General features: G+C 61.6%; 39 protein-coding genes. 18 read left to right on the top strand and 21 right to left on the bottom strand.

Going from position 1 to position 45,281, the window contains the following annotated elements:
- Positions 1-627: 627 nt before the first annotated feature.
- The 3 genes from ACNA0I_RS24920 to tkt are packed head-to-tail and all read right to left on the bottom strand — an operon-like array spanning position 628 to position 4,890.
- Positions 628-1,821, bottom strand: coding sequence for a phosphoglycerate kinase (locus ACNA0I_RS24920; protein ID WP_415808710.1), 1,194 nt, complete (start codon positions 1,819-1,821; stop codon positions 628-630).
- A 6-nt stretch (positions 1,822-1,827) separates the two neighbouring features.
- A complete protein-coding gene (gene gap / locus ACNA0I_RS24915) occupies positions 1,828-2,838 on the bottom strand; it encodes a type I glyceraldehyde-3-phosphate dehydrogenase (RefSeq protein ID WP_415808709.1) in 1,011 nt (336 codons plus the stop codon).
- Between the two features lie 15 nt (positions 2,839-2,853).
- Positions 2,854-4,890 (bottom strand): transketolase, encoded by a 2,037-nt coding sequence (gene tkt / locus ACNA0I_RS24910; protein ID WP_415808708.1) that lies wholly within the window; start codon positions 4,888-4,890, stop codon positions 2,854-2,856.
- Between the two features lie 228 nt (positions 4,891-5,118).
- Between tkt and ACNA0I_RS24905 the strand changes: the two genes are divergently transcribed.
- Positions 5,119-5,859, top strand: a complete 741-nt coding sequence (locus ACNA0I_RS24905; RefSeq protein WP_415808707.1) for a 16S rRNA (uracil(1498)-N(3))-methyltransferase — start codon at positions 5,119-5,121, stop codon at positions 5,857-5,859.
- A gap of 41 nt (positions 5,860-5,900) precedes the next feature.
- Here ACNA0I_RS24905 and ACNA0I_RS24900 read toward each other — a convergent pair whose 3' ends face one another.
- From ACNA0I_RS24900 to ACNA0I_RS24885, 4 genes are all read right to left on the bottom strand, one after another.
- A complete protein-coding gene (locus ACNA0I_RS24900) occupies positions 5,901-6,365 on the bottom strand; it encodes a barstar family protein (RefSeq protein ID WP_415808706.1) in 465 nt (154 codons plus the stop codon).
- On the bottom strand, positions 6,362-7,525 hold the full coding sequence (locus ACNA0I_RS24895) for a patatin-like phospholipase family protein (RefSeq protein ID WP_415808715.1): 1,164 nt from the start codon (positions 7,523-7,525) through the stop codon (positions 6,362-6,364). The genes ACNA0I_RS24900 and ACNA0I_RS24895 overlap by 4 nt, the downstream gene beginning before the upstream one ends.
- Positions 7,526-7,571: 46 nt before the next feature.
- Positions 7,572-9,860 carry an NADP-dependent malic enzyme gene (locus ACNA0I_RS24890; RefSeq protein ID WP_415808705.1) on the bottom strand — a complete coding sequence of 763 codons (2,289 nt, stop codon included), beginning with the start codon at positions 9,858-9,860 and terminating at the stop codon, positions 7,572-7,574.
- A 147-nt stretch (positions 9,861-10,007) separates the two neighbouring features.
- A complete protein-coding gene (locus ACNA0I_RS24885) occupies positions 10,008-11,084 on the bottom strand; it encodes a hypothetical protein (RefSeq protein WP_415808704.1) in 1,077 nt (358 codons plus the stop codon).
- Positions 11,085-11,115: 31 nt separating this feature from the next.
- Here ACNA0I_RS24885 and ACNA0I_RS24880 point away from each other — a divergent pair, with 31 nt between their 5' ends.
- The 7 genes from ACNA0I_RS24880 (at position 11,116) to ACNA0I_RS24850 (ending at position 19,222) form a co-directional block, all read left to right on the top strand.
- Positions 11,116-12,270, top strand: a complete 1,155-nt coding sequence (locus ACNA0I_RS24880; protein WP_415808703.1) for a pyridoxal phosphate-dependent aminotransferase — start codon at positions 11,116-11,118, stop codon at positions 12,268-12,270.
- A 242-nt stretch (positions 12,271-12,512) separates the two neighbouring features.
- On the top strand, positions 12,513-13,991 hold the full coding sequence (tcuA, locus tag ACNA0I_RS24875) for an FAD-dependent tricarballylate dehydrogenase TcuA (RefSeq protein WP_415808702.1): 1,479 nt from the start codon (positions 12,513-12,515) through the stop codon (positions 13,989-13,991).
- Positions 13,992-14,021: 30 nt separating this feature from the next.
- Positions 14,022-15,398 carry an FAD-dependent oxidoreductase gene (locus tag ACNA0I_RS24870; protein WP_415808701.1) on the top strand — a complete coding sequence of 459 codons (1,377 nt, stop codon included), beginning with the start codon at positions 14,022-14,024 and terminating at the stop codon, positions 15,396-15,398.
- Positions 15,399-15,403: 5 nt separating this feature from the next.
- A complete protein-coding gene (locus ACNA0I_RS24865) occupies positions 15,404-16,213 on the top strand; it encodes a hypothetical protein (RefSeq protein WP_415808700.1) in 810 nt (269 codons plus the stop codon).
- Entirely contained in the window at positions 16,206-17,189 is a 984-nt protein-coding gene (locus ACNA0I_RS24860; RefSeq protein WP_415808699.1) for an electron transfer flavoprotein subunit alpha/FixB family protein, read from the top strand. Before ACNA0I_RS24865 ends, ACNA0I_RS24860 begins: the two co-directional genes overlap by 8 nt.
- A gap of 40 nt (positions 17,190-17,229) precedes the next feature.
- Positions 17,230-18,225: a Bug family tripartite tricarboxylate transporter substrate binding protein gene (locus ACNA0I_RS24855; RefSeq protein WP_415808698.1), complete on the top strand. Its 996-nt coding sequence runs from the start codon at positions 17,230-17,232 to the stop codon at positions 18,223-18,225.
- Between the two features lie 16 nt (positions 18,226-18,241).
- Positions 18,242-19,222, top strand: coding sequence for a Bug family tripartite tricarboxylate transporter substrate binding protein (locus ACNA0I_RS24850; protein WP_415808697.1), 981 nt, complete (start codon positions 18,242-18,244; stop codon positions 19,220-19,222).
- Here ACNA0I_RS24850 and ACNA0I_RS24845 read toward each other — a convergent pair.
- Genes ACNA0I_RS24845 through ACNA0I_RS24830 form a run of 4 tightly spaced genes read right to left on the bottom strand, consistent with a single transcriptional unit; the run spans position 19,209 to position 23,431 of the window.
- Positions 19,209-19,811 carry a cysteine hydrolase family protein gene (locus tag ACNA0I_RS24845; RefSeq protein WP_415808696.1) on the bottom strand — a complete coding sequence of 201 codons (603 nt, stop codon included), beginning with the start codon at positions 19,809-19,811 and terminating at the stop codon, positions 19,209-19,211. The genes ACNA0I_RS24850 and ACNA0I_RS24845 overlap by 14 nt on opposite strands.
- Positions 19,812-19,844: 33 nt before the next feature.
- Positions 19,845-20,609, bottom strand: coding sequence for an SDR family oxidoreductase (locus ACNA0I_RS24840; protein WP_415808695.1), 765 nt, complete (start codon positions 20,607-20,609; stop codon positions 19,845-19,847).
- Between the two features lie 9 nt (positions 20,610-20,618).
- Complete coding sequence (locus ACNA0I_RS24835; protein ID WP_415808694.1) at positions 20,619-21,977, bottom strand: MmgE/PrpD family protein; 1,359 nt, start codon at positions 21,975-21,977, stop codon at positions 20,619-20,621.
- A gap of 8 nt (positions 21,978-21,985) precedes the next feature.
- Positions 21,986-23,431, bottom strand: coding sequence for an FAD-dependent oxidoreductase (locus ACNA0I_RS24830; RefSeq protein WP_415808692.1), 1,446 nt, complete (start codon positions 23,429-23,431; stop codon positions 21,986-21,988).
- A 136-nt stretch (positions 23,432-23,567) separates the two neighbouring features.
- Between ACNA0I_RS24830 and ACNA0I_RS24825 the strand changes: the two genes are divergently transcribed.
- Entirely contained in the window at positions 23,568-24,521 is a 954-nt protein-coding gene (locus ACNA0I_RS24825; protein ID WP_415808691.1) for a LysR family transcriptional regulator, read from the top strand.
- Here the strand turns inward: ACNA0I_RS24825 and ACNA0I_RS24820 are convergent.
- Positions 24,469-25,278 (bottom strand): aspartate/glutamate racemase family protein, encoded by an 810-nt coding sequence (locus ACNA0I_RS24820; RefSeq protein WP_415808690.1) that lies wholly within the window; start codon positions 25,276-25,278, stop codon positions 24,469-24,471. The two genes, ACNA0I_RS24825 and ACNA0I_RS24820, sit on opposite strands and share 53 nt — an antisense overlap.
- Positions 25,279-25,300: 22 nt before the next feature.
- A complete protein-coding gene (locus ACNA0I_RS24815) occupies positions 25,301-26,284 on the bottom strand; it encodes a tripartite tricarboxylate transporter substrate binding protein (RefSeq protein WP_415808689.1) in 984 nt (327 codons plus the stop codon).
- Positions 26,285-26,513: 229 nt separating this feature from the next.
- Between ACNA0I_RS24815 and ACNA0I_RS24810 the strand changes: the two genes are divergently transcribed.
- Entirely contained in the window at positions 26,514-27,494 is a 981-nt protein-coding gene (locus ACNA0I_RS24810; protein WP_415808688.1) for a Bug family tripartite tricarboxylate transporter substrate binding protein, read from the top strand.
- Between the two features lie 14 nt (positions 27,495-27,508).
- On the opposite strand, the gene ACNA0I_RS24805 is transcribed toward ACNA0I_RS24810, so the two are convergent.
- Complete coding sequence (locus ACNA0I_RS24805; RefSeq protein ID WP_415808687.1) at positions 27,509-28,342, bottom strand: lytic transglycosylase domain-containing protein; 834 nt, start codon at positions 28,340-28,342, stop codon at positions 27,509-27,511.
- A gap of 85 nt (positions 28,343-28,427) precedes the next feature.
- Here ACNA0I_RS24805 and ACNA0I_RS24800 point away from each other — a divergent pair, with 85 nt between their 5' ends.
- On the top strand, positions 28,428-29,972 hold the full coding sequence (locus ACNA0I_RS24800; protein ID WP_415808686.1) for a UbiD family decarboxylase: 1,545 nt from the start codon (positions 28,428-28,430) through the stop codon (positions 29,970-29,972).
- Positions 29,973-30,065: 93 nt separating this feature from the next.
- On the opposite strand, the gene ACNA0I_RS24795 is transcribed toward ACNA0I_RS24800, so the two are convergent.
- From ACNA0I_RS24795 to ACNA0I_RS24775, 5 genes are all read right to left on the bottom strand, one after another.
- A complete protein-coding gene (locus tag ACNA0I_RS24795; RefSeq protein WP_415808685.1) occupies positions 30,066-30,476 on the bottom strand; it encodes a hypothetical protein in 411 nt (136 codons plus the stop codon).
- A gap of 3 nt (positions 30,477-30,479) precedes the next feature.
- Positions 30,480-30,959 carry a phage holin family protein gene (locus tag ACNA0I_RS24790; protein ID WP_415808684.1) on the bottom strand — a complete coding sequence of 160 codons (480 nt, stop codon included), beginning with the start codon at positions 30,957-30,959 and terminating at the stop codon, positions 30,480-30,482.
- Positions 30,960-31,000: 41 nt separating this feature from the next.
- A complete protein-coding gene (locus tag ACNA0I_RS24785) occupies positions 31,001-31,318 on the bottom strand; it encodes an ElaB/YgaM/YqjD family protein (RefSeq protein WP_415808683.1) in 318 nt (105 codons plus the stop codon).
- Between the two features lie 119 nt (positions 31,319-31,437).
- On the bottom strand, positions 31,438-32,103 hold the full coding sequence (locus ACNA0I_RS24780) for a hypothetical protein (protein ID WP_415808714.1): 666 nt from the start codon (positions 32,101-32,103) through the stop codon (positions 31,438-31,440).
- 263 nt (positions 32,104-32,366) lie between these two features.
- Positions 32,367-33,284, bottom strand: coding sequence for a LysR family transcriptional regulator (locus tag ACNA0I_RS24775; RefSeq protein ID WP_415808713.1), 918 nt, complete (start codon positions 33,282-33,284; stop codon positions 32,367-32,369).
- 214 nt (positions 33,285-33,498) lie between these two features.
- On the opposite strand from ACNA0I_RS24775, the gene ACNA0I_RS24770 reads away from it, so the two are divergent.
- Complete coding sequence (locus ACNA0I_RS24770) at positions 33,499-34,704, top strand: MFS transporter (protein WP_415808682.1); 1,206 nt, start codon at positions 33,499-33,501, stop codon at positions 34,702-34,704.
- 336 nt (positions 34,705-35,040) lie between these two features.
- Positions 35,041-36,456, top strand: coding sequence for a siroheme synthase CysG (cysG, locus tag ACNA0I_RS24765; RefSeq protein WP_415808681.1), 1,416 nt, complete (start codon positions 35,041-35,043; stop codon positions 36,454-36,456).
- A 156-nt stretch (positions 36,457-36,612) separates the two neighbouring features.
- Here the strand turns inward: cysG and upp are convergent, their stop codons facing one another.
- Positions 36,613-37,251 (bottom strand): uracil phosphoribosyltransferase, encoded by a 639-nt coding sequence (gene upp, locus ACNA0I_RS24760; RefSeq protein WP_415808680.1) that lies wholly within the window; start codon positions 37,249-37,251, stop codon positions 36,613-36,615.
- A gap of 186 nt (positions 37,252-37,437) precedes the next feature.
- Positions 37,438-38,883, bottom strand: coding sequence for a D-alanyl-D-alanine carboxypeptidase/D-alanyl-D-alanine endopeptidase (dacB, locus tag ACNA0I_RS24755; RefSeq protein ID WP_460478158.1), 1,446 nt, complete (start codon positions 38,881-38,883; stop codon positions 37,438-37,440).
- A 275-nt stretch (positions 38,884-39,158) separates the two neighbouring features.
- Here dacB and queA point away from each other — a divergent pair, with 275 nt between their 5' ends.
- The 5 genes from queA to secF all read left to right on the top strand — a co-directional run bounded on the left by queA (position 39,159) and on the right by secF (position 44,984).
- Positions 39,159-40,211, top strand: a complete 1,053-nt coding sequence (queA, locus tag ACNA0I_RS24750) for a tRNA preQ1(34) S-adenosylmethionine ribosyltransferase-isomerase QueA (protein ID WP_415808711.1) — start codon at positions 39,159-39,161, stop codon at positions 40,209-40,211.
- A gap of 2 nt (positions 40,212-40,213) precedes the next feature.
- On the top strand, positions 40,214-41,350 hold the full coding sequence (gene tgt, locus ACNA0I_RS24745; RefSeq protein WP_415808679.1) for a tRNA guanosine(34) transglycosylase Tgt: 1,137 nt from the start codon (positions 40,214-40,216) through the stop codon (positions 41,348-41,350).
- A 292-nt stretch (positions 41,351-41,642) separates the two neighbouring features.
- Entirely contained in the window at positions 41,643-41,984 is a 342-nt protein-coding gene (gene yajC, locus ACNA0I_RS24740) for a preprotein translocase subunit YajC (RefSeq protein ID WP_415808678.1), read from the top strand.
- A 136-nt stretch (positions 41,985-42,120) separates the two neighbouring features.
- Positions 42,121-44,001 (top strand): protein translocase subunit SecD, encoded by a 1,881-nt coding sequence (gene secD, locus ACNA0I_RS24735; RefSeq protein WP_415808677.1) that lies wholly within the window; start codon positions 42,121-42,123, stop codon positions 43,999-44,001.
- Positions 44,002-44,051: 50 nt separating this feature from the next.
- Positions 44,052-44,984 carry a protein translocase subunit SecF gene (gene secF, locus ACNA0I_RS24730; protein WP_415808676.1) on the top strand — a complete coding sequence of 311 codons (933 nt, stop codon included), beginning with the start codon at positions 44,052-44,054 and terminating at the stop codon, positions 44,982-44,984.
- The last annotated feature ends 297 nt before the right edge of the window (positions 44,985-45,281 follow it).

Here is a 45,281-nt window from a genome sequence, read left to right as displayed (position 1 = left end):
GGCATGGCCGGGCGAAATGCCACGGCATCGCATTTGTTATCGCGCGATCGCNGCTTCTATAAGCCATTCTTGTCATGTCGAGACGCAGCGNGATNCCANNCATGGNTGTNGATGGTNCTTGAAGCGACNCCCTGACCGAGGCGCTCGCATGCAATAGATGCACCATCAAAGCAGTGCGCCACGCATCATCGTCGCAAGCCTCGATCGCACTCAAGCAGATCTTCCAACCAGGCACCACGCCACCCCTACCGCATGCCCGGACCGATCGCTTNNGGGGGACGCGCAGGGCGTCCNCCGAAAGCAGCACCGCAAGATCTTCCTCTCTACCACCGCGGCTGCAGAAAAACGCCAAGCAAGAAAGTCGTGCCAGCGATGCAGAGAATTCTAGTTGCTGCCAGTCGAGCCGAGGCAATCGGCCCGGCCGGGCGCCTCAAAGTCGAGTGGAGCGGACGTCGAAGGGAGCGCGNNAANGCGCCGGACCGACTTTGTGAAGCCCGGCCGGGCCGATTGCCTCGGCTCGACGACCAATAGAACCCTGAACACCGATCAGCACAAAAAAAAATGCCAAGCACATCACATGCCTGGCATTTCTCCAGCTAACAACAACAGCGACAAGCCATCGAACAATCAGCCAGCACGTTCCTCGAGAATAGCCACAGCCGGCAAGGACTTGCCTTCCAGGAATTCCAGGAATGCACCGCCCCCAGTGGAGATATAGCCGACCTTGTCAGCGATCCCGTATTTGGCGATGGCTGCCAGCGTGTCGCCACCGCCTGCGATCGAAAACGCAGGTGATTCGGCAATCGCTTTGGCGAGGACTTCGGTGCCGTTGGCGAACGCATCGAACTCGAACACGCCCACGGGGCCGTTCCAGACGATGGTGCCTGCCTGCTGCAGAATCCCAGCCAAATGCTGTGCGGTCTGCGGGCCAATGTCCAGAATCAGATCATCGTCAGCAACCGCGTCAGCCGCCTTGACGGTGGCTTCGGCATCAGCGGAAAACGACTTGGCGCACACCACATCCGTCGGGATGGGGACTTCTGCGCCGCGCTTTTTCATGATGTCGATCACGGCACGGGCCTGCTCGACCTGGTCGGGCTCGGCCAGTGATTTACCAATGGACAAGCCAGCCGCCAGCATGAAGGTATTGGCGATACCGCCGCCCACCACCAACTGATCAACCTTGTCGGCCAGCGACTGCAGGATGGAGAGCTTGGTCGAGACCTTGGAGCCGCCGACGATGGCTACCAACGGGCGCTTCGGTTCGTGCAGAGCACGGCCCAATGCGTCCAGCTCGGCCTCGAGCAACGGACCCGCGCAAGCGATCGGCGCAAAACGCGCGATGCCGTGCGTGGTGGCCTCGGCACGGTGTGCCGTCCCGAAAGCATCGTTGACGTAGACGTCGCACAATGCCGCCATCTTGCGCGACAAGGTTTCGTCGTTTTTCTTTTCGCCGGGATTGACGCGGCAGTTTTCCAGCAACACGACCTGGCCCGGATTGACGGTCACGCCGTCGACCCAGTCTTTGACCAACTGCACGGGCATGCCCAGCAGTTGCGACAAACGCTGGCCCACACGGTCCAGCGAGTCGGCTTCGGTCAGTACGCCCTCGGTGGGGCGTCCCAGGTGCGAGGTCACCATGACAGCGGCGCCGCTATCGAGCGCCAGACGGATGCCCGGCACCGAAGCGCGGATACGCGTGTCTTCGCTGATCTGACCCGCGTCGTCAAACGGCACGTTCAGATCGGCGCGGATGAACACCCGCTTGCCATGCAGCGCGCCAGCCTTGGCCAGCGCGGACAGGGTATTGACCTTGGCCATGGCGGATTACTTGGCGGACATCAGCGCGACGGTGGTGTCGAGCATGCGGTTCGAGAAGCCCCACTCGTTGTCATACCACGACGAGACCTTGACCAGCTTGCCCGAGACCTTGGTCAACGTGGAATCGTAGGTGCTGGAAGCCGGGTTGTGGTTGAAGTCAACCGAAACCAGGGGCTCGGTGTTGTAGTTCAGGATGCCTTTCAGTTCGCCTTCGGAGGCGGCCTTGAGGATGCTGTTGACTTCGTCGACGGTGGTTTCGCGCGAGGCCACGAACGACAGATCGACCAGCGACACGTTGATGGTCGGCACGCGGATCGCAAAGCCGTCGAGCTTGCCGTTCAACTCGGGCAACACCAGACCCACGGCAGCAGCGGCGCCGGTTTTGGTCGGGATCATGCTCATGGTGGCCGAACGGGCGCGGCGCAGGTCTTCGTGATAGACGTCGGTCAGAACCTGGTCATTGGTGTAGGAATGGACCGTGGTCATCAGGCCGCTTTCCACACCCAGTTTGTCGTGCAGCGGCTTGACCAGCGGGGCCAGGCAGTTGGTGGTGCACGAAGCGTTCGAGATGACGGTGTCGGTGGCTTTCAGCACGCCGTGGTTCACGCCGTACACAACAGTGGCGTCCACGTCTTTGCCGCCGGGAGCCGAGATGATGACTTTCTTGGCGCCGCCTTTCAGGTGGGCGCTGGCTTTTTCTTTCGAGGTGAAAAAGCCCGTGCATTCCATCACGACGTCGACTTTCAGCTCGCCCCAGGGCAATTCGGCTGGGTTGCGATTAGCCAGGACGCGGATCTTGTCGCCATTGACGATCATGTAATCGCCTTCGACCTCGACCGTGCCGGGGAACTTGCCGTGGGCGGTGTCGTAGCGCGTCAGGTGCGCGTTGGTCTTGGGGTCACCCAGGTCGTTGATGGCAACGATCTCGATGTCGTGTTTTTTACCGCCCTCGTAGTGGGCACGCAGGACGTTGCGGCCGATGCGGCCGTATCCGTTAATGGCGACGCGAATGGTCATGACTAAGAGCTCCTTTTACAAAACTTGCTTGACAGTCTCGGCTACCTTGTCGGCAGTCAGACCGAAGAACTTGAACAAGGCTCCCGCAGGTGCGGATTCGCCGTAACGGTCGATACCGACCACGGCGCCCTCCAGACCCACGTATTTGTGCCACAGCGCCGTGGTGCCCGCCTCGACGGCGACGCGCGGCAATCCCGGCGGCAATACGCTGCGTTTCCACTCGGCATCCTGACGATCGAACACGTCAGTGCTGGGCATGGACACCACGCGTACCGCGATCCCCTCTGCGGCCAACTGCTCTTGTGCAGCCAGCGCGATAGCGACCTCGGAGCCCGTGGCGATGATAACGGCACGCGCGCCTTCTGCGTCTCGCAGAACGTAACCACCGCGGACAATCGCTTTCAGCGTGTCAGCGTCGCGCGGGACGAAAGGCAGGTTCTGGCGCGACAGCAACAGCGCAGTCGGACCGCCATCGTGCACATCCATGCCGATGCTGGCCGGACGCGACACGGCGGTGGCCCAGGCCACGGCTGTCTCCGTGGTATCGCAAGGACGCCATACCGACAGATTCGGAATCAAACGCAGGCTGGAGGCGTGCTCGATCGATTGGTGCGTAGGGCCGTCTTCGCCCAGGCCGATGGAGTCGTGCGTGAATACGTGCACCACACGTTGTTTCATCAACGCGGCCATGCGGATAGCATTGCGCGAGTAATCGGAGAACGTCAGGAACGTCCCGCCGAATGGCAGGTAACCGCCATGCAGCGCGATGCCGTTCATGACGGCGGACATGCCGAACTCACGCACGCCGTAGTTGATGTGGCGGCCAAACTGAATGCCCTGCTCACCGGCGCGCACCGGTGCAACGCCCTTCCAGTCGGTGTAGTTCGAGCCCGTCAGGTCGGCCGAGCCGCCCAGCAGTTCGGGCAATGCAGCAGCCAGTGCCGCAATGGCGAATTGAGAGGCTTTGCGGGTAGCGACCGTCTCGGCTTTTTCGTCGGTGGCCTGGATGAAGGCCTGAAGTTTTTCGGCGATGTCTGCGGGGAGCTCGCCCTTCATGCGGCGGGTGAACTCAGCCGCCTCGGCGGGGTACTGGGCCGCGTAGGCATCAAAGCTGGCTTGCCACGCAGTTTGCGCCTCGGCGCCGGCCTGGCGGGCATCCCAGCCCTCGCGCACGGCTTGCGGCAACTCGAACGGCGCCGCGGTCCAGCCCAACGCCGCACGCGTCGCTGCGATTTCTTCGGCGCCCAACGGTGCGCCGTGCACATTGTGCGTACCCGCCATCGTGGGTGCGCCCTTGCCGATGATGGTGCGGCAGATGATCAGCGTGGGCTTGTCAGACTGCGCGCGCGCCTGGGCAATCGCGGCATCGACGGCAGCCACATCGTGGCCATCGACGCCACGGATGACGTTCCAGCCATAGCCCTCGAAACGCTTGCCGGTATCGTCGCCAAACCAATGTTCGACATGGCCGTCGATGGAAATGCCGTTATCGTCGTACAGGACCACGAGCTTGGAGAGCTTCAGCGTGCCGGCCAAGGAACAGGCTTCGTGGGAAATGCCTTCCATCAGGCAACCGTCGCCCACGAATGCATAGGTGTAGTGATCTACGATCGGCAGGCCAGGCTTGTTGAATTCAGCGGCCAACAGCGCCTCGGCCAGCGCCATCCCCACGGCATTGGCCACGCCTTGGCCCAGAGGACCGGTGGTGGTCTCGACGCCCGGGGTGATGCCAACCTCGGGGTGGCCCGGCGTGCGGGAATGCAATTGACGGAATTGTTTCAACTCCTCGATCGGCAGATCGTAGCCGGTCAGATGCAGCAGCGCGTAGATCAGCATCGAGCCATGGCCGTTGGACAGCACGAAGCGGTCGCGGTTGGCCCAGGCCGGATCGGCCGGATTGTGGCGCAGGTGGCCCAGCCATAGTGCCTGGGCAATTTCCGCCATCCCCATCGGGGCGCCGGGATGCCCCGAGTTTGCTTGTTGGACAGCATCCATGGCTAGAACGCGAATGGCGTCGGCCAGGGCCAGGGGTTGGGCAGTGGATGGGCTCATGCGGAAAAGGCTCGTAGACTCCGGCCAGCCAAAAATGGGGCCAGGTGACAGGAATTGTGAAGCTTACGATTTTAGCATCCGGGGATACCCGGACGCGACGCCGGGCCGAAGCCGGACGATATCGAGACGGGATGCCGTGCCGGCACGCCTGAATTTGGCCGATCAGAGTGGTAGGCTACGCATATTCTTGCCCGCCCGCGCTCTAGAGCGTCCTGTTATTTCATCGCCATGCCGTTGCCGCGTTTTTTCTGCGATACCCCGCTTTCTCCGGGCACCCGCCTGTCTCTGCCCGATGCGTTGGCGCATCATGCCGTACGCGTGCTGCGTCTGCGCGACGGTGCACCCATTGTGCTCTTTAACGGCCTGGGCGGTGAATACCCCGCGACGCTGGGCATTGACGGCAAATCGGCCTGGGCGCAATTGGGCGATCACGACCCTCGCGAAGCTGAGCTCGCAGGCAGTGTCACGCTGGTGCAGGGCTTGCCTTCGGGCGACAAAATGGACTGGGTGATAGAAAAGGCCGTCGAACTCGGTGCGAGCCGCGTCACGCCCATCGCCGCGCAACGCAGTGTGTTGCAACTGAGCGGCGCTCGCCTGGAGAAACGGGTATCCCATTGGGCTCGCATCGCGCAATCCGCCGCGGAACAATGCGGGCGCAATCGGCTCATGGATGTCGATGCGCCGATGGGATTACGGGAATGGCTGGAACAACCTGCCACGGGCCTGCGTCTGCTCTGCCATCCGGATGCGGTTCCAACGCTGGCCGATGCGCTCGCCACGTCAGCTGGACGCGAACCGCTGCAATCGCTCAATCTGCTCGTTGGGCCGGAGGGCGGGTGGTCAGAGGCTGAGCTGGCGCTGGCCGCTCAATATGGCGTTCAATCTGTGCGGTTCGGACCACGTGTGTTGCGCACCGAAACGGCGGGGCTTGCCTTGATCTCGGCGGTGACGGCGATACTCGGCTGGTAATGCAGCGCAAAGTGTTACTCCGGCAGAGCAACACCCCGCGCTCAGCCTTCTCCGTAGCGTGCTGCAGCCACTCCCGGTTCAGGATCCGGATGCTTGCCCGCATGCTCGACGATGTAACTGAACGAACGCCCGTTCTCCTGCGCAAATGTCACTACATCCGCGCACACGGATTCGATCTGCGCTGCATCATCGGCCAACGCGGGATCCCCTGAATGCAGTTTCACCAACCACAACACGAAGCCGGTTTTTTGATCTAAGACCGTGTCACATAAACAGTCATAGAGCGCATCGAAATTCCCGCCAAAATATTCAGGAAAATCGACCGCTTTGGCAATCGCCCGCAATACCGCCGACCGGCTGCGCGCCCGGTCGCACTCGGCCACCATGAACGCTAACCCGAGTTCACGCGCAGCCTCATCCACGGCATCTTTCTGCAGATCGCCATGATCGATCGCGCCACCGCTGCTCAATTGGCGCTGCAACGTAGACTGGCCATTGTGCGTCATGCCTGGCCCTCCTTGAAAAAACCCGCGACATCTTCGCTACGCCGCATCGTATCGGCATACCCCAGTTCAATCAATCGTTGTGTGTAAGCGCCTTCGAACAATAAATAAGACAACAACGCGCCACCACCCGAACGATCAGGGTCGGACGATACACCGAGTACGCGAAAAAGGGTACGGGCTTCGAGAGGCATTTCAGATAAATAATCGAGCGCCAACAGGTCCAACGACTGACTCGGTGTCAAGGTCAGGACGTTCACCCGCCGGACACCCCCACCTACTGCCGGATCATGGCCGATGTAGGTGACCAGTTCGTTAATCCGTTCCAGACGCTCCAAATCCATTGATAAGCCATCTAAAAAGATGCTGGAGAGTACATGTCCGCCCACCTGCGCCAGGCTGGGATAAGGCGGCGAGGCCTCGCGTTTTTCGGGATGCGTCTCATCACGAAAACTGGTGCCTATTACCAACACCCGGGCAGCCCCCAAATGGATCGCCGGACTGATGGGGGCCAACTGTCGCATGGAACCATCACCGCACCACTCGCGCTGGCCCTGCACGTCAACAGGTTGCGCAGGAAAGACAAATGGAATGGACGAGGACGCCATCAGATGCTCGACACCGATGCGTACGGACAGCGCCCGCCGCAATGAACGGTGCCAGGGATCAATCGCGTGGTTCGCCTGATAAAAAGTCAGATGCTCGCCGCTGGTAAACCCCGAGGCGGTAATCGCCAAGGCGTTTAAGGCGTTGTGCTGCAAGTTGGCATGCAAATGCTCGAAATCCAGCACGCGCGTCAACAACTCGGCCAACGGTTTATTGTCCAGCAACGACCGGGGCCGCTCGCGGCCCAGACCGGAAAACATCCATCCCAGGGCCAGCAAGCCCAGCCAACGCACACCGGTCTTGATCAAGCCCGGCGCGTCGGCCCGGTACACCATGCTGGTGTGCAAAGATTCCCAGAGGCGCTGAATGCGTCGCACCGCGAGGTGCGGACGATCGGCACGGCACGCCAAAGCGGTGGCATTGATGGAGCCCGCCGAGGTGCCGCAAATGATGGGAAACGGATTGTGAAAACCCGGACGGGATTCTGGATCAAGAATATCCAACACGGCGCGCAGCGCACCTACTTGGTAGGCCGCGCGCGCGCCGCCGCCTGTCAACACCAGCCCCGTCGGAGAACGAGGCTGGCCGACGGCCTGGGCGATGCTATTTGGGGATGTTGGCATCAACGACGACCAGGGCGGTCATGTTGACGATACGGCGCACCGTGGAACTGGACGTCAAAATATGCACGGGCGCATCGGCCCCCAGCAAGAACGGTCCCACGGCGACGTTGCCGCCCGCCGCTGTCTTGAGCAGGTTGTAGGCGATATTGCCAGAATCCACGTTGGGGCAAACCAACAGGTTGGCGGCGCCTTTGAGGGTCGACGAGGGCAGGATGCGGGTACGCAGCGCCTCGTCCAATGCGCAATCGCCATGCATCTCGCCGTCGATTTCCAGGTCCGGGGCGGCCTCGCGCACCAGGGCAAGCGCTTCGCGCATTTTCGCGCCCGAGGACGAACTGCCCGTGCCGAAATTCGAACGCGACAGCAGCGCGATCTTGGGCGCCAGATTCAGGCGCTTCATTTGCTCGGCTGCGGCAATGGTGATCTCGGCGATCTGTTCGGCCGTGGGATTGTCATTGACGTGGGTGTCCACCAACGCCACCACGCGCTCGTCGAGCAACAGGACGTTCATGGCGGCGTAAACGTTGGCGCCGGGGCGCTTGCCGATCACTTCGTCGATGAAACGCAGATGCTCGGCGTAGGAACTGACCACACCGCAGATCATGCCGTCCGCCTCGCCACGATGCAGCATCATGGCGCCGATCAGCGTCAGGCGGCGGCGCATTTCGACACGCGCCATTTCCTTGGTGATGCCGCGGCGGCACATCATTTCCCAGTACGTGGTCCAGTACTGGTGGAATCGCTCGTCGTATTCGGGGTTGGTGACCTCGACGTCCTCGCCCAGGCGCAGGCGCAGGCCATACTTTTCGATGCGGGCAGCCAGCACTGCCGGGCGTCCCACCAGGATCGGTTTGGCCAGCCCCTCGTCGACCACGACCTGCACCGCGCGCAACACACGTTCGTCCTCGCCTTCGGTAAAGACGACTCGCGCCTTGCCGCCCTCGCGCACCAGGACCTTGGCCGCCGAGTACAGGGGTTTCATGAAGGCGCCCGAGTGGTACACGAACTGCTGCAGTTGCTCGACGTAAGCCTCCAGGTCGGCCAACGGACGCGTCGCGACGCCGCCTTCCATGGCGGCCTTGGCCACGGCCGGCGCGATGCGGGTGATCAAACGCGGGTCGAACGGCTTGGGAATCAGGTATTCACGGCCAAAGCTGATGTCGTACGTGCCATAGGCAGCGGCCACGACCTCGTTTTGCTCTTCCTGGGCGAGTTTGGCGATGGCGTGCACGGCCGCCATTTCCATTTCACGCGTAATCGTAGTGGCGCCCACGTCCAGCGCGCCGCGGAAAATATAGGGGAAACACAGAACGTTGTTGACCTGGTTCGGATAGTCGGACCGGCCGGTCGCCATCACGACGTCGTCGCGCACGGCATGGGCGTCTTCGGGCAGGATCTCGGGATTGGGGTTGGCCAAGGCCAGGATCACTGGGCGAGCCGCCATCGAGGCGACCATCTCGGGCTTGAGCACCCCGCCCGCCGACAGGCCCAGGAACACGTCTGCGCCCTGGATGACCTCGGCCAGCTTGCGCTGTTCGGTTTTTTGAGCAAAGCGGGCTTTGTCGGGGTCCATCAGCGCGACGCGCCCTTCGTAGACTACGCCCTCGAGGTCGGTCACCCAGATGTTTTCAATGGGCACGCCGAGATCCACCATCAGGTCCAGGCAAGCCAGCGCGGCCGCGCCAGCGCCCGAGGTCACAACCTTGACCTGATCGATCGCTTTACCCACCACTTTCAGGCCGTTGATAAAGGCTGCCGACACGCAGATGGCCGTGCCGTGCTGATCGTCGTGAAACACCGGGATTTTCATGCGCTCGCGCAGCTTGCGCTCGACCGTGAAGCACTCGGGGGCCTTGATGTCTTCGAGGTTGATGCCGCCAAACGTCGGCTCCAGCCCCGCAATGATTTCGACCAGCTTGTCGGGATCGGTTTCGTTGATTTCGATATCGAACACGTCCAGGCCGGCAAACTTTTTGAACAGGACGGCCTTGCCTTCCATGACGGGCTTGGACGCCAGCGCACCGATGTTGCCCAGGCCCAGCACAGCGGTCCCGTTGGTGATCACGCCGACCAGATTGCCGCGCGCCGTATAGCGCACCGCATTGACGGGGTCGCTGACGATTTCTTCACAGGCTGCCGCCACGCCGGGGGAGTAAGCCAGCGCCAAATCACGCTGGTTCGACAACTGTTTGGTCGGCGTGACAGCGATTTTGCCGGGGCGGCCGGACTCATGATAATCAAGTGCGGCTTTGCGAAAATTGGCATCCATATTGCGGGCTTACTCGGTTGATCGACGAAAGTGGGGAATTCTAGCTTAGAGAGGCGATTATCTTACTGCCAGATGACACGGGCCTCCGGTAAAAAACGGCAGCGCAAGCACGGCACACCGGACGCAGGATGGGCACGGCGCTCCGGCTCAGTCCCCGTACAGATCCAACGGATCAAATGCGTTTTTCATACGGATCTGCAGCCGTCGGGCGGCATTGGCCACTTTCTCGTCTGACAATGCCTGGCCCTGCATGGCGCCGACACCGGACGGCGTGCCGGCAGGACACGGCGAGGCAACGGGCAACGCCCCCGGATCAGCCATCGCCGGCTCCACTGGCCAGGCGCCGCCAGGATGACTCGGAATCAGTGTGACAGATTCCACCCATGCCAGCGTACCACCGTGTCCCAGTAACAATTGGGCGAGATTGACCTGTGCCGGCGCAGTGGGCTGCAGTGCATCCAATCGATAACGACATGGCCACTGAGGAGCCTCGCGGCATATCACGGCGTCCGGGGACGACGACAATTGAAAGAGCGCAGGCACCAGGCGCTGCACCATCGCTGACCGCAGGGGCCTCACATCGGATGCGCCAAATGCCCCCAGCGACTCGACCGTGCCGTCGGAGAACAGCAGCTCGGCCTGTACCACGCCGCTCATCGCAGTGGCGCCGGGCATCCAGCCGCGAGATCTCGCCAACCAGGCAGCCAAGGTCCATTCAGGCGGCGCGCCGCGGAATTGCAGCAGCCCGGATGCCGCCAGCTCGCCGACGCGGCATCCGGGCTGAGCCACCCATTGCCCGCTCTCGGGGTCATGGGTGACCATGTCCAGGCTGGACGGATCGACCTCCAGCACATCGCCCTGAGCCAGGGCATTTGTATATTTCTGACCAGGTCCGTCAACGGCAGCAGCATCCCACGGGTCTCGCGCACCCGCCTGAGGCACCGCGGATCGCGTGTCATCGGCCAAGCCAGCGAGTTGCAGCACCACGCCGTATTCCGCGCACAACGCCCGCGCTTGCCGCACGTCCTCGCGATGCACGGCGGTCAGGCGGGCGCGATTCGGCACCTCGGTTCCGGGGTTGTGCCCCAGCGGTTGACCGGCCCTCTCTGCCCCGAGGTTGCTCACCCGCCCCTGTACGAGCCGCCCCAGACGCTGCAAAAAGGCGTCCCAGGGCGTGCGTGGCGTTTGCCGGCCAAACAGAAATGCGCGCCGCGATGGCTGCATCTACAATTCCTTTTTCGTTACGAGAACTGCCATGTCGCGCCTTGCCTCACGCGCCCAAGAATTCCTGACCTTTCACGCTGTCGAAGTCTTTAAAGAGGCTCAGGCACTGCAAGCCGCCGGCCGTGACATCGTCAGCCTCGGAATAGGCGAGCCGGACTTTACCGCGCCCGCGCAGGTCGTGGAAGCCCTGGACCGCGCCGCGCGAGCCGGCCTGAGCGGATACAGCGCCCCCGCCGGCCTGGCCGGATTGCGCGAGGCCATTGCCCAATTCTACGCAACTCAGTTCGGCGCCAAGATCGACCCCGCGCGCGTCATCGTCACCGCAGGCGCTTCCGGCGCCCTGTCGCTGGCATGCGCTGCCATGGTGGACACCGGCGCGGAAGTCCTGATGCCCGATCCCTCGTACCCGGCCAACAGCAATTTCATTCTGGCCGCCGGCGGCCGTCCCCGCCTGATCCCCAGTACAGCACAAAAGCGGTTCCAGCTATCGGCGCAGGACGTGCGGGACCACTGGACGCCCGCCACACGCGGGGTGCTGGTCGCCTCCCCCAGCAATCCGACCGGCACCAGCATCGCGCGCGATGAGTTGGCTGCCCTGCTGCATGCCGTGCGCGAGCGCCAGGGCTTTGCCATTGTCGACGAGATTTATCTGGGACTCAGTTACGAAAACGAGGCGCGCTCGGCGTTGACGCTGGACGATGACATCATCGTTATCAACAGTTTCTCCAAATACTTCCACATGACAGGATGGCGGCTCGGCTGGATGATCGTGCCCGAGCGCCTGGCCGGCCCTATCGAAAAAATGGCCGCCAGCCTGGCGATCTGCGCGCCCACCTTGGCGCAGCATGCCGCCCTGGCCTGCTTCGCGCCCGACACGCTCAAGATTTATGAGCACCGCCGCGAGGCCTTTAAACAACGCCGCGACTATCTGCTGCCCGAATTCGAACGGCTGGGTTTACCTGTGCCGGTCAAACCCGACGGCGCGTTTTACATTTATGCGGATATTGCTGCCATGGGCGTAGACAGTTCGGTCTTCGCCAAACGATTGCTGCATGAGGGCGGCGTCGCCGCAGTGCCCGGGCTGGATTTCGGTCCGGCGCATGGGCACCACACGATGCGATTTTCGTATGCGACGGGATTGGACCGCCTGCAAGAAGCCGTGCGACGCATCGGCACAGTGCTGTAGGCATCAAGGTGCAGGGGTTGCTGATTCAAATGCGCATCCCCTTGCGCCGACACACCCGGGTTCGGGCCATCGGCGTCATCTTGGCCGACTAAGTTCAATTAAATCGAAAAAAGCTTTCGACTAGTCGGGATTCCTCACAGAAACACCACCCCGCACAATCGTCCCTGATCTGTTGTCCAGTGTGAACTGGCATTCATACCGACAAGCCGGCGCACGCGACGCCAGCTATCAGGAGACGAAGCGTGGAAACTTTTGATGTAGCCGTCATCGGCGGTGGCAATGCGGCCTTGTGTGCGGCCATTTCAGCCCACGAATCCGGTGCCCGCGTCGTGCTGATCGAACGCGCTCCCAGGGAAAACCGCGGAGGCAACTCTGCGTTTACTGGCGGTGCATTCCGCATCGCCTACGAAGGGAATGAGGACCTCAGGACCCTGATCCCCGATCTGTCACCAGAGGAACTGCGCGACAACGATTTCGGCTCCTATACCGAAACGCAGTTTTTCGAAGAAAGCCTGACCATGAGCGGCTACCGCGCCGATGCCGACGTGCTCGATGTCGTGGTCAAGGAAAGCATGCCAACGATGCATTGGATGCGCGGCCACGGCGTGCGCTTCATTCCGATCTACGGCCGTCAGTCGTTCAAAGTAGATGGCAAAAACAAGTACTGGGGCGGCCTCACCGTAGAGGTATCGGGTGGCGGCCTGGGCTTGATCGATGCGCTCTTTGCCCGCGCCGAAAAGCTAGGCATTGACATCCGCTACGGCGCCCGCGCCCATGGACTGGCCCGCGATGGCGAAACCTGGAACGTGACCCTGCAACAAGATGGCCAGGACAACTCGTTGCGCGCTCACGCTGTGGTGCTGGCCAGTGGCAGTTTCCATGCCAATCTGAAGCGCCGCGCAGAATACCTGGGCCCCAACTGGGATCTCGCCAAGGTGCGCGGCTCGCGCTACAACACCGGCGATGGCATCGACATGGCGCTGAGCGTGGGCGCCGTGGCACACGGCAACTGGACCGGCTGCCATGCCGTGTTCTACGACCTCAATGCCCCGGCCTATGGCGATATCAACCTGCTCAACCAGCAAAAAAACTATTACACACTGGGCATTGTCGTCAATGCGGACGGCCAACGTTTCGTCGACGAAGGCACGGATTTCCGTAACTACACCTACTCTGGCATGGGCGCGCGCGTACTGTCACAACCCGGCGCGGTGGCTTGGCAAGTGTTTGATGCAAAGACGTCGAACCTGCTGCCCGACGAATACCGGGTGCGGCATGCCACACGGCTGGTGTCTGACACGTTGGACGGCCTGGCCGATCAGATGGACGGCATCAACAAGCAGGCCTTTTTGCAAACGGTGTCCGAATTCAACGCCGCCGTAGATCAAAGCGTGCCGTACAACCCTGCCATCAAGGATGGACGCTGCACGCGTGGGCTGGCTATTCCCAAATCAAACTGGGCGTCTCCCCTCGACACTGGCCCCTACGTGGCTTATGCCGTCACCTGCGGCATCACATTCGCCTACGCCGGCGTCAAGGTGAACACGCATGCCCAAGTGCTGGACGACACCGATCTGCCTATTCCAAACCTGTACGCGGCTGGCGAAATGGTAGGCGGCCTGTATTACGTGAAATACGCGGGTGGCATTGGATTGACCGCCGGCTCGGTGCTGGGCCGCAAGGCGGGTGCTCACGCTGCCGCCCGCGCTCGCCAAGCCTGAAATCCCTATGTTCAATCAATCGCAAACACTATGAGCAACAACGATATCCAGACCGACTTGGTCGTGGTCGGCGGCGGCATGGCGGGCTTTGCTTGCGCGCTGCAAGCCGCGCAAGACGGCGCCGACGTGGTCCTGCTGGAAAAGCTCGGAGAGATCGGGGGATCCTCCGCCATGAGCGGCGGCTGCCTGGCGTTTGCCGGCACCGATCTGCAAAAAGCCAGCGGTATTGCAGACTCCAGCGAGCTGCTCTATGCCGACCTGATCGAGGTGGGTAAGCACGAGAACGATCCCGCCCTGGTGCGCGCCTACGTGGACCACCAGCTCGACACCTACGGCTGGCTCAAACAGGCGGGCGTCGAGTTCAGCCCCGTCATGGAAACCTCCTCGGGTCAATCCGTGCCGCGCGTTCATACCGTAGACCCGGCCGATACCGTGCGCGCCCTGGCGGGCCGGGCCAAGGACACGGGCAAGGTGCGGTTGCTGCTGAACACCAGCGCGCAGCGCCTGATTCGAGATGCGCACGGCAAAGTCGTCGGCGTGAGCGCCGAGCGAGAAGGCAAGGCGTTCGTGGCATCGGGAAAGCATGGTGTAGTGCTAGCCAGCGGGGGCTTCTGCAAAAACCCTGAGCTGGTACACCGCTACGCGCCACAGTATGACGACGCCGTGTTCATCGGCGGCGAAGGCAATGTCGGTGACGGACTGAAGATGGCGTTGCTCATCGGCGCCGATTGCCGCGACATGATCTACATCAAGGGCACCTACGGCAAACATCCCACCGACGAGACCAACCATCACAGTCTGCTGGCCGTCTACAAAGGCGCGATCGCCGTCAACCAAGACGGTAAACGCTACGTGGATGAGTCCATCTCGTACAAGCTCCTGGGGGACGCGTGTATCGCCCAGCCCTACGGCGCTACGTTCCAGATTTTCGATCATCCCATCATGCAAAGCGGCGACAACGCCGTGCGCATCCTCGACATCGAACGGCGCCTGGAAGAAGGCCTGGTGATCCAAGCCGATACGCTTGAAGCACTGGCCGAGCAGATTGAGGTGCCAGCACATGTGCTGATAGATACCGTGAACACCTATAACGGCTACGTGGATGCGAGACATGACCCCGACTTTGGCCGAGCGCACCTGGTTCACCAGCACGGCGAACTCGTGCGCATCGAGACCGGCCCGTTCTATGCTTATCCATCCACCGCGGCCGTGTATGGCACCTACTGCGGCTTGTGTGTGGATGCCGCCATGCATGTCCTGGATGTATATGGCGACGCGATTCCCGGCCTGTATGCCGCTGGCGAAATGGTGGGGGGGCTGCACGGTGCCGCATATATGACCGGCTCTGCACTGGGCAAGGCCGCGATTTTCGGTCGAATCGCTGCTCGCAGCGCCACTCGGATCTGATCGCCATGCATATCGCCGTATTACTGGCTGGCGTCGCGGATCCAAAGAAACTGCTGCCCAAGCCTGCTTCAAGCCACTGGCGCGACCTCCCTGCCGACACGGCGGTCTCGTACAAGCTGAGTCCCTTTGACGAAGCCGCATTGGAAATCGCGCTCAAGCTGCGCGACCAAGGCGTCGCGACACGAGTCACCGCCATCGTCACCGACGGCGCCCACGATGCGACGCTGCTTCGCGCCGTGGCGGCACTCAAGCTCGACACGGTTCGTGGTCTCAATCCCCCGCAGCGCCAACGCGGCAACCCGGCGTGGTTGGCGACGCACGCCGCCAGCCTGCTGCGTAAAGACGACACCTGGCCCGACCTGGTGCTCATCGGCCGCGAACATGGCGACCTGGACGATGGCATGACAGCCGCCTATCTGGCCGATGCCTGGCAACTGCCGTATGCAGGCCAAGCCCTGCAAGTACGGCCCTCGCCCGATGGCGGCTGGACCCTGTTGCGCAGCGGAGCGCTGAACGACGAATCGCTGCACTTGCCCGCTCCCGCATTGGCCAGCATCAGCAACGACAAGAGCAACCGACTGCGTCATCCATTGATGAAGAACGTGGCACTGGCCAAACAGATGACGTTCTCACAAACGGCGCCTGATGGCGCCTCGCCCGAGCCAGCCGTCGCCCTGGCCGACGCGGCACTCCCACAGGCCGTCGCGCGTGGGGAGAACGCCTGCCGCATGCTGTCCGGATCCGTGGAAGAACAAGCCGCCGCACTGGCCGCCTATCTGCGCGCGCCCCTCGCACAGGGAAACGACCATGCCTGACAATCGTCCGATCTACGCGCTTATTCCCGCGTGCGGCACCGACACTCACGCCGAACTCGCGCTCATGGCCGAGGCTCGCAAGCTGGCAGATCGGCGCGGCGGTCATGCTCATGTCCTGATGGCAGGATCAGACACGGAACACGCCGTGGCTCAAGCGCGCGCTGCAGGTCTGGATCATGCGTGGCACATGGCCACACCCATTGACCTGCAAGTCCACCAATACGTCGATGTGTTTGCCACGGCGCTGCAGACGCCGGGCCTGGCCGATGGCCTGCGCGAAGCGCTGGTGCTGGTAATCGCCAATCCGGACAACGAGGCTCTCGCTGGCGCGCTGGCCGCACGGCTCGGCGGTGCGCCGTTAGGCCGCTGTACGGGCTTTGTCTTTGACGAGCCAGGCGGCATAGCCGCGCAGCGCAGCGCCTACGGCAATCGCTTGGACATCACACTGTCGGCCAACGCCGGGCCAGCCATTGCCGCGGTGCGTCCCCAAGCGCAGCCCTCGAATCAAGACAGACCGACGGAGATCCATTCACTCGAGGCCTGCGACGCGCGCGCCGCCTATCCAGTGAACACCGTACCACGCACCGAACCGCATGCAGCTCTGGAAGGCGCGAGCATCGTCGTCTCGGGCGGACGCGGCAGTGGCGAGGCGGCCTTTCCCGCGCTGTACGAACTGGCCGCCAAGGTAGGCGGAGCCGTGGGCGCCAGTCTGCCTGCGGTGGATGCGGGCTGGGCGCCAGTCACCCGCCAGATAGGCATCTCCGGCAAATACGTCAGCCCGCACATTTACGTGGCCGTCGGCATTTCCGGCACGCCCCAGCATTTGGCCGGCATCGATCCACATACCCGTATCGTGGCCATCAATAAAGACGCGGACGCGAACATCTTCAACGTGGCGCAGATCGGCGTCGTGGCTGAGTGGCAGAGTCTCATCCCCGCGCTGATTCAGGCACTGGAGATTTCCCCCGCGCGCTAGCGCATCCCCCTCGTCATTAATAACAACACAGGAGACTTCCATGCAGCCCAACCGCGCCATCCGCCGCCGCACGCTACGTGCCCTAGCCGGCGTCATCATCGTCACACCACTGCTGAACGCCGGTCCCGTCCTGGCCAGCGAAACCTACCCTACCAAGCCGATCCGGCTGATCGTCGGCTACCCACCCGGCGGCTCGAACGATATTGCCGCGCGCATCATCGCCCCCGAACTCAGCCAATTGCTGGGCGTATCGGTAGTCGTTGAGAACAAAGCCGGCGCCAACGGCGTGATCGGGGCCGACCACGTCGCCAAAGCGGAACCCGATGGCTACACCCTGCTGCTATCAAGCATGAGTCCCGTGATCCTGGCGCCGCAGACCATGAAGCAGCCGCCCTTCAATACCCTCAAGGACCTCGCGGCTGTCAACATGATGGCGCTCACGCCTGAAGCCATCGCCTTGGGGCCAAAACGCCAAGGCATCAACACACTGCCCGAACTGCTCGATCTGGCCCAGAAAGAGCGCATCACGTTGTCATCATCAGGCTCGGGCGGGCTGCCCCACCTGACCATCGAGTTGCTCAAGAAAGTACGGCCCAATATCGAACACGTCCCCTACAAGGGAGCAGGTCCCGCGCTGACCGACACGCTCGCGGGTCACGTTGACGGCATCGTCATGGATCTGCCGCCGCTTTACAGCCAAATCAAGGAAGGCAAGCTCAAGGCTCTGGCAGTCACCAGCGAGCAACGCGTGAGTTTCCTCTCGCAAGTGCCCACCGCACAAGAGTCCCTGCCCGGTTTCAACGTAGAGAACTGGGTGGGTATTTTCGCCCCGGCCAAGACACCTGCCAACGTATTGACCACGCTCGATCAAGCCGTGCGCAAAGCCGTCACTCAACCCAAGGTGAAGGCCGCATTGGAGGCCGTCGCGCTATCGCCCGTCACACAGGACTCGCCGGCCGCCTTCCAGAAGCAGGTCGCTGACGACTATGTCCGCTGGGGCAAGATCCTGCGCGACGCGGGCGTGGAAATGAACTGAAGCGGAGCACAAGATCATGCATAGCAAATACGGTAAATACACCTTGCGCACGCTGCTGGCCGCGTGCCTGACCTCGGCCAGCCTGGGCGCAGTGGCAGCGACATATCCCACGCACGCCCTCAAGTTCGTCGTGCCCTATAACGCGGGCGGTGGCACCGACGTGCTGGCCCGTGCCGTAGCCCAGGGCACATCCAAAGTACTGAACCAGTCCATCGTGGTCGACAATCGCCCCGGCGCCAGCGGCATGATAGGCGCGGACATGGTCGCAAAGGCTGCGCCAGACGGCTACACGCTGGTGGCCACGGCGTCGGACACGCACACCATCAATCCCCACGTCTACCCCAAGATTCCCTACAACGCACCGAAGGACTTCGTCCCCGTGGCGCGTGTGGGTTACCTGCCTTATGCCATGGTGGTCAACACACGCCTGGGCATCAAAGATATCCAAGGCTATATCGACCTGGCCAAAAAGAACCCGGGCAAACTCACCTATGCCTCATGGGGCGTAGGCAGCTCCAGCCATGTGGCCATGGAAATGCTGAACGTCAACCAACAGCTAGACGTGCTGCACGTACCCTATACCGGTGCAGCGCCCGCCATGACCGCACTCATCGGCGGGCAAGTCGATGCCTTGTTCGTGCCTTTGAGTCTGGCCAAGCCGAACGCCGACGCGGGCAAGGTCATGATCATGGGTCTGGCCGCGCCCAAACGTTTTGTGGACGCGCCCGAGGTGCCCACCATGGTCGAACAAGGCATCCAGGTCATTGCGTCGCCATGGATAGGCATCCTGGCGCCCACCGGGACACCGGCTGACAACATCAACGTGCTGTCCGACGCGATCGTCAAAGCCACTGCCATCCCCGAGGTCGCCGCAGCCCTGACCAAAGGCGGGCTGGAAATCGCCCCACAAAACGCCAAAGATTTTGGCGCCTACCTCGTCGAAGACTACAAGGCCTGGGGCGATACCGTTCACGCAGCCAATATCAAAGCTGAGTAGGATTGGAGAACATCACGGCGTCCGTGGTCTCAGCCTTGCAAAATCTCGCAAGGCTGCCCATAGAATTAGCATGTTCCTGTTCGCTGTGCGCAGCGCATGCGTCCTCCAGGACGATCACTTCATAGTCCCGGTCATGAGCGTCGCGTACCGTAGCCTGCACCACAGCCTGCGTAGACACCCCAGAGCAATAAATACGCTGCACGTTGTTGGCACGCAATTGCGCTTCGAGCGTAGTGGCATAGAACGGGCTGACGCGGTGCTTGGTCACCTGAATGTCGCCGACTCGCTGTTCGAGATCGGGATGGATTTCCGTCCCCCATGCGCCTAACTTGAATATGCCGGCCTTGGGTGCGCCCGAGAACACCTGAGACCCCTCGGGGCACTCGGGGTAGCCTTCTGAGAAGCCCACGCGCACAAACCCCACCAGGACATCGGCCGCACGCGCCTTGGCGATGGCCTTGGCCGTCTTGGCCAGAATCTGGCGGCTTTGTACCTGTTCGCCCAATGGGCTCTTGCCGTTGGGGCCTTCGGCGTGAACGAGATCATTCTGCATATCGAGCACGAGATAGATGGAACGGGGAGCTTTCATATCGAATACCTATGTCAGTTGAAAAGGAAAAAATCAGTCGCACCAGATGCCGCCATTGACGTCCAGCACCTCACCGGTGATGAAACCCGCCTGCGGCGATGCCAGGAACAGCACCGCCGCGGCGACCTCATCTGCGGCTCCCATGCGGCCCACGGGAATCAGATTCTTTAGCGATGGCGGAAAATTAGTGGTCATGGCCGAGGCTACCGGGCCAGGCGCCACGGCGTTTACCGTAATGCCCGACGCGGCCAGTTCCTTGGCCAGAAATGAAGTCATGATGTGCACACCCGCCTTGGATACACCGTAGGCCACGTTGCTGGCACGCTCCTGTTCGGCGGGATCGATCCACGGACGCGGGTTGCCGCCATTTTTGCCGATGACCGAACCCAGATTGATGATGCGTCCACCGCCCTGGCGCCGCATCGGCTCGATGGCAGCCTGGCAGCATAGAAAGGTGCCTTTGAGATTGATGTCAATGACGCGGTCCCACTCGGCCTCCTGCAAATGCTCGGCGCTGCCCATCGACACCACACCAGCCACGTTCACAAGAATATCAAAACGGCCCAGCGTGGCGGTAATGTCCGCCATCACGCGCGCCACATCATCACGCCGGGTCACGTTCAAACGCAGCGTCTGCACGTCGGTACATGCAGGGTCAATCCGGTCGGCGCCATCGAGGTCGGCAGCCACTACGCGTGCGCCATGCGCGGCCAGCGCAGCGGCCACCGCCCGGCCTATGCCACCCGCGCCACCCGTTACCAGCGCCACCTTGCCAGCGTATAAATCAGCCGTAAACATGGAGTCCTCTCATGATGCACAAATGGATGAAAACGCGGATTGGACCTTGCCCTGCATCAACGCTTGCCACAGCGCTTGCGTGTCCCTCTCGCGTCCTGCATGGCGCAGGCAATCGATGAACTTCGCTTGCACGCGCCGCTCGTCGAGTTGCAGGTCCAGCGGATCGAATACGGTTCGATGCAAAGCCCGGGAACCCGATATCAACGTGAGCACAGCCTGCGGATGACCGGGGTTGTCAGGCAGGCCGTCTTCCAGTTCGATGCGATCCGCCACATCCAGTACTTTGTCATCGCGCAACACGTCGTGCGCAAAGCCACTGAGTGTCGGCTCACCATGCACGAGCGCGTAGGCCGTCATGAACGGGATACTGTACTTGGCATCCTGCAACGTGCGTGGACGCCGGCGTTGGGCCAGCGGGCGGCACAAGCGCCCAGCCGATGCGTTTACCGCGACGCGAACATTCGCAGCAGGATGACGTGCGTAACTGTCGCGCGCAGCCAGCGCCACGGCCACATAGGGATGCGACAGGCGGCAACAGGGCCAGGGTTTGATATCGACCTGCGCCGCATGCCACACCGAAAAATCCAACAGCGTGCGGCGTTGCCGGCTGGACAGCGCACCCGCCAGGTAAAGACGGAACATACTCGCCTCGCCATCGAGCGCCCCGGCCGGCCCCGCCACGCCAGCCTCGGCGAGCAGCGCGGCCTGCAGGCCGCCTTGTGCCGCAAAGGCGGGATAGATGCCCCGCGCCGTAGCGCCCGTGCTGAACCCCGCCTCCTTGCCGCCAGCAAGCTGCATATAGGCCAATCCGAAACACGACACCAGCGCTGGCGTGTCCAACCCCAGTACCAGCCCAGCGCCCATGGCCGCGCCCAAATAACCAAATAGCTGCGTGAGGAACCATTCCGAGCCCGGCCCCTCGCCCTGCGGTGCGCAGGCCATACCGAGACGGCACATCAGCTCGTTGCCGATCGCTACAGCGTCAACGACTGCCTCGTCATCCACATCGCGCAACGCGGCGGCGGCCAACACAGCCGGAATCACGCAGGCGGACGGATGCAAACGGCCGGCGTCATGAATGTCGTCGTAATCCTGGATATGAATCAGCGCGGCGTTGACGAACGTGGCAGCCAGCGCCGAAGCCTGGCCGCCACCGATCAAGCCATGACGTCCGTCTCCGGCACCCAGGCGCTGCGCGGCAAGCACTTGCCGCGCCAGCTCCGTATCGTGCGCCGCCAACCCAATTCCCATCGCGTCGGCGATATGCAAACGGGTCTTGGTCCGCATCGACTCCGGTACGCCGGCCCGATACGTTTGCAGCAGCGCATGGGTCAGTTCTGCACTGAGCGAGATAGGCTCATCGACCATGGCTGCCCCTATTGCGCATTCGCGATATGCTGCGCCGCCAAACGGCCGAACACCAATCCCTTGAGGACAGATGTAGCACCGGTATAGTTGGTGTAGTACATACCGACCGTTTCCCCTGCCGCGTAGAGGTTCTTCATCGGATTGCCATCAGTGTCCAGCACCTGGCCCGACGCATCGATCTTCAGGCCGCCAAAGGTAAAGACATTGGCCGAGATGATGGGATAGGCCATGAACGGCCCCTGGTCAATGCGGCGCGACCAGTTCGATTTGACCGGCGACAAGTCCCGGGTCGCCAGGCCATCGAGTTCCAATGGCTTGAAACCTTCATCACCCGGGCAGGCCTCGTTGTAACGCGCCACCGTCGCTTCGAGTTCGCCTGCCGGCATACCCAGTTTCGTCCCCAACGCTGCCAGGCTATCGGCCTCGATGGCGGGTTGATCCGTGCGGATGGCCAAGCGATAGTTCGGCACATCCTTTACGCGCTGATCGAGGATCACATAGGCAATGCCTTCTTCCTGCTCGTAAATTCGCCGCGTCACGCGCTCGTAATAAGCATCCACCGTGCCCGGCGCCTCGTCGGTAAAACGCTGGCCACCCTTGTTCACCAACACCCCATACGGGAAGATAAATATCGAGGGTTCGGACACGCCCGAACGCGGATCCACAGGCTCGGCATGATAGCTCCCGAACTCGCCGCAAGGCGCCGCGCCTGCGTCCAACGCCATCTCGATTCCTTCGCCGCGATTGAAATATGCCCCCTTGCACACCGGACGCAGATACACCGAACGCGGACCCACATAGCGAGCCATCATGGCCGGGTTGCCTTCAAAACCACCGCAGGCCAACACCACCTTGCCCAGGAAACGCACACCGCCTTCGTTGGCGCGATACGCTTGCAGTCCCTGCACCTCGCCGCGTTCGTCCAGCAGCAAATGCCGTGCGGTAGTGTGATAGAAAAACACCGCCCCCAAACTCTCGGCGCGAGCCGCCAATGCCTCTACCAGCGCCTCGCCGCCTCCGACCGGCAACAGACGCGGTTGCGTCTTGGTCAGAAACTGGGTGGGCAGAAAATCGAACTTCACGCCCAACTCCTGCAACCAGCCGATAGTGCCCGGCACCTGATCCGCGAAACTCATGATGAGCTCGGGATCGGGCGAAGCCAGCGCACGCGCCGCATGCGACCACCCTGCACGATCACCGCCCATCTCGGCCGCAAAATCCGGGTCCATATACACGCCGGCGTGCTCGGCCAGGTGCGTCTCGAAATCGTCCGACACCTGATCGATCGCCTTCATCCGCAGATAGGCCTCGGTATAGCGGCTTTGCCCGCCGCGCTCCTCGCGACTGGCCCGCTCCAGCACGGCCACCTTCAGCCCCAGTTCCGCCGCGGTCACCGCGGCCGACAGGCCAGCCACGCCACACCCCGCCACGACTACATCAAAACGTTCTTCCATGCTCTCCACCTTTGTCGTATACCGATGCTTCGCCGTATCATCGTCGTTAAATGCAGCGGCTAGGTTAGGCTTATGGCGGCGCTTGCGTTAGACATCGGCGCCTAATGCGCTATTTAAAAAAATCGAAAGGAGACGTATGGACAAGCTCTGGGCCATGGAGGTGTTTGTGCGAGTGATGGAATGCGGCAGCCTATCTCGAGCCGCCGAGTCTCTCGACTTGGCCAATGCCACTGTCACGTCGAGCCTGCGCAATCTGGAAAAGCACCTGGGCACCACGCTGATACAGCGCAACTCGCGCCACCTGCGCCTCACCGAAGAAGGTCAACTATTCCTACCGCGTTGCCAGGAAATCCTGCGCAACGTGGCGCGTGCCGAATCCGAGATCACGACGCGTACGGCCGACATCAGCGGCCACCTGCGCGTGGAGGCCCCTTTCGCCATCGGTCAGAATCTGCTCTGCCCTGCATTGGTCGAGTTCTCGCATCGTTATCCAGGATTGTCGGTGGCACTGACACTCACCAACTCGCCACACAATCTGATCGAACACGCCACCGACGTGGCCATACGCATGGACAAGGTGGAAGACGCCGATCTGGTTGGCCGCCCTATTTACGAAGCCAAGTATCTCGTGTGCGGCACGCCCGCACTGGTGAGCTCACTGCAAGCCGTCTCGCCAAACGATCTGGACCCTACTCTATGCCTGGGCTTGTTTCCGGAAGGCGGCCATACTCCCAACCCCTGGGTCTTTACGCGAGGTGACGAAGAAGTCGTAGTGCGCCCGCGGGGGCCATTGAGCTTTAACAACACAGAGTCGTTGATCCACTGTGCGCTGCAAGGCCGTGGATTGATATGTGTGCTGGACATTTTTGTTGCCCAACTGATCGACGAAGGCAAGCTCACGCCCATATTTTCGGAATGGGACACCGCCAAACGCACCTTTCACCCCGTCACGGTGAAATCACGCTTCGCGGCGCCTAAAGTGCGGACGTTTGTCGATTTTCTGCTCGAAGTCTTCGACTCGCGCCGCCGTCCTGATATCAAGACGATTGTTCCAATCGGTTCAGACCGTAAAAAGAAAAAATCTCGTTGACCCTGTCTGGATCGGGCAGGCGATGGTAATAGCCCTTGCGGCAGGCCTTGATGCCGCACAGGCGATGCAGGTCTCCTAAAGTCTCCGCCTGCTTGACCCATGTCGCCAGCGAATCCAGCACGGGCACGCCATCGACCTCGGACACCCCATTACGAGCCAACAAGACATTCATGGGCGCCTCGCCGGGAATGATCACATCGGCGCCACGCGCAATCAGTTTTCGCGCGGAGTCACGAAAGGCCTCGATCAACTCTGAAGGATCCTCGAAGGCCGCCAGCACATCGTTGAACGTGAACCCCACCGGCTGCGCGCCCGCGAAGCGCGACTCCAGCCCATGCCGCAGCGCGTTCTCCGTAATGAGCTCGTCCATATCGTCGATGAACAACAACACGCCGAACTTCCGTCCCAGCATGCAGGCCGTCAGCATGGCGGATTCGCCATAACCCACCACGGGGATATCCACCAGCGCGCGAATCTCGCGCAGCGCCGGCTCAGGCAAGGTACTCAGGGCGTACACATCGTAGCCCTCTTGCTGAGCTTTGACCGCCGCAGCCATGAATTGCAGACCATGCACGTACTGAAAGGCCGCGTGTCGAATATCCGAGCCCGGATAGTTGCTGCGGTATGTGCCCGGCTGCATGCCATGCATCACAATCTCGGTATCTGGGCGCGCCACGCGGGCGAAATGCTGCTTGAGGGCGTCGTTGTATGCGCCCAGATCACTCAGAACCGTAAAGCTTTGATGCCAGATTTTCATGATGTCCTATGTCGGAGAGTAGCTAATCGAGTTGCACATTGGCCCGTTTGACCACTTGTGCCCATTTGTCGACTTCGGACTTGAAGAACGCGTCGAACTCGCCCGGTGTCGAACCTATTGCCACGCAGCCCAAGCTGTCGAGCTTGGCTTTCACGTCGGGATCCTGCGCAGCCTGGCGAGCGGCATCGCTGAGTTTTTCCACCACGTCGGTGGGCGTGCCCGCCGGCACAAACAAACCAAACCATGCCGTGGCGTCATAATCCGGCAGACCGGACTCAGCCAGCGTCGGCACCTGGGGCAAGGCTGGCGAGCGCGTTTTGGTACTGATGGCAAGCGCGCGCAATTGCCCGCTCTGGATCAGGGGCAAGGTCGTAACCATGTTGTCGAACGTGATCGGCACGCGGCCGCCCAACACATCAGCCATGGCCGGCGCCGCACCACGGTACGGCACGTGCTGCAGCTTGATGCCGGCCTGCTCGGCAAATAATTCGGTAAACAGATGCGCGCCCGACCCGTTGCCCGCGCTGGCAAAATGCAGCGGCTTATCGCCCGCGGCCTTGGCGGCGGCAACCAGATCGGCGACAGAGCGATAAGGCGTGCTGGTATTGGTCACCAGCATGAAAGGCGTAGAAGCCACCTGCGATACCGCCTCGAGATCCTTGAGCGGGTCGTAGCTGAGGCTGCGGTACAAACTCGGATTCACCGCGAGCGAAATCGTCCCGAACAACACGGTGTAGCCGTCCGGCGCCGCTTTCGCGACGGCGTCCGACGCAATATTGCTGGCCGCGCCAGCTTTGTTCTCGACCACGATAGGTTGGCCCAGCAAGCGGCTCATCTTCTCGGCCACCGCACGCGCCGCCACATCGGATGCGCCCCCGGCAGGGAACCCCACCATCAGCCTGAGCGGCTTTTCAGGATAGCTGGCCAGGCTGGGACTCGTAGCCGCCAGCGCCAACAGGCTGCCAGCCAACAGGACTCGCGCAACAGCGCAACCGATACGACACATAGCAAAGGTCTCCTTCCTCATTTTTCGCCATTTTGCCCATAACAACGCAGGTCAAACATGGCAAGAACATGAAGACAGGATTCACTAATCTTGAAAGTGCCGGCGCTGCGGAGTTTTCGAGATTCTCGAAATCGGCATTCGAACATGCGCCCTTCTTTATGGCACACCCTCCCGCGCACAATGAGTGCCATCCATAAACAAGGGCATCCATGCCCTGGAGGAGATCGACATGAGAACTACCCGGCGCCACTCTCTGGCCTACTTGTGCGCGGCCATCCTGGGCGTGACGATCGCCGGCACATCGGCGCACGCTGCCTATCCCGACAAGCCCATCAAAATCATTGTCCCCTGGGCGCCCGGCGGCAGCACCGACATCCTGGCCCGCAGCACCGCGGAGCGCTTGAGCCAGGCGCTCAAGCAGCCGGTCATCGTGGAGAACCGCGCTGGCGCCAGCGGCAATATCGGCGCCGAGGCGGCAGCGCGTGCAGCGGCCGACGGCTACACGCTGCTCTTTACCAGCACGAACCTCACCCTCAACCCTGCCGTCATTGCACATACCCCCTACGACCCGGTAAAGGACTTCACCGGCATCACGATGGTGGCATTCGCGCCCATGATGCTGGTGACCAAATCAGGCTTTGCCGGCGATACGCTGCAAGGTCTGATGGACTATGGCAAAGCCCACCCGGGCAAGCTCAATTTTTCGAGCAGCGGGGCAGGCGGCGCGCCACATCTGGCAGGCGAGATGTTCAAGCGCGCGGCGAAGCTGGACATGGTGCACATCCCCTACTCCGGCGCGGCGCCAGCGCTGGCCGACGTATTAGCCGGCCAGGTGCAAATGACGTTCACCACCTATATCTCGGCCCAGGGTCAGCTCGCCGCTGGTGCGCTCAAGGCATTGGCCGTAGCCAGCGACCAGCGATTGCCGGTGCAGCCCGACGTGCCTACCTTTGCCGAAAAAGGGCTGGATATCGAGATAGGAACCATGTTCGGCCTGCTGGCGCCCGCAGGCACGCCCGCGTCCGCCGTGGACACGCTGTATCAAGCCCTGAAACAGGCCAGCGCCGACCCTGCTTTTAATGCAAGCATCATCAAACAGGGCGGACGCATGGTGATGAACACGCCACAGGACTACAACGCCTATCTGCGTGAGGACACCCAAAAGTGGAAGAACCTGGTGCAGCAGATCGGCGGCGTGGACACGAACTGAGCGCAGAACGCCGATCAATCGCGTGCCAACGCGATCCCGGCCGCCAAGGCCAACCGGCGACGTTCGGCCTGGACCTTGGCGCCATAGCCGCCATCGCTGGGACCTGTCGCCCCCACGTAGCAAGCCAAACCGCCTTCCACCGATCCGCGACGCGTGATGCAGTCTTTGAGGATGGTGCTGCCGACGCGGATATTCGAAATCGGATCGAGCGCATTGGCGCCCTCGCCCAATTTGTCGAATTTGTCCTGGTGCACGCGCGTCATGACCTGCATCAGGCCTTGCGCCCCCACCGAGCTCTCCGCAAAGGGGTTATAACGGGATTCGATAGCAATGACCGCCAACAGCAATAGCGGATCCAGATCTTTTTCGCGCGCGACACGATACGTCGTGTTAACCAAGACACCGGTCGCGTCATACGCCACGCGGTACTTGCGCGAGATATAGTTGCGCAGCGCCTCGGCCTGGGGGCCGGACACGGCGGTACGTAACACCTTTTTAGGCGGAGCCGGAGGCAGTTCGCTGCGCAGTGGACCCAGAAAGCCGGTGGCGTTACTGAGCGGCGCAGCGGGAATCGCCATGGCTACCACTGAAGGGGTGTCATAGAGAGGGTCGTCGTTGGCATCGGCGAGCGAGCTGGACGGTACGGATGTAGGCGCTAAAGCGGTCAACAAGGCTTTGTGCACCTGCAGGGCCTGGTCGCGCAAACCGGGCAAAGCGAGGCTCATACTTATGGTGACAATGACGGCAATACCCAGATAGGTACAGCAGATACGCAACCATTCAGCAAGACGGTGGTGCACTCCTTGGGCGGACTGACGGAACAGGCCTGCCACTGACGCATCGGGCATGGTGACCTCCTGCGTGATAAAGAAGAGGCCTGGATGTTAACCTCTCTTCTGACTTTAAAATGTAACGAATTGACCTGGATCTGTAGTGAAATACCGTGACCTGAGAGACTTTTTACAGCAACTGGAGCAGCGCGGTGAGCTCAAACGCATTGCCACGCCAGTATCGACACATCTTGAAATAACTGAGATCGCCGATCGCGTTTTACGCGCCGAAGGGCCTGCCTTGCTGTTCGAAAACGCCGTCCACAACGGCACGCGGGCCGAGATTCCGGTGCTGGCCAACCTGTTTGGCACGCCCAGGCGCGTCGCCTGGGGCATGGGAGCCGAGGACGTCAGCGCCCTGCGCGAAACAGGAGAATTACTGGCCTCGTTACGCGAGCCCGAGGCTCCGCGCAGCCTGCGCGATGCCTTCGGCAAAGTCGCCATGCTGAAATCCGCGCTCTGGGACATGGCGCCCAAACGCGTGCGCAGCCCGGCCTGCCAGGAAATCGTCTGGGAAGGCCAGGACGTGGATCTTGGCCGGCTGCCGCTGCAAACCTGCTGGCCCGGCGATGTAGCGCCGCTTTTGACCTGGGGCCTGGTCGTCACGCGCGGGCCGAACGCGCGCCGCCAGAATCTAGGCATCTATCGCCAGCAGCCGATCGCGCCAAACAAACTGATCATGCGCTGGCTGTCGCATCGTGGCGGTGCGCTGGATTTTCGTGAGCACGCGCGCGCCTATCCGGGCACGCCCTTTCCCGTCGCGGTTGCCTTGGGCGCAGACCCGGCCACGATCCTGGGGGCCGTCACACCGGTGCCGGACAGCCTGTCCGAATATCAATTCGCCGGCCTGCTGCGCGGCTCGCGCACAGAGGTTGCCCAGGCCATCGGCAGCGAGCTCTCGGTACCGGCCTGGGCTGAAATCGTCCTGGAAGGCCACTTGTTGCCCGCTACGGATCCGCGCGCCGTTGCACCCACGGTCCCTGACGGGGTCCCGCCGCCACCAGATACAGGCTACGAAATGGCGCTCGAGGGGCCCTATGGCGACCACACCGGCTACTACAACGAGCAGGACTGGTTCCCCGTCTTTACGGTGGACCGCATCACCATGCGCCGCAACCCGGTCTATCACTCGACCTACACGGGCAAACCGCCGGACGAACCGGCGGTTCTGGGGGTGGCGCTGAATGAAGTCTTTGTGCCGCTATTGCGCCGTCAATTCCCGGAAATTGTCGATTTTTACCTGCCGCCAGAGGGTTGCAGCTATCGATTGGCCGTGGTCTCGATGCGCAAGCAATACGCCGGACACGCCAAGCGCATCATGTTCGGCATCTGGAGCGTGCTGCGCCAATTCATGTACACGAAATTCATCGTCGTCGTGGACGAAGACATTGATGTGCGTGACTGGAAAGAGGTCATCTGGGCCATCACAACGCGCATGGACCCGGTGCGCGATACCGTCATGGTCGAGCGCACACCGATCGATTACCTGGACTTTGCCTCGCCGGTATCAGGTCTGGGCGGCAAAATGGGGCTGGACGCCACCAACAAATGGCCAGGTGAAACCGACCGTGAATGGGGCCGACCGATCACCATGGATCAGGACGTCAAACAACGCGTGGATGCGATGTGGGGTGAATTGGGGCTATAACAGCACCGGGAATCGCAGGAGCCAGTGCTCCAAAGCATTGGCTGAACCCGCATCCCGCCGATAATCGGGCGGCAAGCACTCCGGTATCGGGAATCAGTCCTGATCGTCGCGCCTCACCCGCTCACGAGACGGGCTGACGTCATCCTCGACATCAGACGATGACGTCCCACGCGAATCGCGCCAGGCCTTGAAGGCCTGCCACCCCAACAACGCGCCCCCCGCCAGCTTGATCAAACCCGAGCGCTTGCCACGCCCCATGACCAGTGCAGAAAGTGTGGAACTGACAAAAGGATAGCGCCGGGCCAGCGTAAAGCCCTGCCATAACAGTTTGGATAGATTGCCCTGCGTCAAACTCGGCAGCCAACGCTTGACGAGATTACCAGGCCGGAGCGAGCGGGTCGTTGACACGATATCGTGCGCCAGCGATTCTCGTTCGAGCGCAGCCCGAGCACGCAGCAGCTCAATGCGAACGGCACGGTCAACAGCAGTCGTGGGTTTCGCCATAGGTCAGCTCCGTGCCCGTCGAGCAGCGGCCTGCCGGGCACGCGTGGCGCGCGCCTCTTGCTCGGCTCTCTCGTCGCGTTCGTCCTGCTCGGCTTGTTCGGCCTCGTCCTGCGCGGCACGAACACGATCCAGCAGCTCGGCATCACGGCCGAGTTCTTCGACCGTTGCCGCGAAAGGCATCGGACCGAACAGCAACTGACGACGTATGGATAGCAGCAATACGAGACCGACCAAGGCATATACCGCAGCTAACAATCCCAGCGCTACGTAACGATTTTCCGTAGGCCAGAACGCCACCGCGATGGTGACCGTGAACACCAGCACCGCCAACGTCAAAAACAGCAACGCCGCAAATGCCGAGCCCAACAACTTGATCAACCGCGTTTTTTCTTCGGCTGCTTCGAGGGAGAATAATTCCAGGCGCGTACGCAGCATCCCTACCAGGCTGCTGGCCACGCTGGATACAGAAGTCCGCAAGCCCATAATAAGACCAGGCCAGCCTCAAGAAAGGCCGGCCCGTGCCTTTATCGGCGAGCGATCAGCAAACCGAGCAGCAGGCCGGTCACGCCTGCAACGCCGATGGCTTGCCAGGGATTGTCGTGCACATAATCATCGGTCGCGCGTGCGGCCTTGCGACCGCGTTCCAATACGGCGTCTTGCGCGTCGTACAACGCCTCGCGCGTGCGTTTCAGCGAGGCCAATGCGCGATCGCGCAATTCGGAGGCCTTGTCGCCGGAACTGGATGCGGCCTCGCGCAGCAGGTCTTCGGCATCGCTCAGGCTGCTTTTGACGCTATCGATGAGTTTTTCTTTAGCGGCTTCCTCGGAACGTCGTGTAGGCATAAAAGCTCCCTATGAGTAAGGTCGATGACAGGTTCATCATACCAGCCTGCTGCGACTCTCGCAGCCAGGCCGTGACGATATATATGTAAGGCATGTAGCGGGTTTCACAAGCCCTGTTTTTATTTGACCTGGGTAATTTCCACCGCGGATTTCACACCGCCCTGATCGATGTCCTGCCGCATGACCAGATTCACCCCCGGACAAAACCAGTCGGTGACGGTGGTGTTCATACCTGGGATCGGCAAGGTCAGTCCCTTGAACGTCGCCATCGTGGGATCGGTATCGCGCGTATAACGGATCGGCCAGCATGATTGACGTCCCAATGCGGTATCCAGCGTGGATTTGGCGCCGACGGTTTTCTCGCCGATGCGCACCACCGTGCTGGGCTGTCCGCCAACCGGGGCCTCTTTGCCGATATTCAATCGATATGTCGCCCCCGGCATGCGCTGCCCCTGCCCGGTAATAGCGCCATCGTAGGCAAACAGCCCCAGCATGCGCAGATCGAATTGACCCTGCGACGAAGGCTGTTCACCCGCCTGGGCATAACGCACAAAACTCGCTTGCCCCTGCTTGATAGTCATCAGATAGTCGAGTTTGGACTGGCTCGCCGGCAAGCCGGCATAGCTGAACATAGCCGTGCCTTGCACCCGCGCGCGGCAGTTGGCCGAATCTGTCTTGGACACCTCGGCAAACGTCAAATCGGCACCCAGCTTTAAATTGCCGGACCCCGTCAATTGCACCGCCCCACCGTCGTGCATGAAACGCGCATCGCACACGCCAGCCATCGCAGGGGCCGTCACACTGGCGCAACTCGCCAGAATCAGGAAAGAAAGATATCGTGCCGCCACCGGGACTCCAGACGTAAATATGACATCTGGATGCTACACCGTTTGTCTGATTTCGACGTTTCAAGCCGTGTGCAATTCGCGCTGTGTGCAAGGTGGGGTGGATACACAAGCCACTGGCGTCTACGAATCCTCTGCCCCGCTATTCTCTATCCGACTCGCGGGACATTTCCCAGACCTCAGAGACCGCAAAAAGCAAACGCTCAGCCAGCCACCTCACCTGGCGCATCGGCCTTTTCGGCAAAAAGCGACTCGGCCATGAAATCGATGAAAACGCGTAATTTCGGGGCGAGGTGTTTGCTCGACGGCCACAGTAGTCGAAAAGTCCCCTGATGTTCGACATGCGCGTCCAGCACCGTCACCAATTCGCCGCGCTCGATGGCCGACCTCGCCATGAAATTCGGCAAACAAGTAATGCCCAAGCCTGCGATAGCCATATCCATCAAAGGTGATGAGGTGCTGCAGACGCCCCGTATCGGCAGTGTCCATTCCCTTCCGTTTTCTGCCGGTTTCAATGGCCACGGTTCCAGCTTTCCTGTTGTGAAAAACTTGCGCATCAAGCATGCATGATGCGCAAGATCAGCAGGGGTCTCGAGCACGCCATGTCTTGCGAGGTAATCAGGCGAGGCGACCAACTGCAGCCGATAGCTGCCCAACGGCCGGGACATAAGCCGCGAATCAGCGGGCTCCCCCGTGCGTATCACCGCGTCAAAACCATCTTCGATCACGTCCACCAGACGATTCGAAAAATCCACGTCCAACTCAATGGCCGGGTAACGGCGCATAAATGCAATCAGCGCAGGCATGATCAGCACGCGAGCCAGGGGCACGCTGATACGCAACCGGCCGCGAGGCGATTGCTGCGTCTCGGACAATTCCAATTCGGCCGCCTCGATTTCGCACTGGATACGCCGGCAGCGCTCGAGGAACAGCGCGCCTTCGGCCGTCAGCGTAATACTGCGCGTACTGCGATGAAACAAACGCACGCCCAGACGCTCCTCCAGCCGCGACACGCTTTTGCCCACGGCCGACGAGGAAACACCGAGTAGGCGGCCCGCCTCAGAAAAACTGCGGGTTTCCGCCGCCTGCACAAAGAACGCAATGCCGTTGAGCGATTCCATCATTTTCTCTATTTGAGAATTTTTGTCCGATATGTTTTGAACAATAGCATTATTGTCTTTTATAGGTGTCTCTATCACCATGTGCTCATACGTTCCGTCGTGGCGGCCGTCGCCAATCGGCCATCGCCCCACCCGGAAACAATCGGACCGTCAGACAGTCTGGCGGCCACGCCTCATTTCACCGGCCAAGTGCCGACGTTTCCCGAGACTATGTATGACACAGTCAACGACCACCGCGCTGGACTGCGCCCTGGACCGGCCAACAACGCGCCTGCCCTTCACATCACTGCTGGCCTTGGCGCTGGCGGGGTTCATCACCATCCTGACAGAAACGCTGCCAGCAGGCTTGTTGCCGCAAATCAGCGCGGGTCTGAGCATTTCCGAAGCACTGGCGGGGCAACTCGTCACGGTCTACGCCATCGGCTCACTAGTAGCAGCGATTCCACTGACCACCGCCACGCAAAGCATGCGCCGCCGTCCGCTGCTAATGACGGCTATCGTGGGATTTGTTATTGCCAATACCATCACGACGTTTTCGGGTAGTTATATTCTGACGATAGTGGCGCGGTTCCTCGCGGGGATGTCGGCCGGACTCCTTTGGGCGCTGCTGGCGGGCTATGCGGCGCGTATGGTCCCCGATCACCAAAAGGGTCGGGCCATCGCCGTCGCGATGGTGGGGACGCCATTGGCACTGTCGCTCGGCGTACCGGCGGGCACGTTCCTGGGTAACGTCATGGGATGGCGCCTGTGCTTTGGCATCATGAGTATGCTGGCGCGGGTGCTCCTAGTCTGGGTGCGCGCCCGACTGCCGGACTTTGCGGGATCGGTCAGTGCCAAACGGCTGTCTCTGACCGACGTGTTCACGGTCGCGGGTGTGCGTCCAGTGCTCGCCGTCGTATTCACGTTCGTGCTGGCACACAATATTCTCTATACCTACATCGCCCCTTTTCTCGCCGCGGCGGACATGGCAGAACGAACCGACGTGGTGCTCCTGCTCTTCGGTGTCGCCTCTCTGCTTGGGATATGGATCACCGGTATGCTAATTGATCGCCATCTGCGAGGCCTGACGCTGGCCAGCACGGCCGTATTCGGCCTGGCCGCGTTGATGCTAGGCGTGGCCGGCAATATGCCTACCGTCGTGTATATTGCGATCGCCGCCTGGGGTTTTGCGTTCGGTGGCGTACCTACGTTGCTGCAAACGGCTCTCGCCAAAACGGCCGGATCCGCGGCCGATGTCGCGCAGTCGATGCTGGTCACGGCATGGAACCTGGCGATCGCGGGTGGCGGCATCATCGGAGGCATCCTGCTGGAACACCTCAGCGTCGCCGCGTTCGCCCCCGCGTTGCTCGTACTGCTGGCTGCCACACTGATAATCGTGTTGGCGGCGAAGCACCACGGCTTTCCAGCGACGCCGAACTAAAGCTAAAGCGCCAACGATGACTCGGCGTACTGACACGTCTACTCATGCCCTGGTTTGGTGCAACACGGGCCTCATTTAGCACCATATCGGTGCCAGCCATACCACTCATGAGCGCCGTTCGGACAAACAGGCCCTCACGGCAGGGCAGCAGCCGACGGTCATAGGCCACGATCCTGGTGGCACGAGTTTTGCATGAATGCACTACACAGCAGCCGCAAGGCTGACGGCTAATCACTTATAGCTATATCAATCCAATAAATCAAAAGTTGTGGGGCTGTACAGCAGTCCCTATCATCCTTGACATATGCGGGCTCGTCCCGCCAGGCTGATCATTTCATGAAGCTTTTCCCCTTATTTGCCGATCTACAGGGTCGCCGCGTGCTGGTAGTCGGCGGCGGCGAAGTCGCTGCGCGCAAGGTCCAGGTGCTGCTGGAGGCATCGGCCGATGTGCAGGTTGGCGCGCCAGAACTCGTGCCCGAACTGGCCGAGTTGGCCAACCAAGGCCGCATTCGCGTATTCAAGGGCGAGTTTCAAGCTGCATGGCTGGACGAAGCCTGGCTGGTTGTGGCTGCCACCGACGACCGGTCGGTCAATGCGGCAGTGTCCGAGGCCGCTGAAGCCCGGCGCATTTTCAGCAATGTCGTAGACGATGCGGAGCTATCGTCGTTTCAAGTCCCGTCCATCGTCGACCGCTCCCCCTTGATTGTGGCCATTTCGTCGTCCGGCGTAGCGCCTGTACTGGCCCGCCGTTTGCGCGAGCGAATAGAGTCCTTGTTCGATCATTCGTTGGGATCTCTGGCCGCGTTGGCGGCTCGCCATCGTCCGCGCATCCGCGAGCGCCGCCCAGACCTGAAACAACGCCGGCGTTTCTATGACTGGCTGCTCGACGGTCCTGTCGCAAGCCTGCTGCGCCAACAACAACCCGCCGAAGCCGAACGCGTGCTCAAGGCCGAGCTCGACAGTCCGCAACCTGCCAGTCAAGGCAGCGTCGTGCTGGTCGGCGCAGGCCCGGGCGACCCAGGACTACTGACCCTCAAGGCCTTGCGCGCCCTCAACGAGGCCGATGTCATCCTGTACGACCGTCTGGTCAGCCCTTCCGTACTGGCGTTAGCGCGTCGCGATGCCGACCGTATCTCCGTGGGCAAGCTGCTCGGCGAAGACCACAACGCTACGCAATCCCGTATTCATGCCCTGCTGGTCAAACATGCGCAGGCCGGCCGGCGCGTCGTGCGCCTCAAGGGCGGCGACGCCTTCATTTTCGGACGCGGCGGCGAGGAACTGGAATATCTGCGCGCACACCACATCCGCTACGAAGTCGTACCCGGCATCACAGCGGCGCTGGCCTGTGCAGCCTATGCCGGCATCCCTCTCACCCATCGTGACCATGCGCAATCCGTACGCCTGGTCACCGCACATTGCCGCGAAGACGAGGACTCCTTGGACTGGGCCGGATTGGCTCGCGAACACCAGACCCTGGCGTTCTATATGGGCGTCGGGCAATTGGAAACGCTGTCTGCCCGGCTGATCAGCCACGGCCGTTCTGCCGCGACGCCCTTCGCCCTGATCGAAAACGGCAGCCGCCCCGAACAGCGGGTCGTCACAGGCCGCCTGGATGAACTCGCGGCCGTGGCACACAGCCACAATGTACGCGCCCCCGCGTTATTGGTGATCGGCGAAGTCGCCGGGCTCGCCCGCCAATTGCATTGGTTTGGCAGCTACGAAGAGGGTCGCCGCGAAGCACTCGCCGCCTGATATTGACGCTGGCAAGAACGGAAAGCGGCGGAAGGGTCCCGGCCTCTTTCCTCGTACGTATTAAAGTCGCTAACCAGAATCGAGCTAATTGGGATGACCGTGCTCGCGCCCGTGACGGCGGTAAAGCGCCAGGCTGACAACGGCGCCCATCGGGCTTTATTCCGCCTTTTGCTTCGTGCCAAAGATACGGTCGCCCGCATCACCCAGGCCCGGCATGATGTAGCCGTTTTCGTTCAACCCCTGATCGATCGACGCGGTGTAAATATGGACATCGGGGTGACGATCCAACACTGCTTTGATCCCGGTCGGCGCCGCCACTAATACCAACGCCCGGATCTCGCGACAGCCGGCGCGTTTGAGCATATCGATCGTCGCCACCATCGACCCCCCCGTGGCCAACATGGGATCGACGATCAGCGCCAGGCGCTGATCCAACTCCCCGACCAGGCGCTCTAGATATGTGTGCGCCTGCAGCGTTTCCTCGTTGCGGGCAACGCCGACGACACTGACCTTGGCACCGGGAATCAGGCTCAACACGCCATCCAGCATGCCGATGCCGGCGCGCAGAATGGGCACCACGGTCACTTTTTTACCGGCGATTTTCTCGACCTCGACCGTACCGCACCAGCCTTCGACTGTAGAGGCCGCCAAAGGCAGGTCTTTGGATGCCTCATAGGTCAGCAAAGCGCCGACTTCTTGAGACAACTCACGAAAGCTCTTGGTGCTGAGGTCAGCACGACGCATGATGCCGAGCTTGTGGCGAATCAGCGGATGACGGATTTCGTGCACGGGCATGTGCGGAAGTCTCCAAAAACAATGGGGCAGCGAGGCGGCCAAGTCAAAACAGAATGAATTTTAGCGCTACGGCCCGGCGCTGCCGTCCATCCGCTGGCGATTTAGTCGCCCATCCGGCGAAATCGATGGGCGCGGCCCAAGCGCTGAACACGGAATTCGCTCGCCGCCCGCATCGATTCCATCGATTTATTTCGCTGCCAGCCACTCAATCAACGCATCATCGAACTTGCGCACCGCCGCCGCGTTTGGATCGTTAACGATGCTGACTACCACATAGCGCTTGCCACTGGCGCCCAGCACATAGCCCGCCACGGCCCTTACGTCTCGCAAGGAGCCGGTCTTCAGGTGGGCCATACCGACGGTTTCCTCTCCTTTCAACCGCCGGCGCATCGTGCCATCCACGCCGGCAATCGACAGCGAAGAGAGGTATTCGGGCATCAGCGGCGATTGCCAGGCCAAGGTCAACATGGACGCCAGGCTTTCGGCCGACACACGCGCGTCGCGCGACAGGCCCGCGCCGTTGTCCATGACCAGCTCCGGCATATTCAACCCCTGGGAAGACAACACCGATTTGGCCACTGCCTCGCTGGTCTGCGTGGTCGCCGGCCGCGTACCGCGCTCGGCCCCCAGGGTCAACAGGACCGTGCGAGCCATCACATTATTGCTCCGTTTATTGATCTGGCGAATGGCTTCACCTAACGGGGGAGACTCGTGCGAGGCCAGCACCACCGCATCGGCGGGCACCCGGCCGGCACGGATTTTCCCCTTGAACGTCCCGCCCAGTTCGCGCCACAACTGGCGGAATAGGGACTCGGTGAACTCCGGTTGCGACAGCGCCAGGCGGTACAAACTGAATTCCCCGCAAGACCCCGCCACCGTGCCGCCCAGCCGGATGGAAACACCTTGCTGCGTCAGCACGGGATCTGTCGTCACCACAGGAGGGCCGGGACAGCGCGCCGTACTCCAACCCACCTGTCCCTCCAGCCGTATGCCTGGTAGTGGCGGATCGATGATCGGCACCCATTTCTGGGCCGCCTGGTCCGGCGTAAACAGCAGGCGCAAAGCGCCAAATCCCACCATCAACGCATCGGGACTGGCGTTGTAGGCACGATCCGGCGCACCGTCAAATGCGCCCGGATCCGTCGCAACATTGCCGAAAATACTGCGGTCGATCACCAGATCGCCTATCTGTTTGACCCCGCGCAGGCGCAACTCGCGCAACAGGGTCCACATATCCTGTATCAGCAAATAGGGATCTCCCCCCGCCCGCAAATACAAGGGGCCGCGTAACGCGCCATGTGTGTCAGGGCCGGCGCCCGGCTCCAAGAGAAAATCCGTACGCCAGACATAGTTGGGCCCCAGTTCCGACAAGGCGGACCAAGTGGTGACCAGTTTCATGACTGACGCGGGATTGCGAGGCTCGTTGGCATTGATCGCCACGATCCGCTGACCACCGAGCTCTTGTACGACCAGCGACAGCGATGTGCCTGGCAGCCCTGATGCTTTCCAAGCTCGCGTCAGGTCATCAGGCATGACGTCTTGTGCCTGCGCCATGGCCGCCGCCCCCAACAGTGCGCACGCCACGAACCATCGTTTGAGTCGCCCGTGTCGCTTGTCCGCCTGTCCTGTCATGCTATGCCCGCCGCCATGCCGATGATGTTCAAAAACGCAAGCATACCGAACCTGCTTGACAAGTGGCTGTAGCGTCAATACGTCCATGCGAACTGGTGGGATGGCAACAACATCATCGACGCTCGATCAGTGCGTGGCGAACAGCTCACGGAAGGGTCGACGAGAGGGAGTCATTAGAGGATGGGCGGCCAGGCACTTACAATATGGCCCAATCCACGCCCTCCGCCTACCTCAATGGGGCGGCGATCCCTGGCGTTTTACTTGAATTGTTCCGCGTGTCCTCGACCCTCACTGTTTCCGACTTCGATTACGAATTACCGCCCGAGCTGATTGCCCAGACACCTGCGGCAACGCGCGACGGCAGCCGCCTGCTGCATCTGGATGCATCAGGCGCACTGCATGACCGGCGGTTCCCTGATTTGGCCAATCTGCTGCGCCCCAATGATTTGCTGGTGTTCAACGACACCCGCGTCATCAAGGCGCGCCTGACCGGCCAGAAAGCCACCGGCGGCAAAGTCGAGGTCCTGGTCGAGCGTATCGTCGAATCGCACCGTGCGCTCGCCCATGTCCGGGCCAGCAAATCACCCGGACCGGGCACAACGCTGCGCTTGGCCGATGCGTTTGACGTGACAGTACTAGGCCGGGCCGGCGAACTGTTTGACCTGCAGTTTCCCGCACCGGTTCTGGATTTGCTGGATACCCACGGCGCGACGCCTCTGCCGCCCTACATCACTCACGCGGCCGACGCCACCGACGAAGACCGCTATCAGACGGTCTACGCCCGCGAGCCGGGTGCGGTCGCCGCGCCGACGGCTGGCCTGCACTTTGACCAGGACATGCTGGACCGCGTCGCGGAACTGGGCGTCGAACGCGCCTTTGTCACCTTGCACGTCGGCGCCGGCACCTTTCAACCGGTGCGGGTCGACAACATCGCCGATCACATCATGCATGCCGAGTGGTACACCGTCGGCCAACCCGTGATCGACGCCATCGCGCGTACACGGGCGCAGGGCGGGCGTGTGATCGCCGTGGGCACCACCAGCGTGCGCGCCCTGGAATCGGCCGCAGCGCAAAATCCCGCAGGTCCGGACGCGCCATTAACCCCTATTCAGGGCGACACCCGCCTGTTCATCACCCCTGGCTATCGCTATCGGGTCGTGGATGCGCTAGTCACCAATTTCCACTTACCGCAATCGACACTGCTCATGCTGGTGTCCGCCCTGGCCGGCGTCGAGCCTATCCGCCGCGCCTATATCCATGCCGTCGCCCAACGCTATCGCTTTTTCAGCTATGGCGACGCGATGTTCATCGAATCTCCCTCTGCCTGACCATGACTGGACTGAATTTCGAACTCCTGGCGACCGACGGCCAAGCCCGCCGCGGCCGCGTCACCCTGAACCACGGGGTGGTCGAGACCCCCATTTTTATGCCGGTGGGCACCTACGGCAGCGTCAAAGCCATGCTGCCGCACGAGCTCAAGGAAATCGGCGCGCAAATCGTGCTGGGCAACACCTTTCACTTGTGGCTGCGCCCCGGCACTGACATCCTGGATCGTCACGGCGGCCTGCACGGATTCATGCAATGGGACAAGCCGATCCTGACCGATTCTGGCGGTTTCCAGGTGTTCAGCCTGCAAGGCATGCGCAAAATCACCGAGGAAGGCGTGAAATTCGCCTCGCCCATCGATGGCGCCAAGCTGTTCCTGACGCCCGAAGAATCCATGCGTATCCAGCGCTCGCTGAACTCCGACATCGTCATGGTGTTCGACGAGTGCACGCCCTACCAGATCGATGGCCGCCCCGCCACCACCGAGGAGGCAGCCCGCTCGATGCGCATGTCCTTGCGTTGGGCACGCCGCTCGCGCGAGGAATTCGACCGTCTGGAAAATCCCAATGCCCTGTTCGGCATTGTGCAGGGCGGCATGTACGAATCGCTGCGCGACGAGTCCCTGGCCGGCCTGACGGATATCGGTTTTCATGGCTACGCCATCGGCGGCCTGTCGGTAGGCGAGCCTAAAGAAGACATGATGCGCATCCTGGCGCACGTCACGCCGCGCCTGCCCGCGCAGGCGCCGCGCTACCTGATGGGCGTAGGCACGCCCGAGGATCTGGTCGAGGGCGTGTCGCGCGGCGTCGACATGTTCGATTGCGTCATGCCTACGCGCAATGCCCGCAACGGCTGGCTGTTCACCCGTTACGGCGACATCAAGATCCGCAATGCCAAATACCGCGACGACACTCGCCCGCTGGACCCGAGCTGCGCCTGCCACACCTGCGCCCATTTCTCGCGCGCCTATCTGCATCATCTGCAGCGAGCCAACGAAATCACAGGCGCACGCCTGAATACCCTGCATAACCTGCATTTCTACCTGACGATCATGGGCGAAATGCGCGAAGCCATTGCCGCAGGCACCTTCCAGGCGTGGCGCGCCAAGTTTGCGGCCGACCGGGCACGCGGAATTGATTAGCAACGAGCAACATCCCCGTAATAGCCTCGCCCGCCCGGGACAAAACAGCGCTGTCGTCGTTGTACCTCCATCGGGCGAGGCCGGCACCTCGTGGCGCCCCCAGCGCCGCGCTCGCTGACCTGCACAGGTTGGCCCTGTACCGCCCGGTAACACCCTGGATTTCCCCCCTGGCCCTGCCGAGCGCATAACCTCGCTACAATAGTCGGCTTGCCCTGTCCAAGGCTCGCGCGGGGACGGGCGCTACAAAAACCTTTCATAATTCGACCCGAACACCTCATTCAGGAGATTTACCATGTCCGTTATCGATACCGCCGGCATCGTTCTGGCCCAGGCAGCCCCCGAAGGCAGCGCGCTGATGGGCATGCTGCCCATCGTGCTGATGTTCGTGATCCTCTATTTCCTGATGATCCGTCCGCAGATGAAGCGCCAGAAAGAACACCGCAACCTGGTGGCCAACCTCGCCAAGGGTGACGAAGTCCTGACCGCCGGCGGCATGCTGGGCAAGGTCTCCAAGGTCACCGACACCTACATCACCGTCGAAATCGCAGACCTGGCCGACAAGCCCGTGGAAGTCCTGATGCAGAAAACCTCGGTCTCGACCGTGCTGCCCAAGGGAACCATCAAGGCCCTGTAAGCGTCATATCCGGCCCCCTTACCCAAGGGGGCCTTTTTGCCACCGGGCCGCCCCAACGCAAAAGCGCCCCTTTGGGTGTCGCAAGCCGAAGACGCAGCGTGGGGCCTTTCCGTTATCTCGCATGAACTAGCCGCCAATGAACCGCTATCCCCTCTGGAAGTACATCACGGTGCTGGTCGCGGTCATTATTGGCCTGCTGTATACCCTGCCCAATTTCTACGGCGAGTCCCCCGCCGTGCAGGTCTCCAGCGCCAAAGCCACGATCAAAGTCGACGAAGCCATGCTCGGCCGAGTCGAACAAATACTGACTGCCGGAAATATTCCCGTCTCCAGCGTGTACTACGAGCAAAACGGTACGCTGGGTACGATCCGTGCCCGACTGCCGTCCACCGACGTGCAACTGCAAGCACGCGACCTGCTCGACAAGTCACTGAACACCACCCCCGGCGACCCGCAATACACGGTGGCGCTGAACCTGCTGCCCGCCTCGCCGCCCTGGATGCGTGCGTTGGGCTGGTTCGAGCCCAAACCCATGTATCTGGGCCTGGATTTGCGTGGCGGTGTGCACTTCCTGCTGCAAGTCGATATGCAAGGCGCACTGCAAGCCCGCTACGACTCGCTGGCCGCCGACGTACGCACCTCGCTGCGCGATGAAAAAGTCCCCAGCCAAGGGGTCGAACGCTCCGGCTCGTCCGTCGTTGCCACGTTCAGCAACGCCAACGAACGCGATCGTGCGCAGAGTATTCTGCGCAGCCGCCTGCCAGACCTGGAATTCACGACCGGCGAAGACGGCAATCGCGCGACGCTGATCGGCGTGCTCAGTCCTGCGGCCGTCACCCGCGTGCAGGATTCCGCACTGAAACAAAACATCAACACGCTGCACAACCGTATCAACGAGTTGGGCGTGGCCGAACCTGTCATTCAGCAACAAGGCTCGGATCGCATCATTGTCCAACTGCCAGGCGTGCAAGACGTCGCCAAGGCCAAGGAACTGCTGGGTCGTACCGCCACGCTGGAAATCCGCATGGTGGACGACTCTCCGGCCGCGCAGACCGCCCTGATGGGTGGCACGGTGCCCTTTGGCCTGGAACGCTACACCGACCGCGATGGCCGTCCCCTGCTGGTTCGCCGCCAGGTCGTCCTGACCGGTGAAAACCTCCAGGACGCCCAGCCCGGCCGCGACTCGCAGACCCAGCAAGCCGCCGTGCACCTGACCCTCGACGGCAAAGGCGCCCGCATTTTCCGCGATGTCACACGTGACAACGTCGGCAAGCGCATGGCGATCCTGTTGTTCGAAAACGGCAAAGGCGAAGTCGTCACTGCACCGGTCATCCGCAGCGAAATCGCGGGCGGTCAAGTGCAGATCTCCGGCAGCATGACCGCCGAAGAAGCCGCCGATACCGCCCTGCTGCTGCGCGCCGGCGCCCTGGCCGCACCGATGTCCATCATCGAAGAGCGCACCATCGGCCCGAGCCTCGGGGCGGACAACATCTCCAAGGGTTTCCACTCCACGCTGTATGGCTTCCTGGCCATCGCCGTGTTCATCATTCTGTACTACCACTTGTTCGGGGTCTTCTCGACGATTGGCCTGACGATGAACGTGTTGCTGTTGCTGGCGCTGCTGTCGATGCTGCAAGCCACGCTGACCCTGCCCGGTATTGCCGCTATTGCGCTGACACTCGGTATGGCCATCGACTCGAACGTGCTCATCAACGAACGGATCCGCGAAGAACTGCGTAACGGTGCCTCTCCGCAGCAGGCCATTCACCAAGGTTTCGAACGCGCCTGGGGCACGATTCTGGACTCGAACCTGACGACATTGATCGTCGGTCTGGCACTGCTGGCATTCGGCTCCGGCCCGATCCGCGGCTTCGCCGTCGTGCACTGCCTGGGTATCGTGACCTCGATGTTCACCTCGGTGGTAGGCGTACGCGCGCTGGCCAACCTGTGGTACGGCCGCAAGAAAAAACTCGCGAGCCTGTCCATCGGCACCGTCTGGAAACCCAAGGCAAACTGACCTGGTTGGGCGGCCCAGCCGCCCAACATCGATAAGACTCAAGGCGAAACATGGAATTTTTCCGTATCCATCGCACCATCCCGTTCATGCGCCACGCACTGGTGCTGAACATCATCAGCCTGGTGACGTTCCTGGCGGCGGTGTTCTTTATCATCACCCGCGGCTTTCACCTGTCGATCGAATTCACCGGCGGCACGGTCATGGAAGTCAACTACGCACAGACTGCGCAATTGGACAGCGTGCGTACTGCCGTATCCAAGCTCGGCTACTCTGATTTCCAGGTGCAAAACTTCGGCACCTCGCGCGATGTCATGATCCGCTTGCCGTTGACCGAGGGTCAAACCTCGGCAACGCAAAGCGAAACCGTCATGGGCGCTCTAAAGGCTGCGGACGCCTCGGCGAACCTGCGCCGCGTCGAATTCGTCGGCCCTCAGGTCGGCCAGGAGCTCTTGCACAACGGCCTGATGGCACTGCTGTTCGTCGTGCTGGGCATCATGATTTACCTGGCCATACGCTTCGAATGGAAATTCGCGGTCGCCGGCGTGATCGCCAACCTGCATGACGTGGTGATCATTCTTGGCTTTTTCGCGTTCTTTCAGTGGGAGTTCTCCCTATCCGTGCTGGCAGGCGTATTGGCGGTGCTCGGCTACTCCGTGAACGAATCCGTGGTGATCATGGATCGGATTCGCGAAAACTTCCGCAAATACCGTAAAGCGGACGTGCACGAGGTGATCAACGGCGCCATTACCCAAACGATCTCCCGGACCATCATTACTCACGGTTCCACCCAGATGATGGTGCTGGCCATGCTGTTCTTCGGCGGTCCCTCACTGCACTACTTCGCCATGGCGCTGACAATCGGCATCTGGTTCGGTATCTACTCGTCAGTCTTCGTGGCCGCCGCACTGGCCATGTGGATGGGTGTCAAGCGTGAAGACCTGATCAAGCCGGTCAAAAAAGAGGGCGACGCCGAGATCGCCTGATCGCTGATGTGATCCCTCATCCCGCAAAAAAATCGGGCACCTGAAAACTCAGGTGCCCGATTTTTTTGAGCAAACGCAGGCGGCATTTACATGCCAACGCCGACGCCCACACGCCTCAACGCCTCAACGCCTCAACGCCTTTAAAAGTAGAGCACACACCGTCAGGACTGTGAGCGCGTCATTTGCCGTGAGTTTGCCGCAGCCGGGTAGGCGTGGCGGGCNGGCCTGTNGGAGGCTGCCGAGCCCGCATCCCATCGGCGGGGGAAGTCCGNGGNCCATGTTTGAGCGAAGCGAGTT

The sequence above is a fragment of the Bordetella muralis genome (genome assembly GCF_965139205.1).
Lineage (GTDB): Bacteria > Pseudomonadota > Gammaproteobacteria > Burkholderiales > Burkholderiaceae_B > Bordetella_A > Bordetella_A muralis.
The sequence above is the reverse complement of the archived record's forward strand: the minus strand, read 5'-3'. Positions and strand labels throughout refer to the sequence as shown.

What these genes read in the sequence shown, in the direction of transcription:
- ACNA0I_RS24790 (WP_415808684.1), bottom strand. Translation starts at nt 30,959, where the DNA reads ATGGGCTTGCGGACTTCTGTATCCAGCGTGGCCAGCAGCCTGGTAGGG.
- dacB (WP_460478158.1), bottom strand. Translation starts at nt 38,883, where the DNA reads ATGACAGGACAGGCGGACAAGCGACACGGGCGACTCAAACGATGGTTC.
- ACNA0I_RS24885 (WP_415808704.1), bottom strand. Translation starts at nt 11,084, where the DNA reads ATGCAGCCATCGCGGCGCGCATTTCTGTTTGGCCGGCAAACGCCACGC.
- gap (WP_415808709.1), bottom strand. Translation starts at nt 2,838, where the DNA reads ATGACCATTCGCGTCGCCATTAACGGATACGGCCGCATCGGCCGCAAC.
- cysG (WP_415808681.1), top strand. Translation starts at nt 35,041, where the DNA reads ATGAAGCTTTTCCCCTTATTTGCCGATCTACAGGGTCGCCGCGTGCTG.
- ACNA0I_RS24920 (WP_415808710.1), bottom strand. Translation starts at nt 1,821, where the DNA reads ATGGCCAAGGTCAATACCCTGTCCGCGCTGGCCAAGGCTGGCGCGCTG.
- tkt (WP_415808708.1), bottom strand. Translation starts at nt 4,890, where the DNA reads ATGAGCCCATCCACTGCCCAACCCCTGGCCCTGGCCGACGCCATTCGC.
- ACNA0I_RS24850 (WP_415808697.1), top strand. Translation starts at nt 18,242, where the DNA reads ATGCATAGCAAATACGGTAAATACACCTTGCGCACGCTGCTGGCCGCG.
- ACNA0I_RS24900 (WP_415808706.1), bottom strand. Translation starts at nt 6,365, where the DNA reads ATGACGCACAATGGCCAGTCTACGTTGCAGCGCCAATTGAGCAGCGGT.
- ACNA0I_RS24815 (WP_415808689.1), bottom strand. Translation starts at nt 26,284, where the DNA reads ATGTGTCGTATCGGTTGCGCTGTTGCGCGAGTCCTGTTGGCTGGCAGC.
- ACNA0I_RS24780 (WP_415808714.1), bottom strand. Translation starts at nt 32,103, where the DNA reads ATGGCTGGCGTGTGCGATGCGCGTTTCATGCACGACGGTGGGGCGGTG.
- ACNA0I_RS24770 (WP_415808682.1), top strand. Translation starts at nt 33,499, where the DNA reads ATGACACAGTCAACGACCACCGCGCTGGACTGCGCCCTGGACCGGCCA.
- ACNA0I_RS24775 (WP_415808713.1), bottom strand. Translation starts at nt 33,284, where the DNA reads ATGGAATCGCTCAACGGCATTGCGTTCTTTGTGCAGGCGGCGGAAACC.
- ACNA0I_RS24835 (WP_415808694.1), bottom strand. Translation starts at nt 21,977, where the DNA reads ATGGTCGATGAGCCTATCTCGCTCAGTGCAGAACTGACCCATGCGCTG.
- ACNA0I_RS24890 (WP_415808705.1), bottom strand. Translation starts at nt 9,860, where the DNA reads ATGGATGCCAATTTTCGCAAAGCCGCACTTGATTATCATGAGTCCGGC.
- ACNA0I_RS24795 (WP_415808685.1), bottom strand. Translation starts at nt 30,476, where the DNA reads ATGGCGAAACCCACGACTGCTGTTGACCGTGCCGTTCGCATTGAGCTG.
- tgt (WP_415808679.1), top strand. Translation starts at nt 40,214, where the DNA reads ATGACTGGACTGAATTTCGAACTCCTGGCGACCGACGGCCAAGCCCGC.
- ACNA0I_RS24905 (WP_415808707.1), top strand. Translation starts at nt 5,119, where the DNA reads ATGCCGTTGCCGCGTTTTTTCTGCGATACCCCGCTTTCTCCGGGCACC.
- ACNA0I_RS24805 (WP_415808687.1), bottom strand. Translation starts at nt 28,342, where the DNA reads ATGCCCGATGCGTCAGTGGCAGGCCTGTTCCGTCAGTCCGCCCAAGGA.
- yajC (WP_415808678.1), top strand. Translation starts at nt 41,643, where the DNA reads ATGTCCGTTATCGATACCGCCGGCATCGTTCTGGCCCAGGCAGCCCCC.
- ACNA0I_RS24865 (WP_415808700.1), top strand. Translation starts at nt 15,404, where the DNA reads ATGCATATCGCCGTATTACTGGCTGGCGTCGCGGATCCAAAGAAACTG.
- secD (WP_415808677.1), top strand. Translation starts at nt 42,121, where the DNA reads ATGAACCGCTATCCCCTCTGGAAGTACATCACGGTGCTGGTCGCGGTC.
- ACNA0I_RS24810 (WP_415808688.1), top strand. Translation starts at nt 26,514, where the DNA reads ATGAGAACTACCCGGCGCCACTCTCTGGCCTACTTGTGCGCGGCCATC.
- ACNA0I_RS24870 (WP_415808701.1), top strand. Translation starts at nt 14,022, where the DNA reads ATGAGCAACAACGATATCCAGACCGACTTGGTCGTGGTCGGCGGCGGC.
- ACNA0I_RS24785 (WP_415808683.1), bottom strand. Translation starts at nt 31,318, where the DNA reads ATGCCTACACGACGTTCCGAGGAAGCCGCTAAAGAAAAACTCATCGAT.
- ACNA0I_RS24860 (WP_415808699.1), top strand. Translation starts at nt 16,206, where the DNA reads ATGCCTGACAATCGTCCGATCTACGCGCTTATTCCCGCGTGCGGCACC.
- ACNA0I_RS24880 (WP_415808703.1), top strand. Translation starts at nt 11,116, where the DNA reads ATGTCGCGCCTTGCCTCACGCGCCCAAGAATTCCTGACCTTTCACGCT.
- ACNA0I_RS24825 (WP_415808691.1), top strand. Translation starts at nt 23,568, where the DNA reads ATGGACAAGCTCTGGGCCATGGAGGTGTTTGTGCGAGTGATGGAATGC.
- ACNA0I_RS24830 (WP_415808692.1), bottom strand. Translation starts at nt 23,431, where the DNA reads ATGGAAGAACGTTTTGATGTAGTCGTGGCGGGGTGTGGCGTGGCTGGC.
- upp (WP_415808680.1), bottom strand. Translation starts at nt 37,251, where the DNA reads ATGCCCGTGCACGAAATCCGTCATCCGCTGATTCGCCACAAGCTCGGC.
- ACNA0I_RS24820 (WP_415808690.1), bottom strand. Translation starts at nt 25,278, where the DNA reads ATGAAAATCTGGCATCAAAGCTTTACGGTTCTGAGTGATCTGGGCGCA.
- ACNA0I_RS24855 (WP_415808698.1), top strand. Translation starts at nt 17,230, where the DNA reads ATGCAGCCCAACCGCGCCATCCGCCGCCGCACGCTACGTGCCCTAGCC.
- ACNA0I_RS24845 (WP_415808696.1), bottom strand. Translation starts at nt 19,811, where the DNA reads ATGAAAGCTCCCCGTTCCATCTATCTCGTGCTCGATATGCAGAATGAT.
- ACNA0I_RS24840 (WP_415808695.1), bottom strand. Translation starts at nt 20,609, where the DNA reads ATGTTTACGGCTGATTTATACGCTGGCAAGGTGGCGCTGGTAACGGGT.
- secF (WP_415808676.1), top strand. Translation starts at nt 44,052, where the DNA reads ATGGAATTTTTCCGTATCCATCGCACCATCCCGTTCATGCGCCACGCA.